At 42.0% G+C, this 50,967-nt stretch carries 52 protein-coding genes; 30 read left to right on the top strand and 22 right to left on the bottom strand.

What is annotated here, in order from left to right; translation table 11 throughout:
* The 6 genes from PG840_RS12085 to PG840_RS12060 all read left to right on the top strand — a co-directional run.
* Window positions 1-630, top strand: a 630-nt coding sequence (locus PG840_RS12085) for a DUF6040 family protein (RefSeq protein ID WP_270613682.1), incomplete at its 5' end; no start/stop codon positions are given.
* Between the two features lie 223 nt (window positions 631-853).
* A complete protein-coding gene (locus PG840_RS12080; protein ID WP_016304806.1) occupies window positions 854-1,765 on the top strand; it encodes an AraC family transcriptional regulator in 912 nt (303 codons plus the stop codon).
* A gap of 88 nt (window positions 1,766-1,853) precedes the next feature.
* Window positions 1,854-2,093 carry a hypothetical protein gene (locus PG840_RS12075; RefSeq protein ID WP_241070699.1) on the top strand — a complete coding sequence of 80 codons (240 nt, stop codon included), beginning with the start codon at window positions 1,854-1,856 and terminating at the stop codon, window positions 2,091-2,093.
* 76 nt (window positions 2,094-2,169) lie between these two features.
* Entirely contained in the window at window positions 2,170-2,769 is a 600-nt protein-coding gene (locus tag PG840_RS12070; protein WP_019162948.1) for an HDOD domain-containing protein, read from the top strand.
* Between the two features lie 11 nt (window positions 2,770-2,780).
* Entirely contained in the window at window positions 2,781-3,383 is a 603-nt protein-coding gene (locus tag PG840_RS12065; RefSeq protein ID WP_117674858.1) for a sugar O-acetyltransferase, read from the top strand.
* The gene (locus PG840_RS12060) at window positions 3,373-4,008 is read left to right on the top strand and encodes an HAD family hydrolase (RefSeq protein ID WP_118515955.1); all 636 of its coding nucleotides are present in this window, start codon (window positions 3,373-3,375) and stop codon (window positions 4,006-4,008) included. Before PG840_RS12065 ends, PG840_RS12060 begins: the two co-directional genes overlap by 11 nt.
* A gap of 107 nt (window positions 4,009-4,115) precedes the next feature.
* Here the strand turns inward: PG840_RS12060 and PG840_RS12055 are convergent, their stop codons facing one another.
* Window positions 4,116-4,367, bottom strand: a complete 252-nt coding sequence (locus PG840_RS12055) for a DUF6061 family protein (RefSeq protein WP_118568760.1) — start codon at window positions 4,365-4,367, stop codon at window positions 4,116-4,118.
* Window positions 4,368-4,714: 347 nt separating this feature from the next.
* Here PG840_RS12055 and PG840_RS12050 point away from each other — a divergent pair, with 347 nt between their 5' ends.
* The 5 genes from PG840_RS12050 (at window position 4,715) to PG840_RS12030 (ending at window position 9,470) form a co-directional block, all read left to right on the top strand.
* Window positions 4,715-5,554, top strand: a complete 840-nt coding sequence (locus PG840_RS12050) for a CPBP family intramembrane glutamic endopeptidase (RefSeq protein WP_270613681.1) — start codon at window positions 4,715-4,717, stop codon at window positions 5,552-5,554.
* 328 nt (window positions 5,555-5,882) lie between these two features.
* Window positions 5,883-7,136 carry an ATP-binding protein gene (locus PG840_RS12045; RefSeq protein ID WP_270613680.1) on the top strand — a complete coding sequence of 418 codons (1,254 nt, stop codon included), beginning with the start codon at window positions 5,883-5,885 and terminating at the stop codon, window positions 7,134-7,136.
* A gap of 629 nt (window positions 7,137-7,765) precedes the next feature.
* Window positions 7,766-7,924, top strand: a complete 159-nt coding sequence (locus PG840_RS12040) for a hypothetical protein (protein ID WP_270205768.1) — start codon at window positions 7,766-7,768, stop codon at window positions 7,922-7,924.
* 111 nt (window positions 7,925-8,035) lie between these two features.
* Window positions 8,036-9,097, top strand: a complete 1,062-nt coding sequence (locus PG840_RS12035; protein ID WP_270205769.1) for a Fic family protein — start codon at window positions 8,036-8,038, stop codon at window positions 9,095-9,097.
* Between the two features lie 97 nt (window positions 9,098-9,194).
* Window positions 9,195-9,470, top strand: a complete 276-nt coding sequence (locus PG840_RS12030; protein WP_270204003.1) for a hypothetical protein — start codon at window positions 9,195-9,197, stop codon at window positions 9,468-9,470.
* A gap of 36 nt (window positions 9,471-9,506) precedes the next feature.
* Here PG840_RS12030 and PG840_RS12025 read toward each other — a convergent pair whose 3' ends face one another.
* The 6 genes from PG840_RS12025 to PG840_RS12000 all read right to left on the bottom strand — a co-directional run bounded on the left by PG840_RS12025 (window position 9,507) and on the right by PG840_RS12000 (window position 17,352).
* Window positions 9,507-10,136, bottom strand: a complete 630-nt coding sequence (locus PG840_RS12025) for a YczE/YyaS/YitT family protein (RefSeq protein WP_117835951.1) — start codon at window positions 10,134-10,136, stop codon at window positions 9,507-9,509.
* Window positions 10,137-10,139: 3 nt separating this feature from the next.
* Complete coding sequence (locus PG840_RS12020) at window positions 10,140-12,383, bottom strand: alpha-galactosidase (RefSeq protein ID WP_270205770.1); 2,244 nt, start codon at window positions 12,381-12,383, stop codon at window positions 10,140-10,142.
* A gap of 33 nt (window positions 12,384-12,416) precedes the next feature.
* Window positions 12,417-13,835, bottom strand: coding sequence for a melibiose:sodium transporter MelB (gene melB / locus PG840_RS12015; protein ID WP_117835955.1), 1,419 nt, complete (start codon window positions 13,833-13,835; stop codon window positions 12,417-12,419).
* Between the two features lie 177 nt (window positions 13,836-14,012).
* Window positions 14,013-14,930 (bottom strand): AraC family transcriptional regulator, encoded by a 918-nt coding sequence (locus tag PG840_RS12010; protein ID WP_270205771.1) that lies wholly within the window; start codon window positions 14,928-14,930, stop codon window positions 14,013-14,015.
* A gap of 196 nt (window positions 14,931-15,126) precedes the next feature.
* On the bottom strand, window positions 15,127-16,365 hold the full coding sequence (locus PG840_RS12005; protein WP_270205772.1) for a sensor domain-containing diguanylate cyclase: 1,239 nt from the start codon (window positions 16,363-16,365) through the stop codon (window positions 15,127-15,129).
* 228 nt (window positions 16,366-16,593) lie between these two features.
* The gene (locus tag PG840_RS12000) at window positions 16,594-17,352 is read right to left on the bottom strand and encodes a GntR family transcriptional regulator (RefSeq protein ID WP_270205773.1); all 759 of its coding nucleotides are present in this window, start codon (window positions 17,350-17,352) and stop codon (window positions 16,594-16,596) included.
* Between the two features lie 416 nt (window positions 17,353-17,768).
* Here PG840_RS12000 and PG840_RS11995 point away from each other — a divergent pair, with 416 nt between their 5' ends.
* Window positions 17,769-18,530: a creatininase family protein gene (locus tag PG840_RS11995; RefSeq protein ID WP_117824036.1), complete on the top strand. Its 762-nt coding sequence runs from the start codon at window positions 17,769-17,771 to the stop codon at window positions 18,528-18,530.
* Between the two features lie 12 nt (window positions 18,531-18,542).
* Window positions 18,543-19,619, top strand: coding sequence for a M42 family metallopeptidase (locus PG840_RS11990; protein WP_195502451.1), 1,077 nt, complete (start codon window positions 18,543-18,545; stop codon window positions 19,617-19,619).
* 176 nt (window positions 19,620-19,795) lie between these two features.
* On the opposite strand, the gene PG840_RS11985 is transcribed toward PG840_RS11990, so the two are convergent.
* The 3 genes from PG840_RS11985 to PG840_RS11975 are packed head-to-tail and all read right to left on the bottom strand — an operon-like array spanning window position 19,796 to window position 21,800.
* A complete protein-coding gene (locus tag PG840_RS11985) occupies window positions 19,796-20,737 on the bottom strand; it encodes a TlpA disulfide reductase family protein (RefSeq protein ID WP_270205775.1) in 942 nt (313 codons plus the stop codon).
* Between the two features lie 42 nt (window positions 20,738-20,779).
* Entirely contained in the window at window positions 20,780-21,667 is an 888-nt protein-coding gene (locus PG840_RS11980) for a 4Fe-4S binding protein (protein WP_117558043.1), read from the bottom strand.
* Window positions 21,660-21,800, bottom strand: a complete 141-nt coding sequence (locus PG840_RS11975; RefSeq protein ID WP_020435933.1) for a CD1871A family CXXC motif-containing protein — start codon at window positions 21,798-21,800, stop codon at window positions 21,660-21,662. Before PG840_RS11975 ends, PG840_RS11980 begins: the two co-directional genes overlap by 8 nt.
* A gap of 45 nt (window positions 21,801-21,845) precedes the next feature.
* Between PG840_RS11975 and PG840_RS11970 the strand changes: the two genes are divergently transcribed.
* Window positions 21,846-22,583 carry a response regulator transcription factor gene (locus PG840_RS11970; protein ID WP_118219171.1) on the top strand — a complete coding sequence of 246 codons (738 nt, stop codon included), beginning with the start codon at window positions 21,846-21,848 and terminating at the stop codon, window positions 22,581-22,583.
* Window positions 22,580-23,764, top strand: a complete 1,185-nt coding sequence (locus PG840_RS11965) for a sensor histidine kinase (RefSeq protein ID WP_270613678.1) — start codon at window positions 22,580-22,582, stop codon at window positions 23,762-23,764. The genes PG840_RS11970 and PG840_RS11965 overlap by 4 nt, the downstream gene beginning before the upstream one ends.
* Window positions 23,765-23,897: 133 nt before the next feature.
* On the opposite strand, the gene PG840_RS11960 is transcribed toward PG840_RS11965, so the two are convergent.
* A complete protein-coding gene (locus tag PG840_RS11960) occupies window positions 23,898-24,746 on the bottom strand; it encodes a LysR family transcriptional regulator (RefSeq protein WP_055248695.1) in 849 nt (282 codons plus the stop codon).
* Window positions 24,747-25,098: 352 nt separating this feature from the next.
* Between PG840_RS11960 and PG840_RS11955 the strand changes: the two genes are divergently transcribed.
* Both PG840_RS11955 and PG840_RS11950 read left to right on the top strand, forming a co-directional pair.
* Window positions 25,099-26,847 (top strand): ABC transporter ATP-binding protein, encoded by a 1,749-nt coding sequence (locus PG840_RS11955; RefSeq protein WP_117824030.1) that lies wholly within the window; start codon window positions 25,099-25,101, stop codon window positions 26,845-26,847.
* Window positions 26,848-26,849: 2 nt separating this feature from the next.
* Window positions 26,850-28,580: an ABC transporter ATP-binding protein gene (locus PG840_RS11950; RefSeq protein ID WP_243273172.1), complete on the top strand. Its 1,731-nt coding sequence runs from the start codon at window positions 26,850-26,852 to the stop codon at window positions 28,578-28,580.
* Between the two features lie 174 nt (window positions 28,581-28,754).
* Here PG840_RS11950 and PG840_RS11945 read toward each other — a convergent pair whose 3' ends face one another.
* Window positions 28,755-30,098: a D-serine ammonia-lyase gene (locus tag PG840_RS11945; RefSeq protein WP_270613677.1), complete on the bottom strand. Its 1,344-nt coding sequence runs from the start codon at window positions 30,096-30,098 to the stop codon at window positions 28,755-28,757.
* Window positions 30,099-30,251: 153 nt separating this feature from the next.
* Here PG840_RS11945 and PG840_RS11940 point away from each other — a divergent pair, with 153 nt between their 5' ends.
* Window positions 30,252-30,890 carry a type II secretion system protein gene (locus tag PG840_RS11940; RefSeq protein ID WP_270613676.1) on the top strand — a complete coding sequence of 213 codons (639 nt, stop codon included), beginning with the start codon at window positions 30,252-30,254 and terminating at the stop codon, window positions 30,888-30,890.
* A gap of 65 nt (window positions 30,891-30,955) precedes the next feature.
* On the opposite strand, the gene glsA is transcribed toward PG840_RS11940, so the two are convergent.
* Entirely contained in the window at window positions 30,956-31,906 is a 951-nt protein-coding gene (gene glsA, locus PG840_RS11935; RefSeq protein WP_008371229.1) for a glutaminase A, read from the bottom strand.
* A 191-nt stretch (window positions 31,907-32,097) separates the two neighbouring features.
* On the opposite strand from glsA, the gene PG840_RS11930 reads away from it, so the two are divergent.
* From PG840_RS11930 to PG840_RS11915, 4 genes are all read left to right on the top strand, one after another.
* A complete protein-coding gene (locus PG840_RS11930) occupies window positions 32,098-33,333 on the top strand; it encodes an MFS transporter (RefSeq protein WP_270613675.1) in 1,236 nt (411 codons plus the stop codon).
* 175 nt (window positions 33,334-33,508) lie between these two features.
* Complete coding sequence (locus PG840_RS11925; protein ID WP_055297474.1) at window positions 33,509-34,558, top strand: LacI family DNA-binding transcriptional regulator; 1,050 nt, start codon at window positions 33,509-33,511, stop codon at window positions 34,556-34,558.
* Between the two features lie 175 nt (window positions 34,559-34,733).
* A complete protein-coding gene (locus PG840_RS11920; protein ID WP_270613674.1) occupies window positions 34,734-36,686 on the top strand; it encodes a PTS beta-glucoside transporter subunit IIBCA in 1,953 nt (650 codons plus the stop codon).
* A 111-nt stretch (window positions 36,687-36,797) separates the two neighbouring features.
* Window positions 36,798-38,222: a glycoside hydrolase family 32 protein gene (locus tag PG840_RS11915; protein WP_270613673.1), complete on the top strand. Its 1,425-nt coding sequence runs from the start codon at window positions 36,798-36,800 to the stop codon at window positions 38,220-38,222.
* Window positions 38,223-38,363: 141 nt separating this feature from the next.
* Here the strand turns inward: PG840_RS11915 and PG840_RS11910 are convergent, their stop codons facing one another.
* Window positions 38,364-38,513 (bottom strand): hypothetical protein, encoded by a 150-nt coding sequence (locus tag PG840_RS11910; protein WP_008371218.1) that lies wholly within the window; start codon window positions 38,511-38,513, stop codon window positions 38,364-38,366.
* 69 nt (window positions 38,514-38,582) lie between these two features.
* On the opposite strand from PG840_RS11910, the gene PG840_RS11905 reads away from it, so the two are divergent.
* Both PG840_RS11905 and PG840_RS11900 read left to right on the top strand, forming a co-directional pair.
* Window positions 38,583-39,077 carry a GNAT family N-acetyltransferase gene (locus tag PG840_RS11905; RefSeq protein ID WP_055155958.1) on the top strand — a complete coding sequence of 165 codons (495 nt, stop codon included), beginning with the start codon at window positions 38,583-38,585 and terminating at the stop codon, window positions 39,075-39,077.
* Window positions 39,078-39,168: 91 nt separating this feature from the next.
* The gene (locus tag PG840_RS11900) at window positions 39,169-39,477 is read left to right on the top strand and encodes a hypothetical protein (protein ID WP_270205780.1); all 309 of its coding nucleotides are present in this window, start codon (window positions 39,169-39,171) and stop codon (window positions 39,475-39,477) included.
* A gap of 22 nt (window positions 39,478-39,499) precedes the next feature.
* Here the strand turns inward: PG840_RS11900 and PG840_RS11895 are convergent, their stop codons facing one another.
* On the bottom strand, window positions 39,500-40,387 hold the full coding sequence (locus tag PG840_RS11895) for an Rpn family recombination-promoting nuclease/putative transposase (protein ID WP_270613672.1): 888 nt from the start codon (window positions 40,385-40,387) through the stop codon (window positions 39,500-39,502).
* Between the two features lie 248 nt (window positions 40,388-40,635).
* On the opposite strand from PG840_RS11895, the gene PG840_RS11890 reads away from it, so the two are divergent.
* From PG840_RS11890 to PG840_RS11875, 4 genes are all read left to right on the top strand, one after another.
* Complete coding sequence (locus tag PG840_RS11890; RefSeq protein WP_270613671.1) at window positions 40,636-41,415, top strand: HD domain-containing protein; 780 nt, start codon at window positions 40,636-40,638, stop codon at window positions 41,413-41,415.
* Window positions 41,416-41,696: 281 nt separating this feature from the next.
* Window positions 41,697-42,089, top strand: coding sequence for a GntR family transcriptional regulator (locus tag PG840_RS11885; protein WP_270613670.1), 393 nt, complete (start codon window positions 41,697-41,699; stop codon window positions 42,087-42,089).
* The gene (locus PG840_RS11880) at window positions 42,086-43,501 is read left to right on the top strand and encodes a hypothetical protein (protein ID WP_270613669.1); all 1,416 of its coding nucleotides are present in this window, start codon (window positions 42,086-42,088) and stop codon (window positions 43,499-43,501) included. Before PG840_RS11885 ends, PG840_RS11880 begins: the two co-directional genes overlap by 4 nt.
* Before the next feature lie 130 nt (window positions 43,502-43,631).
* Window positions 43,632-43,979: an Hpt domain-containing protein gene (locus PG840_RS11875; RefSeq protein ID WP_270613668.1), complete on the top strand. Its 348-nt coding sequence runs from the start codon at window positions 43,632-43,634 to the stop codon at window positions 43,977-43,979.
* Window positions 43,980-44,045: 66 nt separating this feature from the next.
* Here the strand turns inward: PG840_RS11875 and PG840_RS11870 are convergent, their stop codons facing one another.
* From PG840_RS11870 to PG840_RS11840, 7 genes are read right to left on the bottom strand one after another with little or no spacing between them, the layout of a single operon-like run.
* Window positions 44,046-45,101 (bottom strand): type IV pilus twitching motility protein PilT, encoded by a 1,056-nt coding sequence (locus tag PG840_RS11870; RefSeq protein WP_270205783.1) that lies wholly within the window; start codon window positions 45,099-45,101, stop codon window positions 44,046-44,048.
* 19 nt (window positions 45,102-45,120) lie between these two features.
* The gene (locus PG840_RS11865) at window positions 45,121-45,573 is read right to left on the bottom strand and encodes a hypothetical protein (RefSeq protein ID WP_008371201.1); all 453 of its coding nucleotides are present in this window, start codon (window positions 45,571-45,573) and stop codon (window positions 45,121-45,123) included.
* Window positions 45,574-45,577: 4 nt separating this feature from the next.
* Complete coding sequence (locus PG840_RS11860; RefSeq protein ID WP_270205784.1) at window positions 45,578-45,976, bottom strand: hypothetical protein; 399 nt, start codon at window positions 45,974-45,976, stop codon at window positions 45,578-45,580.
* A gap of 10 nt (window positions 45,977-45,986) precedes the next feature.
* Complete coding sequence (locus PG840_RS11855) at window positions 45,987-46,475, bottom strand: DUF4860 domain-containing protein (protein WP_270205785.1); 489 nt, start codon at window positions 46,473-46,475, stop codon at window positions 45,987-45,989.
* Window positions 46,476-46,487: 12 nt separating this feature from the next.
* Window positions 46,488-46,826 (bottom strand): hypothetical protein, encoded by a 339-nt coding sequence (locus tag PG840_RS11850; protein WP_055248727.1) that lies wholly within the window; start codon window positions 46,824-46,826, stop codon window positions 46,488-46,490.
* Between the two features lie 12 nt (window positions 46,827-46,838).
* Complete coding sequence (locus PG840_RS11845; protein ID WP_270205786.1) at window positions 46,839-47,891, bottom strand: type II secretion system F family protein; 1,053 nt, start codon at window positions 47,889-47,891, stop codon at window positions 46,839-46,841.
* 58 nt (window positions 47,892-47,949) lie between these two features.
* Window positions 47,950-48,921, bottom strand: coding sequence for a transglutaminase-like domain-containing protein (locus tag PG840_RS11840; RefSeq protein ID WP_270205787.1), 972 nt, complete (start codon window positions 48,919-48,921; stop codon window positions 47,950-47,952).
* Between the two features lie 189 nt (window positions 48,922-49,110).
* On the opposite strand from PG840_RS11840, the gene PG840_RS11835 reads away from it, so the two are divergent.
* Both PG840_RS11835 and PG840_RS11830 read left to right on the top strand, forming a co-directional pair.
* Complete coding sequence (locus PG840_RS11835) at window positions 49,111-50,355, top strand: BTAD domain-containing putative transcriptional regulator (RefSeq protein ID WP_270613667.1); 1,245 nt, start codon at window positions 49,111-49,113, stop codon at window positions 50,353-50,355.
* Between the two features lie 47 nt (window positions 50,356-50,402).
* Window positions 50,403-50,834, top strand: a complete 432-nt coding sequence (locus PG840_RS11830; protein ID WP_270205789.1) for a hypothetical protein — start codon at window positions 50,403-50,405, stop codon at window positions 50,832-50,834.
* The last annotated feature ends 133 nt before the right edge of the window (window positions 50,835-50,967 follow it).

Genomic DNA, 50,967 nt, shown 5'->3' with positions numbered 1-50,967 from the left:
GTAGCTGTTGAGAAAAAAGTGCCCTATGAGAAATGCGATAACTGTGACCGCACTGCTTACCAAAAAGCAAAAGAAAAATGCGATAACCGTAAAATTCAGTTAGAGAAAAAATATAAAAATATGACGGCTGGTTATGAAAGTATCCTGTTTCTGCTGGCATGGTACAGTATAGCCATTACACTATTCACTGCTATCCTTTCTCCAGTTTTCTTTAGTGACTGTATTAGCTTTTTCAGTATGTTTGCTAAAGGAATCTTAAGCCTGTTTCAAAAATTTGTTGCAGGTGCAGATTCTTTCGGACAGTTAAGCAGTGGAATCTCAAATAGTATCATTTCAGGGATTGTGTACTGGCTGATTGTAAGTATTGTTATGGGAATTTTATTTATCATAACGGGATTGCTGATAATCGGGACTGGCTATCAGGTGGGGAAAATCTACCGGAAATATTGCTGGGATATTATCAGCATCATGGTGGTGATAATGAGTACAGCTATCATAATCTATTTCGGAAAATGGATAAAATCAATTATTCCGATAAACCTCATTATGTTGCTACTTCTGGTACATGCGGTTTATATCGGAATCCGATGTTATGTGAAAAACTGGCGAGAAAAACGAGGATATTTTTAAAGTAAAATGGGCAGGTAAAACTGCCTGTTTTTCACAAAACAAATATACTTATTTTTAGTTATCCAGATTTTTAGAGTCTGTGAAAACTGTTCTTTGATTTTTAACACTATTTTTTATAATCTTCCAAATGAATCTGTTTTGATTGATTGACAATTACCGAGCTATTCTAGTATATTTAATCCATAAAGCAGATACAAAATCGCAGATGTGCAGGTGAACAGACATGAAAAATATCCATAGCATTGAATTTTATACTGGAAGCAAGGAAGAACTGCTTCCCGGTTTTGAAAAAGATTTTCCCTATATCGCTTCAAGGGCAGAACTTGACAAGTATATCGGACATTATGTACCGTGGCACTGGCACAAGACAGTGGAACTTTTTTATATGGAAAGTGGTAGCATTGAATATGATACGCCGGGAGGAAAACTGTTGTTTCCGGCTGGAAGCGGCGGCATAGTAAATTCCAATGTACTCCATATGACAAAAGCAATATCGCAGAAAGAAAAGAATATACAGCTACTTCATATTTTCGATGTTTCCCTACTTGCCGGGGAACAGGGAAGCAGGATTGAACAAAAATATATTGCGCCTATCATAACAGCCCCACAGATTGAGGTAATTCCGCTTTTTCCAGGCAATGCAGAAGAAGAAAGGATTTTGAAACTGCTTGCCGCTTCATTTCGTTTATCCAGTGATGAATTTGGATATGAAATAAAACTGCGGGAAACCCTAACAGAAATATGGCTCATGCTTTTTGAACTATCCCGTCCTATGCGTGAAAAAAAGGGGGAACATAATAAAAGCAACGATAAAATAAAGCTGATGATGATATATATTCACGAACATTACAGAGAGAAAATCTCTATCCCGGAACTTGCGGCAGCAGCATACCTAAGCGAAAGGGAGTGTTATAGAGTGTTCCATGACTGTCTGCACATGACACCCGTAGAGTATATAAAGGCTTACCGTCTGCAAGCTGCCTGTCAGATGCTAGCAAAGGGGCAGGAAGCAGTTACCGTTATCAGCCATGAGTGCGGTTTGGGGAGTAGCAGTTATTTTGGAAAGGTTTTTCGAGAATACACACATTGTTCACCCACAGAATATCGGAGAAAATGGCAGAATAGTGATAGATAAGGGCAGAAAAGAAATATTTTTTCTATTCCTTTTGCATTATAATGATACCTGTAAAGTAAATCCGTCATTTACAGGAGGTGAGTGCAAAGTGGTAAAACTGAACATTCTGAACATGAAAAATTTTTTAGATACGGTCAATAGCTGTTCCGGCAAAGTAAATATGCTCTGCCCGTATGGTAAAAAACAAAACATCAATGGGGAAGAAAAGATACAGGGCAGTTTGTGGCGGCAATACTCCCAAAACAAAAACTGTTTGCGGCTTGTTTTAGAAGTTCCGAATCCAACGGACTATATGAACATTGTTTCGTACTATGCCGGGGATTGCTGATTTATCTGTAAATATTTCATCATAAAGGGGCTGGACAGTTTATCTTCCAGCCCCGCCCTTTTGAAAGGAGTTAAAAATGGAGTTGAACATTCAGACCGCAGAACTGGCATTAAGGGAAGCGGCAGAATCCAATCCGGGAGCATGGGCAGAACATTCCCGGTATGTAGCCGAAGCCTGTAAAAACATTGCGTCACACTGTAAAGATTTATCTTCTGAACAGGCGTATATTTTCGGGCTGTTACACGATATTGGACGTTATGCCGGAGTGAGTTCGGAAAGGCATCTGATAGACGGCTATCGTTACTGTATGGAGCGTGGGTGGGGAAAAGCCGCACAAATATGTATATCCCACGCATTTATGATACAGGATATTGCCACATCTATCGGAGAGTTTGATGTCAGTGATGAGGATTACCTGTTTATGAAAGAATTTGTTGCAAATGCGGTATATGATGATTATGACCGTCTTGTACAGTTATGTGACGCATTGGCTATGCCTTCGGGGTTCTGTCTTTTGGAAAAGAGATTTGTAGACGTGACAATGCGATACGGCGTTCACCCAGCGACAATAGACAGATGGAAAAAGATTTTAGAGATTAAAGAACGGTTTGAGGATCAGATTGGCTGTTCTATCTATGCCCTGCTTCCGGGCGTTATGGAAAACAGTTTTCGTTAAGGGGGGATATTGTGTATTACGAATCCAGTGATTTTTTGGAAACAGCGGACAGCGATACGTTAAAGCAGATTGCCCGCACAAGGGAATTAACACGGAAATATTATTTTTCTGATTATAGAGATACAGAAAAACGCACTTCCATTCTTCGGGAGCTGTTGGGCGGAATAGGGGAAAATGTGGCAATCGACACGCCTTTTCATTGCGACTATGGAAAAAATATTTTTTTGGGAAATGATGTGATCGTCAATATGAATTGTACCTTTGTGGATAACAAAACTATCCGAATTGGCGACAGGGTATTGATTGCGTCAAATGTGCAGATTTATACATCTTCACACCCTGTCTTACCACAGGAAAGGTTTGTGCCGGATTGGAGGGAACGTCAGACAACATTTTTTAGAACCTATGCACGTCCGATAGAAATAGAAAGTAATGTCTGGATTGGCGGCGGCTGTATTCTTCTGCCCGGAGTCACTATAGGAAAAAACAGCGTGATAGGGGCTGGAAGTGTAGTTACCCGCCCTATCCCGCCTAATTGTGTTGCAGTAGGAAATCCATGCAGGGTGATACGTTATTTTGATACAGACAGGGAAAGGTGGCAGCATGAAGTATAAGCATATCGTTTTTGACATTGACGGCACTCTGATTGATACGGAATATGCTGTATTACATTCTTTACAGGAAACTATAAAGGGATTGTCCGGGAGAGAGATAACATGTTCTGAACTAAGATTTGCGTTAGGGATTACAGGAACAGATGCTTTGAAAAAACTTGCGATAAAAGACACTTCCTATGCGATAGAATTATGGGATAAAAATATGCGTAACTATACAAATAACATTAAAGTATTTGACGGAATCGTTGAATTATTGAAAAATCTTCTAAGTCTGGATTATGAAATGGGGATTGTCACATCAAAGACAAGGGAAGAATTTACACATGATTTTTGTCCGTTTGGTATCAGTCATTATTTCAAAACAATCATATGTGCAGACGATACACAGGAACATAAACCCAATGCCGCACCGATTTTGAAATATGTGGAATTATCAAAAACAGACCATAGGAAAGTACTTTATATCGGAGATAGCAAATATGACAGTAAATGTGCGGAAAATGCGGGAATTGATTTTGCTTTAGCAGTATGGGGCAGTCATAATAAGCACATAAAAGCAGATTATTTTTTAGAAAAACCTGCCAATCTGTTATCTGCTATCACTTCAGAGAAATTTTATTAGCGATGAAAGATCGAACGAAAATGACTCCGAGGTATATTAAAAAAACTTGCTTGATCAATTATGGTGATTTTGATTAAGTAGCCTGTATGTAAAATAAAGCATACAGGCTACTTGTGGTTTACAATTCTCTCCAAAGAATCTTCTGCATCTACCCACATTTGCATATTTCCATCAAGATATAATCTTGCATATTCCAGTGGTTCGTCAATAGCAAGTGTATTTAATGCACAGTCTGATCCAGGCGTGGTTTTTAAGTCCTTCTCAGCTTCCCAGCAGTCAATGCGAAGCATATAGCCGGCACTGGTATAAACATCAATACTGTTGCATTGTGGATTATATTCTGCAAATATTGTTCTCATCGTATCTTATCTCCTTATCGATCAACAAATCATCAGTTACAAAAATCAGAAGCATTTCAATCAGTTCACCATGTCACTTTTATTTTGTGTTATACTGTTTTATATGATTTTCTTGCCCTTGTATTTTCCCTTATCAGAGTTTGTAAACACTGGCGGGACGATATAACACAAGGGAAACAATAAGGGAAAGCTCACCTGCGACAAATCCAGTGTTTTCAAGGGTTTACAGAGAATTTAATAACAAAATATAACAGTTATTAAATCTCTTAAAACAGGTGAAATCTCAATCGGAATTTGTTAAGTTGGTAGTAAATTTTTGCAATAATGAAGGTAAAGGAGAACATTTTATGAGTACAAGAAAGACGATAGGAGGGGCTTTGGGAGCCATCATTGTATTGATAGTAGCTCAAATATTAGCTCAGTTAGTGGCAAGTTTGTTTGTTTTGGTTAAAATTCCAGAAGGTATATGCAATATTATAGCAGGAATTATATATGTTGGATTAGCATTTGTTTTAAGTGAATTATTTTCAAAAAGACTACTTAAAATAAAAATAGAAAATTTGGGAATGCCAAAATTTTCAATTAAAGCTAAATGGATTATTGTAGGTGTATTATTACCTGTGACAGTAAAAGCGGTTTATCTTTTTTTCTTTTCTGGAAAGTACGTTTTTTCTGGAATGAATAGTAATCAGATTTTTTCAACACTGAGTGCTGGTATTGTTTTTACAGGCATAGCCGCTGGTTTTGTTGAAGAAATGGTTTTTCGAGGAGTTATTCTAAATCTGTTAAAAGAGAAATGGAATATTAAAGTAGCTGTATTAATTCCATCAGTTTTATTTGGATTAGTACATATTATAGAAATGGATTTTTCCATTATAAGTAGCCTGTTGGTTCTTATTGCTGGAACAATGGTGGGAATAATGTTCTCAATGGTTGCTATTGAAAGTGGTTCTGTTTGGAACAGCGGAATTGTCCATTCACTTTGGAATATTTTAATTATTGGCGGCGGTTTATCAATAAGCGAAAAGGCAGATGAATATTCGGTTATGACATATGTACTTGATTCAAAAGACTTTGTTTTCACTGGTGGAGAATTTGGAATTGAATCATCAATTATTGCACTATTAGGTTATGTTATAGTTACTTTAGCAGCAATATGTATGATTAAGAAAAAAGCAAAAGTGTAATAAGTATCAAAAAACAAAATCCAGTTTGTTGAACTGAATCCGAAAAGCATTAGGGCGCAAAGGAGATAGAATCCTTTGCGTAAAAGACTAACGAACATATTTAATGAAACATCGGAACCATCTTCTTTTTGTTGTTTACCTATAATAACGATTGGAGTAGTCGATTATAGACACTGCAATCAAAAAAATCTGAAAATATATTTATCAACGTTACATAAAAGTGTGTAGATGCACATAAAATGGGAATACATATTAAAATTCAGGTCGTTCTGTGATAGAATCTCATTACTAAAAAGTGTGCAGATGCACGGAAATGGGGAGTATAACGATGGAGATTAAAAGAGACGCTTACCTACAGCAGCTGATCGAGCGAAAAGATAATGGAATGATAAAGGTGATTACCGGCATTTGTAGATGTGGCAAATCCTTTTTGCTGTTTACCATCTTTAAGAGATACTTACTGGAGAACGGCGTTGATGTTGATCATATTATTGAAATTGCATTGGATGGTATTGAGAACGAGGAATTAAGAGATCCCAAGGTATGCTTCAAGTACATCAAGGATGCCATGAAAGACGACGGGAAGTATTATCTCCTTTTGGATGAAGTGCAGTTCATGCTACGATTTGAGGAAGTGCTGAACAGCCTGCTACGCATGAGCAATATTGATGTGTATGTCATCGGAAGTAATTCCAAGTTCCTGTCCAGCGACATTGTGACCGAATTCCGTGGCAGAGGTGATGAGATTAGAATCTACCCTCTCTCCTTTGCAGAGTTTTATTCTGTCTATGACGGCGATTATGATGATGCCTGGGATGACTACATGATCTACGGAGGATTGCCGCAGATCGTAAGTTTCCAGAGCGAACGACAGAAAGCGGACTATCTGAAGAACATCTTTGCAAATGTCTATCTGAAGGATGTTATTGAAAGAAATAAGATTCAGAACGTGGATGAGATTGGGATTCTGATTGATGTGCTTGCATCTGCAATCGGCGCACCGACCAACCCTTCAAAGATTGCCAATACCTTTGCCAGTGAGCGCCAGATGACTTATGCTAATAAAACCATCTCCAAGCATATCGACCATTTGACAGATGCCTTTTTGATTTCCCAGGCAAGCCGATACGATATTAAGGGCAGAAAGTATATCGGTGCAAATCTGAAATACTACTTTACTGATCTGGGACTGAGAAATGCACGTCTGAATTTCAGACAGCAGGAGCCTACTCATATCATGGAGAACATTGTTTATAACGAGCTGCTGATCCGTGGCTACAATGTTGATGTGGGTGTCGTGGATATCTTCGATAAGGATAAAGAGGGCAAACGTGTTCGCAAGCAGTTGGAGGTTGACTTTGTGGTGAATCAAGGAAACCAGAGATACTATATCCAGGTTGCATATGACATGACTTCGGAAGAAAAACAGACGCAGGAGTTCAATTCTCTGCGTAATATCCCGGACTCTTTCAAGAAGATCGTCATTGTAAATGGCAGCAAAAAGCCTTGGAGAAATGATGAAGGTTTTGTCATCATGGGAATGAAGTATTTCTTGCTGAATGCGAATAGTCTGGAATTTTAAGTCGATTTGAGTTGTTGCTGTGGTGTTGTTCTATTTCAAAAAAGAGTGAAATGATATAAATAAGGCCACGGCTGATTTCATATTGGAACAGCCGTGGCTCAGTTTATTTTTTTATCCGTACAAACGAGACTGTTCCGCAGATTATGTAGAACAGACAGAGTACGATTCCGATAGTGAGAACATACGAGAATAAAGATGAACTTAAGAACGAGATAAACAAAAGTTTGTTGAATTAAAAATGAAATAAAGTTCCAGTAATCATAGAGTGTATGGATTCAATTCCATATGCTCTTTTTCTTTACTGAAAAATCTAATGTTACGAGTTTCTTACGAGTGGTATTAAAAAAACTCGCAAGAAGACTCAGTTCAATGATTCTATCAAGATATTTTGCTCTCGTGATTGTTTTTATATAGTCACCCACTTTCAAAAATGGAAGTTTTTTCATTTTTCGAAAGTGGAAACTATGTAAAGGCAACCCGATTCTTTACTGAATTTCAAGAAAAATGCAGAAATTTCAAAAAATTTGCTTTTGACCACTGTAAAACATGCTCTGAGCGTTTCGTTATATGAAGGGATAATTTTTCTTTCATATTTCAAAGAAAAGAGAATAAAGAAATGTCAGAAAAAGATGTTATACAGTTCAAGAGTTACAGGAAATCTTAGGAAGCAGCAGGAAAATAATAATACTTCTGTTGCTGATGAAGTTGATTCGGAACTTCTGGCAAAAGTATTGGCAAATCCAGAGATGCGGGCGTTGCTCAATTCGCTGGCAAAGACGATGAAGTAATAAATTCTATATCCAAATGAGTATATTTATTGTGCATATGGAGAATTTATCTCCATCAAATCTATTGAAATCTCCATCATTTAGCATTAAAATGATGGAGATAAATTCAAAATGAAGGAGATTTCAATGAAAAATTTTGATTATATTACAAATCCTGCGAAGTTGCTGACACCTGAAATTGTTCAGATGGTTGGCAGTATTCATGAGCATAAAGGTAAACAGGAATTATTTCTGGAAGCAAACATAGATGAACTGAAAACACTTCTGGAAGTTGCTTTAATTCAAAGTACGGGAGCATCTAACCGAATTGAAGGTATATTTACAAGTGATAAACGTTTGGAAGAACTGGTAAGTCAGAAAGCAGAGCCACGTAATCGGTCTGAACAGGAAATTGCCGGCTACCGTGAAGTGCTGGCTACGATTCACGAAAGTTATGAATATATCACTCCAAGACCAAACATTATTTTACAGTTACATCGTGATTTATATTCTTATTCCCAAGGAAACATCGGTGGTACCTATAAGAATTCAGACAATGTAATTGCAGAAACCGATGCCGAGGGACACCAGAAAGCTCGTTTTATTCCAGTTCCAGCTTTTCAGGCTGCAGAAGCAATAGACGAACTTTGCGCTCATTTTCTTGAAGCATGGGAAGCAAATCTCATTGATAAACTGATTTTAATCCCCATGTTCATTCTGGATTTTCTGTGTATTCATCCCTTCAATGATGGAAATGGTAGAATGAGCCGTCTGTTGACTTTATTGTTGTTCTATAAAGCTGGATATATCGTTGGAAAGTATGTCAGCATGGAAATGCTGATTGAAAAAACGAAAGAAACATATTATGAAGCTCTTCAAGCAAGTTCTGTCGGTTGGCATGAGGATAAAAACAGTTATGAGCCTTTTGTTAAGTATTATTTAGGTATTATGCTAAAAGCATACAATGAATTTGAAAACCGTGTAGAACATTTGAAGTATCATAATCTTTCCAAGCCGGATAGAATTAAGGCGGTGATTGATAATAAGGTCGGTAAGATAACGAAGAAGGAAATTATGGAACTATGCCCTGACATAAGTAAGGTTACCGTTGAAAGAACACTGACGGATTTAGTTAAAAGTGGGTATATCGCAAAGGTCGGTGCAGGTCCATCCACCGGTTATGTCCGTATTTGAAAAATTATTTTCAAATAAATTACTTGTTTTGCTTTTAATTTCGATAAGAAGCATGTTCTTCTTTTACGGCCTGTAATTCGTCAGGATGCGATGCTAAATGAATGATAGCATTTATAACAAAAACGGACGCTTACTTTATGGAACGATTCCAACCCAATTTCCAGAAGAAACTATCCTCATGTCGAATACACCGCGAATGATAACCGGATCAAATCGAAAATGGATGATATATGACAGCGTTTACACTTACGGTGATGATAAGGAAATGTTCGAGCGCTTGGAATTTTCGTTTGAGAAGGATTCATTATTCAATATGAAGGTTTGGATGAAGCTACTGGTGAAAAAGAAAGGCCCGTATCCGTTCTGGATATGAGCCTTGCAAGAATTGGAGAATTGTAATCCTTAGATTTTACAAGTAAAATCTCTCCAGTTTTGTTTTAAAAAATTGAATTAATGGACCGTTGAAGCAGGCATTTATAATTGTACCAATCCCTACTACCGACCAGATTCCCGCCCCAGATGCAGTGGCAAATATGATTCCGATAATCACGACAACAACATCTGAAAGAATCCTTGCTTTATGGAATGGGATTTTTTGATGTGTCAGTTTCTCGATTATAATTGCGACACTGTCATATGGAGCGATTCCCATATCTGCGACCATATATAATGCCACTCCCATGGATGCCATCAGCTGAGCAATCAGCAGTGCAAGGATACGCAGTGGCAGATTCATCTGAATCTGCACTACATCATTTGCTACATAACAGATAAAATCTGCAATATATCCGACAAATACCATATTGATAATGGTTCCCGCACCAATGCAGGATCTTGCCTGAAAGAATACAACTACAAGAATGATCGCATTGACAAGCAACTGCCACGTTCCAAAGCTCCATCCGATAAATCCGCTGATTCCGAGATTCATTGCACTGAATGGATCCACGCCAAATTGTGAAAGTCGTAAGAAAGATACACATAATCCAATAAACAATATTCCCAGTACCATTCCGCCAGTTCTTTTTGTCTTTGTCATGACCTATCTTCCCTCCTGAACTTTTTTGCCTTTCAGCATATAGATTCTGGATTCAAAATCGGTACAAGGAGTCACATTTCCTGGCACTTCACCAGCTGTCACATCAGATGTGATCAATCCATAATTCATCAATTCATCTCCGTAATTTTCTGTATGATTCCATACATTTTCATAAACCATATCCGGGTCCAATCCCTGTAATCTAACACGGCTATACGGCTGATTCACTCCATTTAAAACACGATAGTAGCCTACGATTGCAAGCGTGCGGTCTTCATTTGTCACCATCCATACCGTCTCATTTCCTTCAAATGGACTTTTCAGACGATAAAATGTTCCAAACTGTAACACTTCTCTGTATTCTTTCATAAATGCGATTTGTTCTTTTACTTCTTTGATCTCTTCTTCTGTCAATTTGTTAAGATCCAGTTCATATCCAAAAGTTCCAAAGTATGCTACATTCGCTCTTGTATGTAATGGAGTATTGCGAAATACCTGGTGATTCGGGACAACAGACACATGGCTTCCCATACTGCTGAGCGGATAACACATAGAAGTTCCGTACTGAATCTTCAGACGCTCAATTGCATCCGAATCATCGCTTGTCCATCCCTGCGGTGCATAATACAGCATTCCCGGATCAAATCTTCCGCCACCGCTGGCGCAGGATTCAAATAATACTTCTGGAAACTCATTTGTCAACCGCTCGTACAGATCATATACACCCAAAATATAACGATGGAACACTTCTCCCTGTCTGTCTGAAGGAAGTTTGTTACTATAGCATTCCGTAATGCTTCGGTTCATATCCCATTTAATATATGAGATTTTCGATTCCGATAATAACTTTGTCATCATACCATAAATATAATCTACTACTTCTTTTCTTGCGAAATCGAGTACATACTGATATCTGCCGTGTGATGTATTTCTTCCAGGTGTCTGTAAAATCCAGTCTGGATGTGCTCGATAAAGATCAGAGTCTTTATTTACCATCTCCGGCTCAAACCAAAGGCCGAATTTTAATCCAAGTGCTTCAATTCTTTCTGACAGACCTTTGATGCCATTTGGCAGAAGCTCTTCATTTGCCACCCAGTCGCCAAGACCGGCTCTGTCATTTCTTCTCGCACCAAACCATCCGTCATCTAAGACAAACAGTTCTACTCCACATTCTTTTGCTTTCCCGGCAATCTCTACAAGGCGATCTTCTGTAAAGTCAAAATAAGTTGCTTCCCAGTTGTTATTTAAAATCGGTCTTGCCTTATCGCGCCAATACCCTCTTGCGAGTCTCTTTGCATACAGCTTCTGGAATGTCTGACTCATGCCATTTAATCCATTTTCACTGTAAACCAGAACTGCTTCCGGTGTCTGAAAGCTTTCTCCCGGTTCTAATTTCCAATCGAATCCTTCTGGATTGATCCCGGCTGTAATTCGTGTCACATTATGTGTATCTACCTCTGCCTGCATACGGAAATTTCCACTATATACAAGGCTTATTCCAATTGCTTCTCCTGCATTCTCATCTGTGTTGTGACGTTTTAAAGCAAGGAACGGATTATGTTCGTGAGAAGAATTTCCGCGCATGCTGTCGATAGCTGTTATGCCTTGCTCCAATGTTCGATTCTTAATATAGCGCTCTCTGGACCACGCACCGGACAACTGCATCCATTCATAATCCTTATCCGGAAGATCCAGGCTTAAGCTCATCATATTTAATACATGCAGATTTTTCTCACCAGCATTTTCAATATAAGCACTTCTTGCAATTGCACTATATTCATCAAAAATCGTATATAAAAGTGCCAGTTTTGCACCAGTCAGAGCATCTTTCAGAAAGATGCGCAATGTCTGTGCTTCCCCTTCGGACTCCGTATATGTTGCCGGCAATCCGGGAAGCTTTGGTTTTCCATCAATGATCTCATAACTGTCATATTGGAACTCACTAATCCTGCTGCCGTTTTCCTGCAACAATTCAATTGCCGGATGTCTGTAATCTGTCGTACCGTAAACCGGATATTCCTGTCGGATATGTTCCAATGAAAAAGTACGATCCCACTCATATATATACGATGTCATTGGGCGTTCACATTTCTCAACCAGATAAGAAAAATCTGCTTTATCATGAAGTCGTTTTCCAAAATATAATTGTCCCAGATGTCCATTTTCTAATACACATAAGATATAACTGATTTTTTCATTGTATAAATGGAAAGTTTTTGTTTCCTCGTGAAAAATAATCTGTCTCATATACTACCTCTTTTACAATTGAATTGTTGTCTCTTAAGCTGTCTGCTTTTTCGCATGCATTTCATTTACTTTTCTTGTGATTTCTTCCATCTTCTCACCTTTTAAAGTGTAGTATTTTTTGTAAATACCAAAGCTTGCACATGCAAGAATGATTGGAATCACAAGCATTAACACGCGAATACCCATTACGGTCGCTGCGCTCTGAGTTACCGCTTTTGCGTTGTATCCTACAATCTGAAGACCAATTCCTGTTAATCCACCTGCTACTGCCGTAGCTGCCTTCATAAGAAATGTCTGTGCAGAGCATGTTACGCTTTCATTTCGTACACCAAATTTTACTTCTCCATAGTCGATAACGTCTGCCATACAGCATGTTGTTACTCCAAGTGAAAGACCTGATCCGAAGAAAAGCAGTGCACAACATACAACAACTAATACATTACTCTGTGGTGCTACATATCCTGCTGCACCGAGCAGTACAAATCCAGCAATTGGAAGTCCACATGCAAATGCGTATACCTTTTCACGGCTAATTTTTGCTGCGATTTTTGGGAAGCATAAAAGTCCTGCCATCTCAGCAATAATTGCAAATCCAAAGATAGAATACAGATATTCATCGTGGCATACACATTTGAAATAATACACAGCAAAGCTTTTTGCAATCTGTGTACAAAGGTTAAATGTCAAAAGTAATCCGATAAATGCAAGCAACTGATCATTTTTTACAATTACATGAAATGCCTGTTTCAGACTTGTCTTTTCTGCTGATATACCTACTGTTGATTCCTCTTTTACATTAAATACAGTAATTCCGATTGTAACGATGAAAATAACTGCGATAATAATTGCAAAAAGTGTATATCCTTTTTCTGCGTAGAGATTGCTCTCGCCTGCTGCTTTATTCAGGTAATTGATAATATAAAGCCCAAATGTTGCTACTGAAAATCCTGCAAGACTTGCGAAAAATCTTGGAATCACGGATACTTTCTCGCGTTCGTGCGGATCATTTGTCAAGTTCGGAAGCCATGACCAGTAAGGTACATCCATGATCGTATAAGTCATTCCATATAAGATATACATAACGGATACATATACGTACAATGCTGTTCCTGACAGGTTAAAACTGTGGAATAACAAAACAAATACAACTGAATTTACCAATGTTCCGATTACAAGCCAGATTCTGAATTTACCAAAACGTGTATGTGTATTGTCAACGATCATTCCCATCATCGGGTCATTGATCGCATCCCATATTCTTGCTACCAAAAACAGTACGCCGACAAATGCCGGTGCCAGATACAAAGTATCTGTAAAATAAAGCATTAAAAATGCTCCTACTAAATTGCAAATCGCATCTTTGCCGATTGCTCCAATTCCAAAACATAATTTTTCTCTTGTAGACGCATATTTATATTGCGGATTTTTCTGAGTTTCTTTTTGATTTTCCATGATTCTCCTCCTCTAATACTCTTTTGTTTATTTGTTATCTGAGTGAAGAAACCTGTGCACTTGTTCCTTATATCTGCTGATACTAGTATAGCGTACAAAAAAAGACATCCGTTATACCTTTTTGTTAAGTATTATATCTCAAATGTTAGGTATCGGATGTCTTTTTCAACATTTCGTCTATTCTTTTTCGACTTCTCCTACATAAATTTTTTTATGTTTCTTGTATTCTTTCAGTTCGTTTTGTGCACTGATCAATCGTTCTCGGGCAGCCTTTCTGTTATCATTACGATATTGGGTCGGCGTCATTCCCATTTTCTGTTTAAATACTTTGCCGAAAGCAAGTGAATTGCGATAACCACAAGAAACTGCGATTTCCTCCACAGATAGATCTGTAAGTGCGAGCTGCTCCTTTCCTCTGGAAATTCGAAATTCCGTCAAAAATTCTTTCGGAGAGATTCCAAGACTGTTCATAAATATTGTATATAAATAGCTTCGATTTAGTGCCAAATAATTTGCTATATCTTCCACTGTGATTTTCTGTGAATAGTAATTCTTTATATAGGCAATTGCTTCCTGCACATGTATGCTTTCTTTTGTATCATTCGAATATTGCTGAATTTCAATCCCACGAGCCAGTACTGAGAAAAACTGATAGAGCTTTCCCTGGAGATAATAAAGATTTTCTGCAGTTGAACACGTATGATGAAGCATTTCAAATACAATTTCTTTCAGTTCTTCTCCATATTCACACTCGCATGTAAGCTGACGACTGTTCAGTCCGAGATCTCCGACAAATCTCTGTGCCTCCGTACCACCAAATCCTACCCAAAGGTAAGACCATGGGTCCGTTTTATCTGCCTGATAAAAGGTAAGGCTTTCTGGTTCAATCAGAAAAGCCTGTCCTTCTTTCAGCGGATACTTCGTTTCACCTACCTGATAGATACCTTTGCCCTTCATTACATAATGCAAAATATAATTGGGTCTTGCGGCTGGCCCGTAGCTATGTAATGGCTTGCATTCTGCAAATCCGCAGAAACACAAATGAAAATCTTTAAACTTTGGTTTCAACAGTTGTAATACGTAAGAATCTTCCATAATCTGTATCCTCTCTTAATCCCTAAGATCACAAGCACTTTCCAGTCATGCTTACTTTTGCTGTTGCTCACTCAGCAATAGTTAGTTTAACCGTTTTCCTTATTCTATCGCAGTATCGTGTTATTCTTCCATCAGTTTTCAAACCAAGTATTAATATGAAAATAGATCATACGCTCTCTTTTTTTGCAATATTTTATTATCTTGCGAATTTATCATTGTAACGAATATGCATATCTTTCCAATCCATGAACAATACGTAAAATACCTTTCCGTATTGCGAGTTCTCTACAATTCTTCCATGATCAAGCACAGAAAAATAAGTTCCGTCAGCTTTTCGAAGATGGAAGTGAATATAGTCATTTTCATTACCACTGTCAATCTGTTCCCAGATACTTGATTCTATCTGTTGCTGTTCATCTTCCCGGATCAAGTTGCGAAAACTTTTCTTAGTAAGTCTGAACAGTTCATCTATATCTTTATATCCTGACATATGAAGAAATTCATCATTTGCAAAAAATAGTTCATCATCTTCTTTGTCAGCTCTGTATATGATGAATGCACCTGGAAGATGTTCCGCGATATCCTTGAATGCGAATCCAAGCTGTTTGCGGGCACCTGACCGAAATCCTTCTCTGTAGACCATACATCCATTTTTTCCATGAAGCTTTATTTCATAAAGAGCGGCATCTGCGCAGCGCATGAGTTGTGAACGATTGGATGCAAATGTTGGATATTCTGCATATCCTAGAGAAATATAAAATGCATGTTCCTTACCATGGTATGAGAATGATTTAGGAAGTTTGGTGAATTTCTGCAGCTGTATATCTGCTTCTGCAAAGGTACAATTTGGTAAAAGAATGCAGAATTCGTCACCACCATTTCTTCCAAGTAATGCATCGGATGGGAAAAAAGTCTTCATGCTGTCTGCAAGATTCTTTAGTGCCCTGTCTCCGTAATTATGTCCATAGATATCATTAATAAACTTGAAATCATCGATATCAAGGAGCGCAGCCACAAAATGTGCTTTTGGATTTTTTTGAATCATTTTTTCTGCAAATTCATCAAATCCATAGCGGTTATAAATATTTGTAAGAGAATCTGTGTGCGCCAGTATCTGAAACTTTTTCTTATGTTCTTTTGCTACTAACCATACTCTGGTAAGAACTGACAGGAGAAGGCTTATTGTAAGAAATATTCCGATGATGATTATCAATAATGTGGCATTTCTCCATCCACTTTTAGGAGTTACTTCAAATTTCCAGTTTTCATCTCCTATTGTAAATGTATAAGAAACAGGACGATTTATTTGCCCATCTGATTGATAAACCACTTTATAAGTATCACTCCATGGAGCGTCTGTTTTGTATACAATCAAACTAACAAGGCATATGCCCAGTAAAAAAATAATAAGAGGCACAAGTGTTTTCTTTTTCACTCGGTTCACCTCATTTTGTCCATGGGAATTATTATAATAAAGCATTATATCACAGAAGTTGAAAAACAGAATAAGTTTTATGAAAAAACGGACTGTGCATAATCCTTATACATGAAATGAAAGAAATCCTTGCTGATGAAGTCGATCCAAAAGACAAAAGAAACATATTATGACCCCCTCAAACCAAACCCTCAAGTTTGCCCCTCAAACCATTATCAATGAAACGGATCAAAAGCTCTGTTCTTTCATGAGTGAAAGTCTGTATACACGTCTGCCGGTTTCTTCATAATGCTGATCCAGAAGATCACAGGTTGTCTGGAGATCGTTAATCCGGATGGCCTCCAACAGACATTGGTGTGTCCATACTGCAGCGCTTCCGTTATGAGAGGTATTTTGATCCGGTGTGTTTGGTTCTAAGCATTTGGCATCCTGAAGCGTTTCAGCATCTCCGCTTAACTGTCCAAAGCGATTAGCATTTTGAACCGAGAGGAACATGGCACCATTCAGTGGACTCAGCAGCTCCCACATTTTGGTCAGTCGGTTAAGCTGGGCAGAACGAATGATCTGCAGGTGGAATGTCTCATCTGCACGAACAGCCTTCATAGTATTGCCTTCGAGAATAGCCTTTCGAAATTCTTCAATACTGGCTTCCATTATCATGAGACTATAGTCACTAAGGAGGCAGTTACTTTTTTGGATTGCCAGTTTTTCAAGGCTGCCGCGCAGAAAAAAGACTTCATAAGCGTCTTGTGGAGAAAGCAGTGCGACTGTACATCCTTTGTTAGGACAGTAATCGACTAAACCTTCGACGGCAAGCTGTCGGAGTGCTTCGCGCACAGGACCTCGGCTGAGTCCGAATTTCTTGGCAATTTCAGCCTCTACCAGTTTTTCTTGAGGCTGAAGGATCCCATTGATGATCTGCTCCCGCAGAGATTCAAGAACAATTTCTGATGTAGTAGTATTTGATATTTTTCGTTGTTTCTGCATATTTACCTCATAAAATTTTCAGAATAAGTATCCGTTTTCGATAGGTACGCTTGGTTCATAGTAGAACATACCGCCAATTTTTCGCATGTTTCATTTCCTTACTCATTAATAGAAAAGATTACACGGATGTCTTTTGTCCGTTAGCAAAAAACTTATTATAATTATAGTGGATTGTTAACAAAAACGAAAGTATTATTTCCGTTGTTAACATTAAATTGAAATTGTTGACAATCCTATTAGCCTAGACTATACTTGTTTTATCAAGAGTGGCTCGGGAATTCTGCATTGTCAGAAAAAAATAAATCCTAAAGAAAAACAGGAGGCAACGCAGTAATTGATGGTTGTCGGACTGTCTGGTTTCCGAATAGTCCGATTTTCAGCAGAGAAGAATAATTATTATAGGAAGGAGAGAAATTATGAGACTTACAAATTTGACTTGGCCGAAAGCCCAGGAATATTTTGAAAAGAATGATATGGTACTTATTTCTATCGGCAGTATTGAGTGTCACGGTCGTCACATGCCACTTGGAACCGATACACTGATTCCGGAGCATTTGTTGGAAAAAATCGAGAAGAAGAGTGATGTTTTGATTGCTCCGACCATTCCATATGGTTCCTGCCAGTATTTAGCTCCGTATCCAGGTACAATTGATATTGACAATGAGGTACTCTATCAATTTTGCCGTCAGATTTTTCTGAGTCTGTATCGTCACGGCGCAAGAAAATTCGTTTTCCTGAACGGACATGGCGGAAACATCAAGATGATTGAACGCCTTGGCATGGAATTCGAAGATAAGGGCTGTCTGGTGGCTATGCTTAACTGGTGGCTGATGGCATGGGATATGAACCCGGCGTGGAAAGGCGGCCACGGCGGTGGTGAGGAAACAGCGGCGATTCTTGGAATTGATCCGTCTTTAGTTGATAAGAGTGAGATAGGCGGTGAACTCCAGTTTAAGCACCTGTCTGAAAATCTGAAGACAACCGGTTTCTGTTCTGTTGAGTTCAAGGGAGTTAACGTTGATATTATTCGCAATACTCCGCATGTAACAGACAACGGCTGGATCGGACCGGATCATCCGAATACCGCTACAGAAGAGTGGGGCAAGGAGATGCTTGAGACCACAGCAAACTATATTGTTGATTTCATGGAAGAATTCAAGAAAATAAAACTTTCATAAAGAGGTGTCAGAATGGATAAAAAAACAACGCTGGAAATGATTGCAGCAATTTCAAATGCAAACGGTACATCCGGTTTCGAAGATGAAGTGGTTGCAGCGATTCGTCCTTACGCAGAAGGACTCGGAGAAATTACAGAAGATCGCATGCGCAACCTGTATATCCGCCGTAAAGAAAATAACGGCAAACGTCCGGTTGTTCAGCTTGACGCACATAGTGATGAGGTTGGGTTTATGGTGCAGGCTATCTGCCCGAACGGAACTCTCCGCATCATTCAGATCGGAGGTTGGGTTAACCACAATATTCCGGCTCATAAAGTCTTGGTTCGCAACCGGTTCGGAGAATATATTCCGGGGCTTACTGCCAGCAAACCTCCGCATTTCATGACAGAGCAGGAGCGTAAAGCACCTCTGGATATGAAAGATATCACGGTAGATGTTGGCGCTGTTTCTAAAGAAGAGGCGGTTGAAAAGTTCGGCATTCGTATCGGTGAACCCGTAGTGCCGGATGTGACATTTACATATTCAGAAACCACAGATCTGATGGTTGGCAAGAGCTTTGACTGCCGTCTGGGATGTGCGGCAATTCTTAAGACTATGCATACCCTGGCTGGTCAGGAGCTGAATGTGGATATTGTTGGCGCTTGTGCAGCACAGGAAGAAGTTGGTGTACGCGGTGCCACTGTGACAGCACAGGTAATTAAGCCGGATATCGCAATTGTTTTTGAGGGATGCCCGGCAGATGATACCTGCGTTGAGTCGTATATGGTTCAGACAGCTATCAAGCGAGGACCGATGCTGCGTCACATTGATGCCCGTATGATCACCAATCCGCATTATCAAAGATATGCACTGGATCTGGCAGAAAAGCTTGGTATTCCGGTTCAGGATGCAGTTCGTAGTGCCGGTTCAACAAATGGTGCAGCTATACATTTGTCTGAAAAAGCGGTTCCGGTTATCGTTATCGGAGTTCCGGTTCGCTATGCACATACACATTACGGAATTTCAGCTTATGCTGATTTTGATAATGCGGTTAAGCTGGCATGTGAAATTCTTAAAAGACTTGACGAAGAGCAGATTATGAGTTTTTAAATACAATACATTAAAAAAATTCTGGATTTTATGCAGGAGCTGAGATAAGCAGAAACTGCATAAAATCCATTTTTTATCTTCGTTGAAAAGATTTCGGGTGAGATAACACTGGTGGTCTGCCCCAAATGTGCTCAACCTTTGTCAGCCTCATTTAGCATACATCTTCAGTAAATGAATTATTTCTGGTCAAGTACGGACTGGATCTGCTTCATCAGCTGATCGTAGTTTGACTGATCGTCAATGCCACCCATGAAAGGTTCCCCAACGATATTTCCGTCTTTATCTACAAGAACGGTTGTAGGGAATGCCATGATGTTTCCAGCATATTTTCCAACTGTTGAATTAGAATCGAAAGTCAGGTTCTTGTAGGAAGCGCCTTGAGCTTTCAGGATTTCTTTTGCCTCTTTAATTCCCGCTTCATTGTTGTCTAAAGTATCCGTGTTGATACCAACAACTTCGCCACCCATTTCTTTGAGTTTCTCATTTAATTCATTCAGCTTAGAGAGCTCTCCGACACATGGCTTGCATCCGCTGAACCAGAAGTTTACAACTGTAACTTTGTTTTTAGCGAAAAGACTGTCATCTACATCGTTTCCATCCAGATCTTTTCCTTTGAAACCTTTGAATACAGCTGTGGATTCGTCTGATTTGGAGGAAGAGCTGTCAGAGGAATCGGATGCAGCAATCTCTTTCTCAAGCTTGGCAATTTCTTCTTCAATTCCGCGGATTGTCTCGATGTCTTTGCACAGAGTTTCATATTCTTCTTCAGAGAAAGAGTCTTTGTTAGATTCCACTGTGCTTGCGAGGGAATCAGCATAGTTTTCGCTCATGGCATCACCGGCAGCGTTCTTGTTCATAAGACCAAAGGCTTTGTCCCATGCATCTTTGTGATCAGCAAAAAGCTGGTTTTCCTGCTGGTAAAGGTCATCCCGTTTTTTGTTCAGCTCGTCTGCGCTGCCCGTTTCTGTTGTGGAAGAAGATTCCTGTTTTGTGTTTGTATTGTCTGTTGAGGAGGAATTTCCGCAGCCTGTAAACGCAAAAAGTACAGAAATGGCAAGGGATGCAGCAATTACCTTTTTTAATTTCATTGAGTTTGTTCTAAGTGTTTTGTTTTTCATGAGTTTAAATCTCCTTTTCAATTTTATTTTGTTCGTTTTAGTTTATTTATTGTCAGCCTTTTTTTTGTTTGAAAATCCGTAATGATAGCAGATTGCATCAGTCGGACAGGCTTTCATACATTCTCCGCATCGGATACACTCCGGATGGTTTGGTGTGTCTACTACATTGACATCCATCTTACAGACACGGCTGCATTTCTGGCAGCCAACACATTTCTCATGATCAACCTGAATCTTAAGAAAAGATACCTTGTTAAACAGTGAGTAAATAGCACCCAGCGGGCAGATCCATTTACAAAATGGACGGTAAAACAAGATGCTCAGGATGATAAAAAGCGCAAGAATTGTGAACTTAAATGTAAATAAATGTCCGAGTGCGGCACGGATTCCTGAGTTGGCAAGTGCCAGCGGAATTGCGCCTTCAAGTACGCCCTGTGGGCAAATGTATTTGCAGAAGAAAGGATCTCCCATACCAAGTGAATTGGTTACAAATGCCGGAAGTAGTATAACAAAGACGACCAGAATCACATATTTCAGATACCGCAGAGGCTTCAGTTTTGCGGTGGAAAGTTTCTTGCCCGGAATCTTATGCAGCAGATCCTGGAACCATCCAAACGGACAGAGGAATCCACAGATAAACCGTCCTAACAGAACACCTAACAGGATGAAAAATCCGGTGATGTAGTAGGTAAATTTGAATTTTGAAGAACCGACCACGGCTTGAAAAGCTCCAATCGGACAGGCACCTGTGGCGGCAGGACAAGAGTAACAGTTTAGTCCTGGGACGCACATCGTTTTTACATTTCCCTGATAAATTTTCCCTTTAAACAGATTCGGGATGTGAATGTTGGTCAGCAGTGTAGCAGCTGCCTGAATCCATCCGCGGAAGCGGGCCAGAAAGTTTTTGTTTGATTTCATTTTCTTATCCAATTCCAACACACTCCATACATAATTTTATTGCCTTACTAAGTACAACCGCTGCTTCTCCGCGGAAGATCCCGACAAGGAAAAACACCAGACCGGCTGCAAGTAAAAGAATCTGTGTTGCTTTTTCAGATTTCATTAAAATACTCCTTTCAATGTTCAAAGTCCGTTTATTGACCTTTCGATGTTTGCATTATACAATAGAGGGTGTAAAATTCCTGTTAAGAAAATGGAGAAAAATAAATTGAGATTATTAGTTGTTGAAGATGAGAAGAAATTATGTGATATGATTGCGAAAAGTCTGCACCAGGCAGGATATGAGGTAGACACGTGTAATGACGGAGAGGAAGCACTGGATATGATCTATGCGGAAATGTATGATTTGATCGTGCTTGATCTTAACCTTCCGGGGATGGATGGGATGGATATTCTCCGGGAACTTCGAAAGGAAAACGAAGAGACAAAGGTATTGATTCTGTCTGCGAGAAGTCAGATCGCTGATAAGGTTGACGGTCTTGATGCGGGGGCAAATGATTATATGGAAAAACCCTTTCATCTGCAAGAGCTGGAAGCCCGTGTGCGAAGTCTGACAAGAAGAAAGTTTGTACAAAAAAATGTCTGTCTGGAATGTGGCAGTCTTCGTTTTGATACAAGAGAAAGGACTGCATATGCAAAAGACAAGCCGGTTGCATTGACAAGAAAAGAGAATGGAATTCTAGAGTATCTTCTTTTGAATCAGGGAAGACCGGTCAGTCAGGAAGAACTGATCGAGCATGTCTGGGATTCTTCTGTGGATAGTTTCAGCGGCTCGATCCGAGTGCATATGTCTTCTCTGAGAAAGAAACTGAAAGCCGGGCTTGGTTATGATCCGATCGTGAATAAGATCGGTGAGGGGTATAAGATAGGAGGTGGTAAAGCATGAAAAAAATATCACTCCAGTGGAGACTGACGATTCTTACGACGGTGTTGATTACAGTATTGTGTGGATGCCTTACATTTTTCTTATATAGAAACGGAATTTATTATTTCGATACGCTTCAGGAGACTGTTACGGATCAAAGTGCCGCACCGGAGGCAGTGTATATTGATATTCCGGATAATGAATGGGATGATTTTGCAGCGCAGTTTGCTACGAAGGTTTATAATTCGAAATCAGATTATAGAAATAGAAGTCTTCTGATTACTGTTGTCGTGGCACTGATTGGTGGCGCAGTTACATTTTTTGTCAGCGGCAGGGCATTAAAACCACTCAAAGAATTTTCAGAGACAGTAGAAAAGGTTCAGGCACAGAATCTGGCGGATTATACGATTGAAGAGAATAGAATCGCAGAATTAGACCGACTTCGTACTTCTTATAACAAGATGCTTTTGCGACTTTCGGAATCATTTGAGACACAGCGTCAGTTTACAGGAAATGCAGCACATGAGTTACGTACTCCACTGGCTTTAATCCAGGCACAGCTGGATCTATACCATACAACAGAACATCCGGATAGTACAACAGTGGCAGGAGAGACTATTCAGATGGTAACGGAGCAGAATGAACGTCTTAGCAAGTTGGTCAGAACGCTTTTGGATATGAGCGAATTACAGACCGTATCGCGAAATGACAGAATTGAGCTCCATAGTCTGATCGAGGAAGTGCTGACAGATCTGGAACCTCTGGCACAGGAAAAAAAGGTTGAACTGATACAGAGGTCACAGGGAGCAGGAGCAAAGGCAGATGAAGAATTATTTTTGACAGGAAGTGATATTCTGATTTACAGAATGCTATATAATCTTGTGGAAAATGCGATTAAATATAATCGGGAAAATGGATCCGTTACGGTATCGGCAATAAAGGAGAAGAACAAAGTTATTCTGAAGGTTTCGGATACAGGAAATGGAATTGATGAAGCATTCAGGGAGCAGATCTTCGAACCGTTCTTCCGGATAGATAAGTCAAGAAGCCGGGAACTCGGAGGTGTGGGGCTTGGCCTTGCGATGGTGCGGGAAGTTGTGCGGGTTCATGACGGAACGATTGAAGTTTATACAAATAAGCATAGCGGGACGACATTTGAAGTGAAAATGGGTATAGGGGCAGACTTTGAAAAAGCAGTATAATCGGAAAACAATTCGCAAATCGATCATACTGATGTTTATCGCTTCCACCTGCCAGAACATGGAGAATCCGTCTTACAATTCACTTACCGTATCAAAAATAAACCAAGGATTATTATTTTTGATACGGTTTAAATTATTTCAGACAGACATCCATAAAATCCTGCACTACCGCCGTCGGCTTCCGCCCCTTCTGCCAGATCAGAAGGATCTTCGTCACCAGATCCGGTTCATCAAGCACCTGACAAGTCAGCCCTTCGCAAAGCGGCTCCATGGACTGTGGAAAGATCGCCGTGGCAAGCCCTTCCTTCACCCAAAGGGTAGCGCCCCTGGCATCATCACACAGGCAGAACACCTCCGGAACCAGATTCTGCGCGTGAAATGCATCCATAATCAGCTTTTCATAGCGCCGATAGAGAATTAACGGTCTGTGGACTAAATCTTCAAGAATGAGCGATTTTCTCCTTTCTGAAGGCATCTCCGGATTGGAGACAGCGATCATCGGCTCCGAATGCAGAACTGCGGACTCCACATCATCCAGCCGGAGCGGCGTGCGGACAACCGAAATATCGATGATCCCTTCCTGAAGATAATCATATAACGTATACGTGATCCCGTCGTGAACCTCAAAATTCACGTCGGGATTTTTCTTTGAAAATTCTGCGATAAACGGCATGACTGTGCCGACCGTCGTCGGCGTGATCCCGATTCTCAGAACCCTTTTTTTACCCGTTTGGGACACCTCAAGCTCTGTCGATCTGGCATAATCCAGAAGGCTCGCCGCACGGTCATACAAAAGCTTACCTGCCGCCGTCAGGATCACCCCTTTATGGGTACGCTCAAACAGCTGCACGTTCAGTTCATTTTCCAACTGCCTGATCTGATAGCTGAGGGGCGGCTGTGACATATTGAGCTTTCTCGCCGCTTCATTGATGCTTCCCGTATTCGCGATTTCCCGGAAATATTCCAGCTGTCTGAGTTCCATTTTCTTTTTTCCCTCCGTTTAGTTATATGATGATACCAGGGTCAAAAGGTCAGAAAGCCGATGCAAGCTTGCTTGCAAGAGGATTTTTGACCTCTTGCCCCGCCAAAAACATGAGTAAGTAGCCATTTTTCAAAGAAAAATGAGCGGATTACGAATGTTTTTGAGGATTGCGAGAGTGCAAAGCACGTAGCAATCTGGTATCAAATAGGTCAAAATACCTTTTGCCACTCACATTGTTATACTTTTTTTATATTAAGCTGTCATAAAAACAATATTATTCATATTGATGGTAGCGCATTATAATGAGTAGGTCAAGAAAAAACTAAGAAGTAAAGAACAGGAGTGAGTGTGTTTGAAGAAACTTTGGGTTTATCTGAAAGAATACAAGACAGAAAGTATTCTTGCACCATTATTCAAACTGCTGGAAGTCGTATTTGATCTTTTGGTTCCGGTGGTTGTCGCCAAGATCATTGATATTGGTATTGCAAACAATGACCACGGCTACATCGTAAAGATGTTCCTGGTGCTGATCCTCATGGCTGCAGTCGGTCTTAGCTGCAGTTTTACCGCACAGTATTTTGCTGCAAGAGCGAGTGTCGGCTGTGCAACCAATTTAAGACAGGCCGTATTTGACCACATTCAGGGCTTTTCATTTACCGAACTTGATACGATCGGTACGGACACCCTGATCACACGGATGACCGATGATATCAACCAGGTCCAGAACGGCATCAACATGGGACTTCGTCTTCTTCTGAGAAGTCCGTTTATCGTAATCGGTTCGATGATCATGGCATTTACGATCAACTTTAAATGTGCGCTAGTATTCGTTGTGGCGATCCCTCTTTTATTTGTCGGCGTCATTTTCATTATGCTGGTCAGCATCCCGCTTTTCAAAAAAGTGCAGGCTGCCCTGGACCGCGTCACAGGACTTACCCGTGAGAATCTGACAGGTGTCCGCGTGATCCGCGCATTTTGCCGCGAAGAAGAATCGGTAAATGAATTTGAAAAGAGCAACACCGAACTGACCAGGTTAAATGAATTTGTCGGAAGAATTTCCGCCCTGTTAAATCCATTTACCTACGTGTTGATCAACATTGCAACTGTCATCCTGATTGCAAGAGCAGGACTCCAGGTCAATCTCGGAACCATGCATCAGGGACAGGTTGTCGCGCTTTACAACTACATGGCACAGATGATCGTCGAACTGATCAAGCTGGCTTCCCTGATCATTACACTGAACAAGGCGATGGCATGTGCAGACCGTGTAGCCGGTGTCCTGGATATCAGGACTACCATGCATTATCCGGAAACCCCTTCTGCAAAGGCAGATCCTTCTGCAAATGAAGTTGAATTCGACAAGGTATCCTTCACCTATGCAGGTGCCGGTGCATCAAGCCTTTCTGATATCAGTTTCTCTGTAAAAAAAGGGCAGACAGTCGGTATCATCGGTGGTACCGGATGCGGAAAATCCACTCTGGTCAGCCTGATCTCCCGTTTCTATGATGTAACCTGCGGAACCGTTAAACTGAATGGACGCAATGTAAAAGAGCTTACCAATCAGGAAATCCACGACAAGGTCGGAATCGTACAGCAGCGCTCCGTCCTTTTCAAAGGCAGCATCCGCGATAACATGAAATGGGGCAATGAAAATGCATCTGACTCCGAGATCTGGGATGCACTGAAAGTTGCACAGGCAAAAGAAGTCGTAGAAGGAAAAGACGGACAACTTGATTTCATGCTCGAGCAGAACGGAAAGAACCTTTCCGGTGGACAGCGTCAACGTCTTACCATTGCCCGCGCTCTTGTGAAAAAGCCGGAAATCCTGATCCTCGACGACAGCTTAAGCGCACTTGATTTTGCAACTGACGCAGCACTTCGGAAAGCCCTCGCAGGACTGGAAGGAGAGACAACAACCTTCCTGGTATCCCAGAGGGTTGCAGGCATCCGCCAGGCAGACAAGATTTTAGTATTAGATAATGGAGAACTCGCCGGATCCGGTACACATGATGAACTTATGAAATCCTGCGAAGTTTATCGTGAGATCTATTTCTCACAGTTCCCGGAAGACCGTGCAAAATATGAAAGAGGGGAGATGTAGGTATGAAAAAAGACAGTGTAATGAAAAAGCTTTTTAAATATATCGGAAAATACTGGATCCTCCTGATCCTCAGCATCATCCTTGCCGGAATATCAGTGGTTCTTCAGCTTTATGTGCCGGTTCTCTTCGGTAATGCGATCGATGAGATCGTAGCAGCGCACAATGTAAACTTTACCCAGATGTGGCTCTATCTGAAGCAGATTCTTCTGTTCGTAGTGATCGCTGCAGCCGCAATCTGGATCATGAACCTCGTCAATAACCGCATGACCTATCATATTGTACAGGATATCCGATCCCAGGCAATCCGCCACATCCAGAAGCTTCCGCTTTCTTATCTGGATCAGCACAGTACCGGCGATATTGTGAGCCGTATCATTGCCGATACCGATATCCTTTCTGACGGATTACTGCTCGGATTTACCCAGTTATTTTCCGGCGTTGTGACCGTTGTTGTAACCTTGATTTTCATGTTTTCCAAGAACGTGTGGATCACTTTGATGGTCATCCTTCTGACACCACTCAGCTTCCTGGTGGCAAAATTTATTTCCTCACGCTCTTTTACCATGTTTAAAAAGCAGAGTGAAACCCGTGGAAAACAGACTGCTCTGATCGAAGAAATGATCGGAAATCAGAAGGTTGTCAAGGCATTCGGATATGAGGACAAGGCTTCAAAGCGTTTTGATGAGATCAATAAAGAACTCAAAGAATACAGCCAGAAAGCCGTATTTTACAGCAGCCTTACCAATCCGTCCACCCGTTTCGTAAACAACATTATTTACGCTGCCGTAGCGCTTGCAGGTGCATTCCTGATCCCGCTTGGAGCCCTGACTGTCGGCGGTCTTTCCGTACTGCTTTCTTACGCGAACCAGTACATGAAGCCATTCAACGACATTACATCCGTAATCACGGAAATGCAGAACGCCCTTGCATGTGCAACACGTATCTTTGACCTCTTAGAAGAACCAGAAGAAGTAAACGATTCTTCTGAAGTACTTGAAAAGGTGGATGGAAATGTGGATATCGACCACGTAGATTTCAGCTATGACAAGAGTAAATCTCTGATTGAAGACTTTAACCTTCAGGTTGAACCTGGTATGCGTATTGCAATCGTAGGTCCTACCGGATGCGGAAAAACAACATTTATCAACCTCCTGATGCGCTTCTATGACGTGGATTCCGGAAAAATCTGTATCGACGGTAAACCGATCGATGAGATTTCCCGACATTCACTCAGAAAGAGCTTCGGTATGGTGCTTCAGGATACCTGGATCAAATCCGGTACTGTCCGTGAAAATATCAGCTTCGGAAAACCGGATGCCACGGATGAAGAAATCATCCGGGCAGCAAAAGAAGCAAAAAGCTGGGATTTCATCCGCAGACTTCCGCAGGGACTTGATACCGTCCTGCATGAGGACAGCATCAGTCAGGGACAGAAACAGCTCCTGTGTATCACAAGAGTTATGCTCTGTCTGCCGCCAATGCTGATCCTGGACGAAGCGACTTCAAGTATCGATACCCGTACCGAACTGCAGGTACAAGAAGCATTTGATAACCTGATGAAAGGTCGTACAAGCTTTGTCGTTGCACACCGTCTGTCTACGATCCGCAACGCTTCCCTGATCCTCGTCATGAAAGACGGTAAGATCATTGAGCAGGGAACCCATGAAGAACTGCTGAAAGAAGGCGGCTTCTACAGTCATCTGTATAACAGCCAGTTCCAGGCAGTGTCATAAAACAGAATACGTCACGGTTCTCGTATACGGCATTTTCAAGAGTTGACGTGCACAGCCTCGATTCGACAGCTTACATTATCATCAGCGAAGTGGCTGATATCTTCTCGAATAATATGGGAAATGAATAAAGAAACGCGGTCTTCTTCTGCCACTTCAGAGGAAGACCGCATCTTTTTATTTCTCCAGATACGTGTTTTTGTATTCTTCACGAATTGCTTCCGGCACGAGACTTCCGCCTGTTGCCCATGCAATGTGTGTCGCATTTTTCATTTTCTCTTCAAGATGATTCTCCTGTAAATATTTGCGTGCAGATTCATTCCTTTCAATCTGTATTGGTCCTTCAAAAGAAGCACAAGCACTTGGCTCAAGGAAAATGTTCTCTGTTCCGAGAAGGTCTCTCATGTAATCATATAATTTTCCATCGCGGATAGTAAATTCGCCGCCAAGCAGATTCTTCATTACTCTGCCTACAAATCCAGAAGGACGTCCCACGGCAAGCCCATCTGCATGGGTAAGTCCGGTAAGCCCAATATCCTGTACGGAAATCTCCTGGTTCAGTCCGGTTGCCATTCCGACTAGCATACACGGTGCCTGTGTCGGTTCTATGAAAAAGCAGTGTACATAATCTCCGAACAGCAGCTTAAGTCCAAAGCATACACCACCCGGTGCTCCGCCTACTCCGCAGGGAATATATACAAAGAGCGGATGTTCTTCGTCTACTGTAACATTCTTTTCTTCCAACTGCTTTTGCAGACGTTTTGCCGCTACTGCATAACCAAGAAAGAGTGTTTTTGAATTTTCATCATCCACAAAGTAGCTGTTCGGATCTGCATCAGATAAAGCACGTCCGTTTTTCACCGCTTCACTGTAATCTGACTCATATTCCTTTACTGTTACCCCGTGGCTTCTGAGCAAGTCTTTTTTCCACTGTTTCGCATCTGCTGACATGTGTACGATCACCTGATAGCCAACTGCTGCACTCATGATTCCGATACTCAGTCCAAGATTTCCGGTGGAACCAACCTGAATGGTATACTTTTTGAAAAACTCTCTGCATTCTTCACTCGCCAGTTTCTCATAATTGTCTTCCAGACTCAAAATCCCATGCTCTAATGCAAGTTCTTCTGTGTGCTTCAAAATCTCATAAATACCGCCGCGTGCCTTGATCGAACCGGCGATCGCCAGATGGCTGTCCTGCTTTAATAATAAGTTTCCTTCCAGATTGCTGCCGTATTTCTCATTCAGCAAATCCTTCATCTTCGGAACCGGTGTCAGAACAGATTCGATGATTCCGTTTCTCTCTTTTGTTTCCGGGAAACATTTCATAATGAACGGTGCAAAACGCTCCAGTCTGCGCTCCGCATCTTCTACATCTTCCATACCAAGTTCGATCTGTTCCATTGCTTCCCCACAAGCTGTTTTGTCCGGATTTTTCCAGAACACCTCTTTTTCGCTACAGATTTCCTTCAAAATCGGAGTCTTTTCCTCCAGCATTTTCAAATCAACCATTGCTTTCATACCTCTCTTTCCATGACTTGATTCATATCTATATATTACCTTATTTCTTGTATTCTGATTACCATATTTGTCTTGACCATTCTTCAATCAGAATGTATTATATCATTATAAATAATTGTATCTGTACATATTTTCAATATACTTTTAATGGGAGTGATTTTCATAAAAACAATTCATAAAAAACACGGCTTTACACTTGTAGAACTCATTGTTGTACTATCTATTCTTGCAATACTGGCAACACTGCTAATTCCGTCTTTGACAGGATATATTGAAAAAGCAAAAAAGCAGGCTGTTTTAACTGAGGCAAAAGAAGTCTGGACTGCTACTCAGGCTGCTTTGTCCGAATGTTATGCTATGTACCCGGAAAGCTTTGAAGAATCTTGCAAGTTTACCTCCACAATCGGCGGCGAAAAGATGACAAAGCTCGGAAGAATATCAAACGGTGCATTAAATGCTCTTCAAAGGAATCCCAAAGATCAGACCGAGGTCAATACATCCAGCCGGCGAGTTGCAAGACAAGTACTTATTTATCTGGAAAGTGCAGATAAAAATGCAAAACCACGCTATACATTCGGCAATGGTGCGATTCCTACCGGGAACAGCAGACCAAGCAACTATTTTAAAGACAAACCGACTTCAAAAGATATCCTTATTCAGATTTTCCATACGAAAAAAGGGAAAGTCGTTGCACTCAATTTTGGGAAAAATGGATACATGGTAACCATGATCGCAGGAAAAGAATCAACCATTGTTAAAGATGGAAATTGTCTTCCATCCTCTGAAAAATAAGCGGATAAAAGAAAAGCGACACTGCAAAACCACATGCTAAGGGAGTTCTGCAGTATCGTCTTTTTTTATTCTTCTACCTTCCACTCTCTGGTATCAAAGATATGAAGATGCAGTGCTTCTGAAATATATCCCAGCAATTCGCAGCCTGCGATACAGTTTCCTTTTTTGTCAAGAGACGGTCCGTAGATCCCGATTCCCATTTTCTTTTTCGACACGCTAAGGAGACCTCCGCCTACTCCACTCTTAGTCGGAATTCCTGTTCTTAATGCAAATTCCCCCGATCCGTCATACATTCCGCAAGTAAGCATAATGGTCTGCACCATCCGCACAGTTTGAGATGAGATCAGACGTTTTCCGGTGGAAAGCTGCACTCCGTCATTTGCAAGCAGAAGACCGAACCTTGCCAAATCTCTTGCATTTACCGACATGGAACACATCTTTGTATAAAAGGTAACACTTTCTTCTACATCGGTATCAATGATGTCCTTACTTTTTAAAAGATAGGCAATCGCCTTATTTCTTGCGCAGGTCGCCATCTCAGACTGAAATACGGCTTCGTCTATCGCGATCTCCGGATCTTCGCATACTTCCTGCATATACTTCTGCATATCTTCGATGGAATAATGGTTCACCAGCAGACTTGCAACCGTAATTGCTCCGGAATTGATCATCGGATTAAAGGGCCGGTTGCTCCGGTTATCCAGTTCTACCAGTGAGTTAAAAGCCTCTCCCGACGGCTCCACGCCCACATGATCAAACACAAACTCTGCTCCAAACGTTTCCAGCGCCAGACACAGTGCCATTACTTTGGAAATGGACTGTATCGTAAATCTGTCCTCTGTATTTCCGGTCTCAAATTGATTGCCGTCTATTGTGTAAAGGCAGATCCCCAGTTTATTCTTATCTGCCTTGGCAAGCTCCGGAATATACGATGCGACACTTCCATACCGGATCACACCTTTTCCTATACGGATGGCATTTTCCAGTATTCTCGTAACTTCTTCTGATTTCATCATATTCTCCTTTTTCGCTCAGTCGTAATCCCCTACAACTGCTATTTCCTAAGTACTAACATACATCATTTTCCGGCTTCAATCAACCACCATTTTTTGCTGAAACCCAACGGAATAAGATAGACAAAAAAGTGCCCGCATTGTATATTATTAGTAGTTTGAAACTGGGGAATATGCAAAGGGGAAAACGTATCATGAATCTAATTTCACAATACAAAGGTCTTAGAAAAGAAAACTATGTCTTATGCTTCGGACGCTTTGTGACGGCCATGGGGGCAATGGTCCGTCCGATGCTGACGATGATCTTAAGCCAGAAGCTTGGGATGAATGCCGTGCAGGTTGCCTGGATCACGGCACTGATGGGGATCCTGACGATCCCGGCAAATCTGATCGGTGGAAAGATGGCCGATCGTTTTAATAAGAAAATGAATATCGTTTACCTGGATATGATTTCCGTCATTTCTTATATCATCTGCGGACTGATCCCGCTGACGACAAAATCCATTGTGCTGATGTTTATCGCATCGACCTGCCAGAACATGGAAAATCCGTCCTACAATTCGCTTACTGCGGATATCACCCTCAGCAAGGACAGAGAGAGAGGGTATTCCCTCCAGTATCTGACAGCAAATCTCGGCGGCGTGATGGCTTCTGCTGTAGCCGGATTTATGTTTCGCAATTACTTATGGCTTGCATTTTTGCTCAGTGGAATTTCCATCGGCACTTCTTCTGTGCTGATCTATTTCTTTGTACAGAATATCACACCGGAAAAAGAAGAAAATGATAGCAACGCCATTTATCAGGCCGAACGCCACGGGGAAAGCCTGCTGACGATTCTTAAAGAAAACCGGCTTGTTCTGCTGTTCATTCTGATCACCAGCGGGTACACAGCACTTTACCAGATGTATAATTATCTCTTTCCTATGGATCTGATCCGTCTGCACGGGGATACCGGTGCGGTGATATTCGGAACAGTTACAAGCATCAACTGCTTTATCGTTGTTCTCTTCACACCACTTATCACCCAGATCCTGAAGCGATCCTCCGAACCAAAAAAGACAATCTACGGATTTTTACTGACACTGGTCGGCTATGTGATGTTCATCCTCTTTTCCGGACACATCCCGTTCTATTATGCAGCAATGGTCGTACTGACATGGGGTGAGATTTCTTACATGCTGGCGGAAAGCCCGTATATGACCAGGCGTATCCCATCCAGCCACCGCGGAAGAATCCACGGGCTGATGGAGATCATCCGTATCGGATTTATGAGTCTGTACCAGCTTTTGATCGGATTTATTTACAAAAATCATACGCCGATCTTTACCTGGGTCATCGTTCTTCTGACAGGAGTCGCATTCATGCTTCTGGCTGTTATCTTAACGAAAGAGGACAAAAAACGCTATAAAAATCTGTATCGCAGATTATAATAATGATGTGAACGGCAAAATTTACTTTTGACACTCACATCATTTTAAAAAGTTATAACCAAAACAATACAGGCAAGACCAAGATTGGATTTTCTCCTTTCTCCGGTCTTGTCTGTTATTTTGCTTTCCACTATAATAAGAGTATCAAATACAAAGGAGTTTCATTTACCAGATTATGACCATCAAAGAAATCGCACAGCTCGCCGGTGTCTCCAGCGCAGCTGTATCCAGATATCTAAACGGCGGCTACGTCAGTGAAGGGAAAAAAGAACAGATCCGTAAAGTCATCGAAGAAACCGGATACCAGCCATCCGCACAGGCGCGTATGCTTCGTACCAAAAAGGCAAGCCTGGTGGGCGTGGTCGTCCCGAAGATCAATTCTGAATCCATCAGCCGGATCACTGCCGGAATTGAAAGTGTTCTCGCCGAAAGAGGCTATCAGATGCTTCTTGCCGGAACCGACAACACCCCTGCAAAGGAAGTAGAATACCTCCGGTTATTTGAAAATTATCCGGTGGACGGAATTATTCTTGTCGGTACGATGTTCACCGCCGGTCACCGGAAATTTTTAAAAGAGACAAAGGTTCCTGTTGTCGTGATCGGGCAGCGCACCTCACACGCAAACTGCATTTACCACGACGATTACGGTGCAGGAAAGGCAATGGGACAGGCCGTTGCCGGATTCAGTAAAAAAGGAGTTGCTTACATCGGCGTTACTCGTGATGACAAAGCGGCAGGTGCCGCAAGAGAGGACGGATTTATCGCAGGACTCAAAAATGCAGGTGTCACGCTTTTCGAGGAAAATAAGCGAACCTCAGCCTTCACGCTGGAATCCGGATATGAGTCTGCTCTGGATCTTTTGGAAAGCAAATGTGATATCGATGTCATATCATGTGCAACCGATACCATAGCAGCGGGAGCAATCGAAGCCATTCAGACCTACTTAAAAAAGCAGATTCCGACAAATGCAGCCGATGCAGGTGCAAGAATGCGCTATATCCTTGAAAATACGTCCATCCGAGTAACCGGATTCGGAGATAACCAGATGTTAAAAGCCGTCACCGGAGGAATCCCAACCATCCATTTCGGCTACAAAACCAGTGGAATCCGCGGCGCAGAGCTACTTCTTGACAGTATTGAAAGGGGAGAACAGATCCCGATCGAGATGAAGCTCGGCTTCCGTCTTGTTGGAGCAGACCCTTCAGACTCCGAAAATCTTACCTGATTTTCCTGATTTTCCGAAGTTTCTTAAGGAAACGAAAGTTTCTTTCAACACTTTTCACAAAAAACAATATGAATTATCAGTAAAAATGCCATATTTACAAATGGCATTTTTTTTCATATTATTTAAGCATAAGATATGAAATCGATTACACATTGTATCTAAAGGAGGAGAGAATATGGATTACAGAAAAACCGCAAAGGAAATTCTGAATCATGTGGGTGGAAGTAAGAACATCGTATCTGCTGCCCATTGTGCTACCAGACTTCGCCTTGTCATTGCAGACAACACGAAAGCGGATAAGACAGCACTTGAGAATGTAGACGGGGTAAAGGGGGTATTTGAAGCATCCGGACAGCTCCAGATCATTCTCGGAACAGGAACCGTCAACAAAGTATTTGGTGAATTTATTGCAATCGCAGGCATCACAGCCAGCACGAAAGCAGAAGCAAAAGAAGCTGCTGCCGAAAAGCAGAACTGGTTTATGAAAGCCATCAAGCTTCTGGGAGACATTTTCGTACCGATCATCCCGGCAATCGTAGCCAGCGGTTTCCTTATGGGAATCATGAACGCACTGGATTTCATGAACAGTAACGGGTTCTTACACATCAGCACAACCAGCTCGATCTATGTATTTGCAACCCTTTTCAGTAACATTGCTTACACATTCCTGCAGATCCTGATTGCATTCTCCGCTGCAAAAGCATTTGGCGCAAATCCTTACCTTGGCGCAGTTATCGGTATGATCATGATCCATCCGTCCCTGCAGAACGCCTACACAGTTGCAACGGAAGGTGTTCAGCAGACACAGAGCGTGTTCTTCGGACTGTATCACATTGACATGGTCGGCTATCAGGGACACGTTATTCCGGTTGTCATCGCTGTATGGATCTTATCCGTACTTGAAAAGAAGCTTCACAAGATCGTACCGGAAGTTTTAGACCTTTTTGTCACACCGCTTGTCAGCGTATTCGTAACCGGATACCTTACACTTTCCATCGTCGGACCAATCTTCGTATGGGCTGAAAATGCAATCCTCGGAGCAATCCAGTGGATGCTGACACTTCCACTCGGACTTGGAAGTCTGATCATGGGTAGTTTATATGCACCGACCGTTGTTACCGGTATCCATCAGATGTACACAGCCATCGATATCGGACAGCTTGCAAAATACAGTGTAACCTACTGGCTGCCACTCGCAAGTGCAGCAAACGTGGCACAGGGTGCAGCAGCACTTGCCGTTGCTGTAAAATCAAAAGACCAGAAGATCAAATCCCTTGCACTTCCATCATCACTCAGTGCATTTATGGGAATTACAGAACCTGCAATCTTTGGTGTAAACTTAAGATTCTTTAAACCATTTATCGCCGGATGCATCGGTGGAGGATGCGGAGCCCTTTATGCTTCCCTTGTTCACCTCGGTGCAAAAGGAACAGGTGTAACCGGTATCTTCGGAATCCTGCTCTGCCTGAACCAGCCACTTCAGTACGTCATTGAGATGGCAATCGCAGTCGGTGTTGCATTTGCAGTATCCTTCGCACTTTACAAAGACAAGAAGAAAGAGCCAGTCGCAGAAGCTCCTGTTACTGTTGCAGCTTCCGTAGAGGAAACAGACAGCGAAGAATCTGCTGCTTCCGAAACCAAAACAGCTTCAGGCAATACAAAAACCACTTCTTCCGAAGAAGTGTTAAATGCTCCGGTAAATGGAAAAATCATTCCAAATGATCAGATCGCAGACGATACATTTGCAGCAGAAGTCCTTGGAAAAACCGTAGCGATCGAACCTGCTGACGGCATCATCACCGCACCTTGTGATGGCGAAATCGTAAGCATTTTTGATACCGGTCACGCAGTATGCATCCTGACTGACGGCGGCGCAGAGCTTCTGATCCATGTCGGAATCGACACTGTAAAAATGGATGGAAATGGATTTACAAAGAAAATATCTGACGGTGCAAAAGTACACGCCGGAGACGTGCTGATCGAAGCAGATTTAAATGCAATAAAAGAAGCCGGACATCCGGCAACAACCATGATGATCCTTACCAATACAGATCTGTATGATTCTGTAGAATGTGCCGCACCCGGCACTGTAACCGGTAAATCATCTGTTATGAAACTTACGAAATAAAATAACTCATGACAAATAATCAAATTTGTCTCCCGCAGCGGGTGTCGGATATCCGTATCAATACGTTTTCCGGACCGTTGCCTGCGGAACTATTTCCAGGAGTGAATCAATATGAACGCATTAACCAGAGATTTTGTAAACTTAGTAAATACAGCAGAAGAGAACCAGACAGCAAAAGAACAGACATCCGGCACACAGTTCCGCGAGAAACTGCACCTGATGCCTCCGGTTGGCTGGCTCAACGATCCGAACGGACTTTGTCAGATGGATGGTGTGTTCCACGCATTTTTCCAGTACTCCCCATTTAACGCCGAAGGCGGTGTGAAAATGTGGGGTCATTACACCAGCACCAATCTGATCGACTGGGAATACAAAGGTGTATCCCTCTACCCGGATCAGCCATTTGACTGCCACGGTGTATATTCCGGATCTGCCTTCCTCGAAGACGGTACAATGTATCTTTACTACACCGGAAATGTCAAGCTGGAAGATGGAGATTTTGATTATATCAACACCGGCCGTGAGGCAAATACCGTACTCGTCACAACCAAAGACGGAATCCATTTTGGTAGCAAAAAAGAGCTGCTCCGCAACAGCGATTATCCTTCTGACCTGACCTGCCATGTGCGCGATCCGAAGGTCTGGAAAAAGGACGATATCTACTACATGATCCAGGGCGCACGTACTAAAAATGATGTCGGTCAGGCACTGATTTTTGAATCCTCCGATAAAATAAACTGGCACTTTCGCAGCCGTATAGAATCCGAAAAGCCTTTCGGTTATATGTGGGAATGCCCGGATTATTTTGAAACGGACGGCATCAAAATCCTTTCCTCCTCCGTCCAGGGCCTGGAAGGCAAAGAGTGGGCTGACCGAAATGTATACCAGTCCGGTTACTTCCTTGTGGACGGCGACATTTTAGATTCCTACAAATTATCCCCATATCATCTGTGGGATTATGGTTTTGACTATTACGCTCCGCAGAGCTTCGAAGCAGAAGATGGAAGACGCATCCATATCAGCTGGATGGGAATGCCGGATTGCGAAGAATATACCAATCCGACCATCAAAGACGGATGGCAGCACTGCTTTACATTTCCAAGAGAAGTCTTCATAAAAGATGACAAAGTCTGCCAGAAACCGGTTCGCGAACTGGATGCAAAAAAACAACAGCTTCAGGATGTTCAGAATGAACTTACCCAGAGCGGCTGCCCGGTATATGAAGTAAATGTAAATGGAATTAAGGAGAATCATTTCCAGGCTGTCCTTTCAGATGAACTGATCCTTGAATATGAGAATGGACGGTTCCAGATGCATTTCACAAACAAAAGTAAAACTTCCGCATCCGCAGGCAGAAGCCTTCGCTACGCCAACGTCGGCACTCTGGAAAATGTAAAAATCCTTGCAGATACTTCTTCCGTTGAAGTATTTGTAAATGACGGAGAATTCGTATTCTCTACAAGATATTATCCAAATGATTATAAGATTGTGGTGCATTCCCCAAGTGCCCACATTACATTCGATAAAATTCAGTAAATCGTATATGGGAAATCTCCCCAAGCTTCCCGTATACGAAAACGCCAGACGGGGTACAGCAATCCCTTTTCCTCCTTTGCATGCTGTATCCTGCCTGGCATTTTTTAATTCTGATTGTTACACAATTTTTAATTCTGACTGTTACACAATTGCTTTTCCCGTAAATAAAAGCGAATAGAGCATACTGTTCAGTTCCGGATAGCTTTCCAGTTTTTCACGCAACGACTCAAACAGCATATTTTTTTCTGAAAGCAAAATCCTTACCGCTTCCAGAAAACCCTTCTTCTCCACCTTTTCTTTTTTTATTTCAAATGTTATACTTCATATACAGCAAAAAACAGATAAAGGTAACGAAACACCATGTTAATCAGAAAAACACTTCCAGAAGATGTAGACACGATTTTAAATATTTTTGACACCGCACGCCAGTTCATGCACGCAACCGGAAACCCGACACAATGGAATGCAAATTATCCGGCTCTCGAAGATCTCGAACCGGATATCCAGAATGGTAACAGTTATGTCTGCGTAGAAAATGATAAGGTCGTTGCCACTTTTACACTCATCATCGGAGACGAGCCGAACTATCAACTCATTGAAAATGGAAGCTGGCGTTCCGAGACTCCATACGGAACCGTTCACCGCCTTGCATCTGACGGAACAACCAAAGGGATTGCACGGGCTTGCTTTGATTTTTGCAAGACACAGATCTCACATCTGCGTGTAGATACCCACAAGGATAATCAACCAATGCAGGCTTGCTTTAAGCAGAATGGATTTGAAGAATGTGGGATTATTTACGTCAGTGACGGGACTCCGCGGATCGCTTATGAATTTATTAGGATATCTGAATAGAGGGGTATTTTTATGACAATCAATAGTATTTTAGAAGAAATTATAAATCTGGCAAAAAAATATTCTGCAACTTCAAATGATATCAACACAATTGAAAAATGTTGTCCGGGAAATGCTGGCAAATCCTCACGTTGACCTCACCAGAAAAATCCGAATCCTCTGGCGACCAGAATTGTATTCAATCCAGCAAAAATATCATCTGCCAGAATATAAGCAGAAGAGTAAGGCTTTTGTCCAGAAGAAGCTTGTAGAAAAATTGCCGGAGATGATATTAAATGAGCAGATCAGCCAGAAGCTTTTTGAGCGAGACTATACACAGATTGCAGAAGAAATCCGCAATTATAAAAAAGAAAATTCCCGTGTCAGATGTCAGGAGAAAGTAACTTACACTTTCTCCTGACATCTGACACGGGATTCTTATTTTACTCTATTCCATATTCTTTCAGGAGTTTTTCCTGATACTCGGTATCTTTCGTTGAGCGTTCTAAATCACTGTATCTTTTATCTGCTAACAGATATCCGTTCAGTCGATTGATATTTTGTATCCCTTCATCACGCCCTTCTCTTCTCAACGTCTTCTCATGCAATTTTTTATTATATGTTGTCAAAATCATTTCCAACACCTCCGCTCGATGTTTCTTCAAAAAATCCGTCAACACATTCTGCCTGATACAGGCATCCATTGCTTTAGAAACCGCATCTTCCATTGTATCTTCCAACTGCATATATTCCCTGACACATCGCACAAATATTGCATACTCCTCCAGCCGTCTGCACTGATGCATCAGCTCCTGATTATGACCATAATTGATATTCAGCATAATCGCTGTACATTCCAGACACGATTTTTCATCATCTGTCGCTTCAAAACAATCAGACAGCTTTAATTCCATTGAATCTGGTTCATCCTTTGTTCCATTATAAAAAACAATGTACTTCGGTATCGGGAGCCGTAGTCTTTTTTCTCCGTATATATCCAGATCATTCTTTGCTACATATCCCTGATATAGCCTTCCGAAATAGAACACGCCACGTAGTGGCATATTGGGATTAAAGGTACTTTGATGTTCATACAGATTCATTGTACCACCCACCAGAAAGGATACATCATTTTTCATAGATAGATAAAGGACATCTTCTAATGTGTTTACTTTCAGATCATCAGGATTCTGATAGTCTGTGTGATTGCTTGCATTATAAAGCTGCAACAGATCTTCTTTGTTATTAAAGATCATTCTCCATAATCGGTCTTTATATTGCCGGTTATGAGTTTGTTTGTTATGACGAATCTTTTTCTTTTGTTTTCTCATTTCTGCCTCCATTATAATCGAAAAAGGTTAATAAGTAAATTCGTCATAACTCATGTTTCGTGTAGATATAAAATTTTATCTACAATAAATACACTCATATCTATATATGATTTAATTTTCTACATTCGCCTTATTTCAAATAATACTGGTTTCTCTTGGCAGAAGCAATTAAAAAATAATAAAATTTGTGTTATCATATTCATAAATCTTTTAATCACTAACCATATATTTCCAGGAGGTTTAACTTCATGTACTACCAACTCGCACAACAAGAATTTGAATCTTACCTTAACGGATACGACCGCGAAAATGACCGCATAAAATTAAAAATCATCCACACCTACGGCGTTGTAAAACAGGCAGAAGCGCTTGCCGGAAGGATGCATCTTTCAGCCGAAGACACCGACCTTGCAAGGCTGATTGCACTCCTTCACGACATCGGGCGTTTTGAGCAGTTAAAGCGCTACGACAGCTTTGAGCCTGGCACAATGGATCACGCTGCTTACGGTGTAAAGGTACTTTTTGATGAAGGCATGATCCGCCGCTTTCTTCCGGATGACAAATGGGACTCCATCATTTACACTGCAATCGCCCATCACAGCGATTATGAACTCCCTGAGATTTCAGATCCGCAGACACTTTTACACGCAAAGCTGATCCGTGATGAGGACAAGCTGGACAACTGCCGGGTAAAGCTCGTAGACTCCACAAGTACCTTTATTAACGTTTCTGAAGAAGAACTCGGTACACAGAATATAACCCAAAAGGTATACGAAACAGTGTTTGAAAATAAATGTATCCTTTCCGCAGACCGCGTCACACAGATGGATTACTGGGTATCTTATATCGTCTATTTCTTTGACATTAACTTCAAAGAAAGCTTTGATATTATAGCGGAAAATGACTATTTAAACCGCATTATCGACCGGATTTCATACAGCAATCCGGTTACAAAAGAACAGATGGAAAAAATTCGGACTTATATGCAGAATTTTATTAATTCCCATACAAACAGCCAATCCTTTTAACTCACTCAGCTTGCAAAATTACCAGGCTGTAAAAAATGTTTTTAAACTTTTACAATTTTAGTCAGGCGAATATTTGCCCGCTATTTGTTTAACTTAATCAAAACACAAACCACATAAAAAATCAGGAAACTGACATACGCGCTTTCATAGGAGCAAATTCTAAGATTTATTTGCACCTTGAAAGCGTGTACATCATTTTCCTGTTTTTTTATCCTCCTATTGTATTATTTGTATTATGTGGTATAATACAATCAAATCTCACAGAAAGGAGATGCCGATATATGATCATCAAGATCAACATGCAGTCCGAAGTCCCGATCTACCTTCAGCTGCGCAACGAGATTGTCAAAGGAATCGGGCGAGGGGAGTTTGAGCCGGGAGAATCGCTTCCGACCGTCCGCCAGATGGCAACCGATCTCGGTATCAACACCATGACCGTCAGCAAAGCTTACCAGCTTTTGAAAACAGAAGGCTTCCTCGAGACAGACCGCCGTAAGGGAACAACCATCTGTTATCCCACTTCCTCTGCTCCACCAGATAACCGCTTTGACGAAAAGCTGGCAGATGAACTGGAACTTTTAAGCGCAGAAGCAAAGTTCCACGGCATGACTTTGACCGACTTCCTGGAACTCTGCCAGAGAGCATTTAACGAAATGGAGGTAACAGCGAAATGATGATGCTGATTATATTTTTAATTACAGACATTTCCATGGTCGGCATCTTTGCCGGAGTCTATGGAAATATTGCAAAATACCAGGAAGGAATGCTGATGGGAGTCCATATTCCTAAATCTGAACTTGAACATCCCGACGTAAAAGAGCTTCTCCAGCTTTATAAAAAGCACAACCGCCAGTTTTATTTGTGGAACATGCTTGCAGGAATTGCGGTATGCCTGCTTTGCTTTACTTACTTTTCTATTTTTATTACCGTATGGACACTGTGGTTCGTAGAATTCTGCCTTCTTACCATCCTCCGTGTCTATCATTATCACCAGAAAGTATACGACATTAAGCAGAAAAATGGATGGATCAGCTCAGCAAATGCAGATGTGTCCGCTGCAGTGGATACCCGCACTTCCTCACAAATTGCGAAAAAGATACTGCCTGCAAAGCTGCATCTGATCCCGGCTGCAGTGATTCTGATCCCTCTGTTTTTCCCGCAGGTCCGTACTTATCTGCTGACTGAAAGTGATGGAAGAGTCATGCTTCTCTGCACAATTCTTGTCGCGGCAGCTTACATGGGTACCGGCTATTTATTCGCCCATATGCCAAACAAAATTTACAGTGAAAATTCACAGATCAACCTGCAGATCAATGCACTGGAAAAGCGTTTATACACCATATTCCTTTTTGTCTCCAACATTTGCAATACCGGCGCCTATCTCGGGATCATCCGGGATATTGCATCCAGCAACTGGATTGGCGGAGTTGGAATGGGCATCTACATTTTCCTCGAACTGATACCGGCTGCCATCATATTGATCATGTTTTTCTGGCTGCGTAAGGAAAAAGAGCGGATCCTCTCCCAGGACAGCACACCATTTTATATTGATGATGACTATTACTGGCGGAAAGGCTGGTACAACAATCCAAATGACAAACGGTATTTTGTACAGGACCGTGTGAACAGCATGAATTATTCTCTAAACTACGGACACCCTTCTGCAAAATATGTCACCGGAGGAATGCTCGTCGGCACCGGGCTTCTTCTCCTCTGGATGTGTATCCTCTGTATCCGGATCGATTTTACACCGATCCGCCTGACGGAAAATGCTGCCCAGTATTCTATTACATCCGGCTATAAAACAGCAACCTTTGCTCTTGCCGATGTGGAATCAGTAACTCTTCTGGATAATCTGCCGGATGAAAAATTCTACCGGTCTGATGGATCCGAAGATAACAGCAAACTTCTCGGTAATTTCCGTGGCAGCAAAACCGGACATTGCCAGATGTATATCTGGATTGAACATCCTCCGGTTCTTCAGATAAAGACAACAGATACCACCATTTTTCTGAACAGCAGCAACGAAGCACAGACTAAAGAATGGTACGATCAGTTAAATGATGCAATTTCTTCGAATAAATAAGCCTTTTTCATTACCATGACAATGCATAATACGAAATATCTTGTAAAGCGTAACACGTCATGTTAAAATGTTGGGGGCAAAAATATACGGATTTCACAAAGATAAAAAAGTTCAGAAAGGACTGTAGACAATGACACTTCAAGAATGTTATGTAAAAATTGGTGGCGATTATAATGATATTCTTCACCGGTTTATGAATGAAAATATGGTACGCAAATTTGTCCTCAAATTTCCGCAGGACAACAATATGGCTTTATTTGAAGAATCCTGGGCTAAAAAGGACTACGAAACCGCATTTCGTGCAATGCATACCTTAAAAGGTGTTGCCGTAAACCTTGGATTTACTGCACTTTACAATGTCAGCAGTGCTCTGACTGAAAAGCTCCGCAGCCAGGAATACGACAACCTTGACGGTTTGATCGCCGATGTCAAAAAACAGTATGATATCGTGATCGAAGCAATTACAGCCCTTGGCTAAATCTTAAAACACTGACGATAAACAGGAAGAGACTGCTTCACCGCAGCCCCTTCCTGTTATGTTTTTCTATAGCTTTTTCTTCAGCATTTCCGGATTTGATGCATAGGAGAGAGCCGTCTCCGCCGTGATTCTCCCATCTTTATACAGATTCAGAAGGCCAAAATCCATCGAATGCATTTCTTCTTTATTAGACGAATACACGACTCCATCAATCTGCGGAACCTTATTGTCGCGGATCATATTGCGGATCGCCGGAGTGATCGTCATGATCTCAAATACCGGGACCTGTTTTCCATCCACTGTCGGCACAAGCTGCTGTGAAATTACAGCCTGCAATACCATGGACAGCTGAACTGCAATCTGCCTCTGCTGGTTTGCCGGAAATACATCAATGATACGGTCAACCGTATTTGCTGCTCCGATCGTATGCAGGGTAGAAAATACCAGATGCCCGGTTTCCGCTGCTGTCATTGCCACATCGATCGTCTCATAATCACGCATTTCACCAAGCAGGATCACATCCGGGCTCTGCCGGAGCGAAGCACGTAGCGCATTGACATAGCTTTCCGTATCCACATTGATCTCTCTCTGGCTTACAATACTTTTATCATGCCGGTGCAGATACTCGATCGGATCTTCCAGCGTAATGATATGCTTTTCCATTGAATGATTGATCTTATCCACCAGACAGGCAAGCGTAGTAGATTTTCCACTTCCCGCCGGGCCCGTCACAAGCACCAGACCTTTTGACAGGTTATAAAAGCTCATCACCGGGTCCGGAATCCCGATCTCATTCGGCTCCGGCAGTTTAAATGTGATCACACGGATAACGGCTGAGAGCGCACCCCTCTGTTTGTACGCACTGACACGGAATCTCGAAAGTCCCGGAACAGCAAAAGAAAAATCATCATCTCCTTTTTCTTCAAGAACCCGGATGTCCCGTCCTCCTGCCAGCTTATATAATTCCTCAACGCATTCTTTCGTCTGCGGCGGCATCAGCTTTTCTTCCTTCTCCCTGCAGATTCTTCCATTTGCCCGATAAGAAACCGGAAGACCTGCTACAACAAATATATCCGATGCATGATTTAAAACTGCCTGCTGAAGCAGTACAATGATATCCATAGCTCAAACTCCTTTCGCGTCAGTCACTTCCAAGGACCGGAAGTGTTGACTTTTCTTCCCATTTCTCAGATGCTGACTCTTTCCATTTTACAACCTTCTGCGTTCCCTTTACCGGATCTGCCAGGATCTCGACTTCCAGATTCTGACTGTCCGTGACCGGAACCACATAGGAAATATCCAGATTCGCTCCGTCTTCTTCAGCTGTCACGCCCTCAATCTGCCGAATCGCAAATACAGGATCCTCTTTTGCAAATGCATCATCGATCTGCGCCATGATCTGCGCCGCTTTTGCATTTGCCTCACAATACGCCGTTTCCCGGCCGGCAAGCTGCTGACTATAACTCTGATCCCTTTTTGCACTTGACAGTGAGAGTGTGGCAAATGTCACCAGACACAGGATTACAAAGATCACAAGCAGGTACGACGTTCCGATCTGAATCCCCGGGTATGATCCCCTTTTCTTTCTCTTCATCCTGTCACTCCCTTTCCGTGCCTGTCATCCGGTCTGTTTCCACCGAATAGATTTCTTCCGGCTGTTCTCCGGACAGGCGCTGCACCGTAAATGTTCCATGCAAAAGCTTCCCATCCGGCTCCACCCGGATCACGATCTCATACGAAGCCTCATCCTTACTGCATTCCTGCCAGTCTGCGTCATAGAAGACCTCCGTGTCCTCCATCAGCGCATCTGCAAGAAAAAGCTCTGTATACCCGGAAACCTTCTCAAGCGCCGTATTCAGTTCCTGTGTCTCGCGGCTGATCGTGTGCGCCTTCACAAAAATCTGCACACACACCGCAGAAGCAAGGCAGAAAAATAAAATTGCAATCATCAGTTCCAGCAAAAACAGGCTGGAACGCTTTGCCGGTGTCCGTTCCATAAATCTTCTCCTATCTTGCAGCGCTCTTCACACTGACAAATGTATCTATCTTTTTCCCGTCTTCATTTTCACAATACAGATGAAAAATCCCATCTGAAGTTTCCTTAGCCTCGAAGTCCTTTGTTGCCAGGATCTTCCGTCCATCGGATGCTTTTGCTTCCGTTCCATCCCGGATAAAAAGCTCTCTTAAGTATCCATCATACGCATACAGATATGTCACATAATCCTTCTCATCATAACGCTGCCGGATCACGAGAGCATTTTCCCCATCGAAAGTTCCCTCTGCTATCGCACCATTTTCATCATTCTGGTGCATTTTCTCCGTCACATAGGCAAGTGCCGTCCGTCCCGAATAGGAATCCGACGAGGCCTTCACCTGCCGGCTGTAAAATCCCGATGCAAGAACCACAATGGCGACCGATGATGCCGCCAGCACGAAAAAGACTGCAAGAGGAAAAAGAAAATCAATCACATGCTTTTTTTCATTTCTACGCTTCATGTCCATTTCCTCCTATCGTTCGATCACCGTAATGTCCGGAAGAATATTGGCACCGGCAATCTGATAATCAATAAAAAACTGCTTCTTGTCATACTGGATCCCACAGTTTTCCGTCAGATCATCAAGCGTCTCCGGATAGTGTCCTTCCAGCGCATAGTACTGCGTCACACCACGCCAGAGTGCATTTTCCAGACTTTCCTTCTGCCTGCGTCTTGTCGTGTCCGAAAGCCTTTCAAATCCACTGAAAAAAGCACTGCAGATACATACAAACAACAGAAGGGACAGACAGAAATTCCGAAGTGGACGCTGCCGTTTTCCGTGATAAAACCGTTCCCGTTCTTTTCTCCACATAGCATATGCCTCCTAAAGTCCTGACATAATTCCAAGAAGCGGAAGCATAACCGACAGAAGGATCGTTCCGACGATCACCGACAGGATGATCACCAGAGTCGGTTCCAGAACTGCGATCATCGAAGAAAGCTTTTCATCCACTTCCTCCTCACACTCATCGGCAATCCTTCCCATCATCTCATCCATCATTCCGGCTTTCCCGGCAATGGATGTCATCCGCGCATAAACACCTGTGAAGATTCCGGCTTTCACCAGCGCCTCTGCGATATCCGTTCCATTTTCCATATCCGCTTTGCATTCTGCTACTTTCTTCCGGAAATCATCATCCTCGATCAGGTTCTCCGAAAATTCCATTCCCTGTTCCGGAGTCAGTCCACTTTTCAATGCCAGTGACATTCCACCTGCAAACCGGCATGCCGACAGCTTATCCTTCAGCTCCCTTGAAAATGCAAACCCGGATCCGATGTGATACAGTTTCTTTCTGCCGCTCTCTGTCTTTGTAAAATAAATACCCGCACAGACGATCACCGCCAAAAGTACCGCAAACACCGCCGAATATTTGGAAAGAGCATTGCCTGCAAGCAGGATCCCTCTTGAAAATCCGGTCATTTCCTGACCAAACTGGCGGAACACCTGATCAAATACCGGCATAACCTTTGTCATCAAAATGATAATGATCACCAGCATCATCCCGATCATCAGAAGGGGATAGGAGATGGCACTCCGGACACTTCTCCTGATCGCTTCCTCTCGGTCATAATGCTCTGCCAGAGATTCCATTACTTCATCTAGAGTTCCTGTCTCTTCTCCGATCTGCGTCATACGGATCAGATACTCCGGAAATACTTTCGTCTCTTCCAGCGCCTGATCCAGCCTGCCCGTATCCATCACTGACTGATAAATCTCATCCAGCAGCTTTTTTTCTGCCTTCGTCTGCGCATCCTCCCGGAGAAGATCAACTCCCTCCAGGGAAGAAATCCCAGACTTCAGGATCATTGCCATTTCACTGCAGAACGAAGCAATTTCCAGATTCGTAAGCTTCCCCTGCTGTGTCCGCTTTTCCATATATGTCATCCTCCTTTTCACATTCCTGCCACATTCTTCTTATCCGGCTTCCTTTTATCTAATAGGTATACTTTGTGACATAATTCTTTCCATTTCCCACATACTTCTTCACATCCGAAGCACTGTTGTTTGCAGCAAGTGTCGGATCCATGATCGACCAGTTCTTTCCGTCAAATTCAATGATGTTATCCACCCAGCCGATCTCATCAACATAACAGCTGATCCATGCATGATACACATCACCGGAATAGCCAACCTCCAGCTTCGTCGGAATCCGCTGCGACCGGAGCATTGCCGACATCAACGCCGCATAATCAAAACAGATTCCTTTCCCGGTATCCAGTGTCTCATCCGGATCCGGTGTGTACCCATACGGAACATTCTCCGCTTTCTTTTTATCATAGGAAATATTTTTAATTACAAAATTATAAATCTGCGTTACCACATCCAGATCAGAATAGCAGTCCTTTCCTGCAAGACTCTCACCCTTTTTTACACACTTGGAATCTGCCGTGAAATTCACATAATAATTCGGATGCAGAAACGGGGCAAATTCATCTGTGATCTGTACGTCCAGATCCTGGGTAAAGCTTACCGCATACAGATTGTCCTCTACAGACACACTCTCCAGAAGTGTTACCTTATAAGAACCATTCCCGCCCGGAAGCGGATAAACCGCATAATCACCAACAACCGTAACCGGATAGGTATACTCTGTGCCATCCGGGGATGTCACCTGGAGCTTGACTTTTTCATTACTTCCATTATAACAGATCATCACATAGCCATCTGCCGTATGGGATGCATCCAGTACAACCAGGTCATTTCCATATGTCACTTCACCGGAAGCCTCCGTCTGAAGCACCTGCGCCGATGGATCTCTCGGATCCCCCTTTTCCCCGGACTGGCTTTTTTTTCCCCCCGATGCACATCCGCCAGGTATCAGTACACCTGTCAGAAATAGCAGAAAAAAGAAAAGAAAAATCCTCTGCCAGCGTCTTTTTTGTTCATATAAATCGTTCTGCCGCACAGAATTCCTCCTTTCTTTTCCACAGTGAAACAGTCCCAAAAACTCAACTAGAAAAATTATAGCATAATCAAAACATTAAAAGAAGTTATTTGGTCTAATATGCTTTAATTTATTTGACAAAAAAATCAAAGACCATTACAATAGAAATCAGTTATAAACCATCACAATAGTAAAATTGGGGGTTAATTTATGAGTGATCATTTACCTGTCTTAAAGGTTCGTTTATTCGGAGGATTCTCAGCAAGCTACGGAGAGATTCCCGTATCATTCGGACGCAACACAACGACAAAAGCAATGAAATTGTTGCAGATATTACTCTACCATGGCGATACCGGTATCTCCAGAGATAAGCTTCTTGATGAATTATACGGAAGAGAAGAACTTGCCGATGCTGCCAACAACCTTCGGGTAACCGCACACCGTCTTAAAAAGATCATCGTAGATGCCGGACTTCCGAGTCATGATTATATCAACATCAAAAAAGGTATTTATCGATGGGATGCTCCGATGCCGACCGAAGTTGATGCACATCAGTTTAAGGTTCTGTCAAAAGACGTGCAGACGTGTACCGATAAGGTAAAAAAGCTGGCACTTCTTAAGAAGATCTGTCTGATGTACCGTGGGGAATTTCTTCCGGAGCTTTCGGGAGATGAATGGGTTCTTGTTGAAAGCGTCCAATATAAGAATATTTATTCCGAATCCCTTCAGGAGCTCTGTAAGCTTCTGATCGAACGCGGAGATTATGAAGAGACACTTCGTTTCTGTGAGCCGGCATGCCAGTTATATCCGTTTGATGAATGGCAATCCGTCCGCATCGACTGCTATATGGCATTGAACCGCTATAAGGATGCTGTGCAGGAATATGAGAGCACTGCCAAATTATTTTTCGAAGAGCTTGGAATCCGCCCTTCTGAACATATGATGCAGCAGTTCGAGCAGATGAGCAGTCGCCTTAACTACAAACCACAGGAACTCGGCGACATCAAGGAACGTCTGAAAGAGGACGATATACGCGGCGGTGCTTTTTACTGCAGCCTGCCAAGTTTCCGTGACAGTTACCGTCTCGTTTCCCGAATCATTGAGAGGAACGGACAGTCCGTATACTTAATGTTATGTAGCATCACCAACGGAAAAGGAATGCCGATGGACAAGCCGGACAAGCTTGAAGTTCTTTCAGGTGAGCTTCAGAATACGATCCAGCAGTGTCTGCGTAAAGGAGACTCCTTTACCAAATACAGCCCATCACAGTTTCTGATACTTCTCGTTGGTACGAACAAAGAGAACTGCAGCATGATTTTCGACAGAATCCAGAGATACTTCTCCAGAGAGCATAAAAGCTGGAAGCAGTACCTGGACTACTTCGTGTCCTCTGTAGCCGAAGTAGACCGGCAAGATTCACCGATTCAGTTCAATACTGAGAATAAAACCTGGTAAGCTGCAATCATGTTATCTTCGCAGCAGGGCAGAAATGGAGATAATTTATGGAACAAAGCTATCAAATCAGTTGGTATGCACCAAACTTTATTAACATGTGTATTGATAATATTAATGATGGAGAGCTGTCCGGTCGGATTTATCACTGCTACAGCAAAGAACCCTGGAAATTCACCAATATCCTTCAGCTGATCGAATTAGCTGATGATTTCTTCGACAGACTCGAATTTCCACAGGCATCCACCAGCGCACGTTCTTTCACTTCAACCCAGTTTTCAGGTGTTGACCGGCTTGATAAAGTACAGTCACCGGAAGATTTCATCGAGAATCGTGGACAAAAAGGGACTTTCTTTCTCAATGTCAGATACCGCCAGAATTCATCCTGGCAGGGCATCGTCCACTGGATTGAAGGTAACTCTACACAACAGTTTGTAAGCGTACTTGAACTGCTTAAAATTCTCAGCAATGCATTCGTTTAAAGGAATGGCATTGTGTGAGATATCATTACATGAATGAATAAGAATTATACAGGCATTGTCTGATCACGGAATATGATCGGAGGGTGCCTTTTAATTATCTTAAAATTTTATTCTTTCTTAATTGCTTTTCATA

This window comes from Coprococcus sp. AM97-35, from assembly GCF_027697525.1.
GTDB classification, from domain to species: domain Bacteria; phylum Bacillota; class Clostridia; order Lachnospirales; family Lachnospiraceae; genus Allocoprococcus; species Allocoprococcus comes.
Note: the sequence above shows the minus strand (reverse complement) of the source record. Positions and strands in the feature narration are given on the sequence as shown.

Excerpts from the sequence above, each read along its gene's own strand:
- PG840_RS12080 (WP_016304806.1), top strand. The coding sequence starts at position 854 with ATGAAAAATATCCATAGCATTGAATTTTATACTGGAAGCAAGGAAGAA.
- PG840_RS12070 (WP_019162948.1), top strand. The coding sequence starts at position 2,170 with ATGGAGTTGAACATTCAGACCGCAGAACTGGCATTAAGGGAAGCGGCA.
- PG840_RS12060 (WP_118515955.1), top strand. The coding sequence starts at position 3,373 with ATGAAGTATAAGCATATCGTTTTTGACATTGACGGCACTCTGATTGAT.
- PG840_RS12055 (WP_118568760.1), bottom strand. The coding sequence starts at position 4,367 with ATGAGAACAATATTTGCAGAATATAATCCACAATGCAACAGTATTGAT.
- PG840_RS12050 (WP_270613681.1), top strand. The coding sequence starts at position 4,715 with ATGAGTACAAGAAAGACGATAGGAGGGGCTTTGGGAGCCATCATTGTA.
- PG840_RS12045 (WP_270613680.1), top strand. The coding sequence starts at position 5,883 with ATGGAGATTAAAAGAGACGCTTACCTACAGCAGCTGATCGAGCGAAAA.
- PG840_RS12040 (WP_270205768.1), top strand. The coding sequence starts at position 7,766 with ATGTTATACAGTTCAAGAGTTACAGGAAATCTTAGGAAGCAGCAGGAA.
- PG840_RS12035 (WP_270205769.1), top strand. The coding sequence starts at position 8,036 with ATGAAGGAGATTTCAATGAAAAATTTTGATTATATTACAAATCCTGCG.
- PG840_RS12030 (WP_270204003.1), top strand. The coding sequence starts at position 9,195 with ATGAATGATAGCATTTATAACAAAAACGGACGCTTACTTTATGGAACG.
- PG840_RS12025 (WP_117835951.1), bottom strand. The coding sequence starts at position 10,136 with ATGACAAAGACAAAAAGAACTGGCGGAATGGTACTGGGAATATTGTTT.
- PG840_RS12020 (WP_270205770.1), bottom strand. The coding sequence starts at position 12,383 with ATGAGACAGATTATTTTTCACGAGGAAACAAAAACTTTCCATTTATAC.
- melB (WP_117835955.1), bottom strand. The coding sequence starts at position 13,835 with ATGGAAAATCAAAAAGAAACTCAGAAAAATCCGCAATATAAATATGCG.
- PG840_RS12010 (WP_270205771.1), bottom strand. The coding sequence starts at position 14,930 with ATGGAAGATTCTTACGTATTACAACTGTTGAAACCAAAGTTTAAAGAT.
- PG840_RS12000 (WP_270205773.1), bottom strand. The coding sequence starts at position 17,352 with ATGCAGAAACAACGAAAAATATCAAATACTACTACATCAGAAATTGTT.
- PG840_RS11995 (WP_117824036.1), top strand. The coding sequence starts at position 17,769 with ATGAGACTTACAAATTTGACTTGGCCGAAAGCCCAGGAATATTTTGAA.
- PG840_RS11990 (WP_195502451.1), top strand. The coding sequence starts at position 18,543 with ATGGATAAAAAAACAACGCTGGAAATGATTGCAGCAATTTCAAATGCA.
- PG840_RS11985 (WP_270205775.1), bottom strand. The coding sequence starts at position 20,737 with ATGAAAAACAAAACACTTAGAACAAACTCAATGAAATTAAAAAAGGTA.
- PG840_RS11975 (WP_020435933.1), bottom strand. The coding sequence starts at position 21,800 with ATGAAATCTGAAAAAGCAACACAGATTCTTTTACTTGCAGCCGGTCTG.
- PG840_RS11970 (WP_118219171.1), top strand. The coding sequence starts at position 21,846 with ATGTTTGCATTATACAATAGAGGGTGTAAAATTCCTGTTAAGAAAATG.
- PG840_RS11965 (WP_270613678.1), top strand. The coding sequence starts at position 22,580 with ATGAAAAAAATATCACTCCAGTGGAGACTGACGATTCTTACGACGGTG.
- PG840_RS11960 (WP_055248695.1), bottom strand. The coding sequence starts at position 24,746 with ATGGAACTCAGACAGCTGGAATATTTCCGGGAAATCGCGAATACGGGA.
- PG840_RS11950 (WP_243273172.1), top strand. The coding sequence starts at position 26,850 with ATGAAAAAAGACAGTGTAATGAAAAAGCTTTTTAAATATATCGGAAAA.
- PG840_RS11945 (WP_270613677.1), bottom strand. The coding sequence starts at position 30,098 with ATGAAAGCAATGGTTGATTTGAAAATGCTGGAGGAAAAGACTCCGATT.
- glsA (WP_008371229.1), bottom strand. The coding sequence starts at position 31,906 with ATGATGAAATCAGAAGAAGTTACGAGAATACTGGAAAATGCCATCCGT.
- PG840_RS11930 (WP_270613675.1), top strand. The coding sequence starts at position 32,098 with ATGAATCTAATTTCACAATACAAAGGTCTTAGAAAAGAAAACTATGTC.
- PG840_RS11925 (WP_055297474.1), top strand. The coding sequence starts at position 33,509 with ATGACCATCAAAGAAATCGCACAGCTCGCCGGTGTCTCCAGCGCAGCT.
- PG840_RS11920 (WP_270613674.1), top strand. The coding sequence starts at position 34,734 with ATGGATTACAGAAAAACCGCAAAGGAAATTCTGAATCATGTGGGTGGA.
- PG840_RS11915 (WP_270613673.1), top strand. The coding sequence starts at position 36,798 with ATGAACGCATTAACCAGAGATTTTGTAAACTTAGTAAATACAGCAGAA.
- PG840_RS11905 (WP_055155958.1), top strand. The coding sequence starts at position 38,583 with ATGTTAATCAGAAAAACACTTCCAGAAGATGTAGACACGATTTTAAAT.
- PG840_RS11895 (WP_270613672.1), bottom strand. The coding sequence starts at position 40,387 with ATGAGAAAACAAAAGAAAAAGATTCGTCATAACAAACAAACTCATAAC.
- PG840_RS11890 (WP_270613671.1), top strand. The coding sequence starts at position 40,636 with ATGTACTACCAACTCGCACAACAAGAATTTGAATCTTACCTTAACGGA.
- PG840_RS11885 (WP_270613670.1), top strand. The coding sequence starts at position 41,697 with ATGATCATCAAGATCAACATGCAGTCCGAAGTCCCGATCTACCTTCAG.
- PG840_RS11880 (WP_270613669.1), top strand. The coding sequence starts at position 42,086 with ATGATGATGCTGATTATATTTTTAATTACAGACATTTCCATGGTCGGC.
- PG840_RS11875 (WP_270613668.1), top strand. The coding sequence starts at position 43,632 with ATGACACTTCAAGAATGTTATGTAAAAATTGGTGGCGATTATAATGAT.
- PG840_RS11870 (WP_270205783.1), bottom strand. The coding sequence starts at position 45,101 with ATGGATATCATTGTACTGCTTCAGCAGGCAGTTTTAAATCATGCATCG.
- PG840_RS11865 (WP_008371201.1), bottom strand. The coding sequence starts at position 45,573 with ATGAAGAGAAAGAAAAGGGGATCATACCCGGGGATTCAGATCGGAACG.
- PG840_RS11860 (WP_270205784.1), bottom strand. The coding sequence starts at position 45,976 with ATGGAACGGACACCGGCAAAGCGTTCCAGCCTGTTTTTGCTGGAACTG.
- PG840_RS11855 (WP_270205785.1), bottom strand. The coding sequence starts at position 46,475 with ATGAAGCGTAGAAATGAAAAAAAGCATGTGATTGATTTTCTTTTTCCT.
- PG840_RS11850 (WP_055248727.1), bottom strand. The coding sequence starts at position 46,826 with ATGTGGAGAAAAGAACGGGAACGGTTTTATCACGGAAAACGGCAGCGT.
- PG840_RS11845 (WP_270205786.1), bottom strand. The coding sequence starts at position 47,891 with ATGGAAAAGCGGACACAGCAGGGGAAGCTTACGAATCTGGAAATTGCT.
- PG840_RS11835 (WP_270613667.1), top strand. The coding sequence starts at position 49,111 with ATGAGTGATCATTTACCTGTCTTAAAGGTTCGTTTATTCGGAGGATTC.
- PG840_RS11830 (WP_270205789.1), top strand. The coding sequence starts at position 50,403 with ATGGAACAAAGCTATCAAATCAGTTGGTATGCACCAAACTTTATTAAC.